Source organism: Dyella sp. Tek66A03 (assembly GCF_052567735.1).
On record NZ_CP199584.1, the window covers coordinates 2976567 to 3033227 of the forward strand.

General features: G+C 63.7%; 50 protein-coding genes, 1 tRNA gene and 2 pseudogenes (2 of these 53 running past the window's edge). 29 read left to right on the top strand and 24 right to left on the bottom strand.

All coding sequences use genetic code 11. From position 1 onward, the window contains the following. From ACT01B_RS13080 to cycA, 3 genes are all read left to right on the top strand, one after another. Positions 1 to 2290 carry the 3' portion of a 3-hydroxyacyl-CoA dehydrogenase/enoyl-CoA hydratase family protein gene (locus tag ACT01B_RS13080; RefSeq protein WP_445143695.1) on the top strand. It extends 98 nt beyond the left edge of the window, so the window shows 2290 of its 2388 coding nt (coding positions 99-2388); its start codon lies off the left edge, out of view; its stop codon occupies positions 2288 to 2290. An 88-nt stretch (positions 2291 to 2378) separates the two neighbouring features. After that, positions 2379 to 3587: an acetyl-CoA C-acyltransferase gene (locus ACT01B_RS13085; RefSeq protein ID WP_445143696.1), complete on the top strand. Its 1209-nt coding sequence runs from the start codon at positions 2379 to 2381 to the stop codon at positions 3585 to 3587. 267 nt (positions 3588 to 3854) lie between these two features. After that, the gene (gene cycA / locus ACT01B_RS13090) at positions 3855 to 5270 is read left to right on the top strand and encodes a D-serine/D-alanine/glycine transporter (protein WP_445143697.1); all 1416 of its coding nucleotides are present in this window, start codon (positions 3855 to 3857) and stop codon (positions 5268 to 5270) included. A 64-nt stretch (positions 5271 to 5334) separates the two neighbouring features. Here the strand turns inward: cycA and ACT01B_RS13095 are convergent, their stop codons facing one another. Next, positions 5335 to 5736: an alpha/beta fold hydrolase gene (locus ACT01B_RS13095; protein WP_445143698.1), complete on the bottom strand. Its 402-nt coding sequence runs from the start codon at positions 5734 to 5736 to the stop codon at positions 5335 to 5337. Positions 5737 to 6092: 356 nt separating this feature from the next. Here ACT01B_RS13095 and ACT01B_RS13100 point away from each other — a divergent pair, with 356 nt between their 5' ends. From ACT01B_RS13100 to ACT01B_RS13140, 9 genes and pseudogenes are all read left to right on the top strand, one after another. Next, the gene (locus tag ACT01B_RS13100; protein ID WP_445143699.1) at positions 6093 to 6977 is read left to right on the top strand and encodes an oxidoreductase; all 885 of its coding nucleotides are present in this window, start codon (positions 6093 to 6095) and stop codon (positions 6975 to 6977) included. A gap of 39 nt (positions 6978 to 7016) precedes the next feature. Next, complete coding sequence (locus ACT01B_RS13105) at positions 7017 to 8015, top strand: AraC family transcriptional regulator (RefSeq protein ID WP_445143700.1); 999 nt, start codon at positions 7017 to 7019, stop codon at positions 8013 to 8015. An 89-nt stretch (positions 8016 to 8104) separates the two neighbouring features. Then, positions 8105 to 8695 carry a methylated-DNA--[protein]-cysteine S-methyltransferase gene (locus ACT01B_RS13110; RefSeq protein WP_445143701.1) on the top strand — a complete coding sequence of 197 codons (591 nt, stop codon included), beginning with the start codon at positions 8105 to 8107 and terminating at the stop codon, positions 8693 to 8695. Then, a complete protein-coding gene (locus tag ACT01B_RS13115; protein WP_445143702.1) occupies positions 8692 to 9441 on the top strand; it encodes a 2OG-Fe(II) oxygenase in 750 nt (249 codons plus the stop codon). The genes ACT01B_RS13110 and ACT01B_RS13115 overlap by 4 nt, the downstream gene beginning before the upstream one ends. A gap of 181 nt (positions 9442 to 9622) precedes the next feature. Continuing rightward, complete coding sequence (locus ACT01B_RS13120) at positions 9623 to 9778, top strand: DUF3363 domain-containing protein (protein ID WP_445143703.1); 156 nt, start codon at positions 9623 to 9625, stop codon at positions 9776 to 9778. Positions 9779 to 9915: 137 nt separating this feature from the next. Beyond that, the gene (locus ACT01B_RS13125; RefSeq protein ID WP_445143704.1) at positions 9916 to 10302 is read left to right on the top strand and encodes a hypothetical protein; all 387 of its coding nucleotides are present in this window, start codon (positions 9916 to 9918) and stop codon (positions 10300 to 10302) included. A 22-nt stretch (positions 10303 to 10324) separates the two neighbouring features. Then, positions 10325 to 11194 (top strand): AraC family transcriptional regulator, encoded by an 870-nt coding sequence (locus tag ACT01B_RS13130; RefSeq protein WP_445143705.1) that lies wholly within the window; start codon positions 10325 to 10327, stop codon positions 11192 to 11194. A gap of 81 nt (positions 11195 to 11275) precedes the next feature. Beyond that, positions 11276 to 11470, top strand: a pseudogene (locus ACT01B_RS13135) (methylated-DNA--[protein]-cysteine S-methyltransferase); the annotation flags it as partial. 200 nt (positions 11471 to 11670) lie between these two features. Further along, a pseudogene (locus tag ACT01B_RS13140) lies at positions 11671 to 12077 on the top strand (2OG-Fe(II) oxygenase); the annotation flags it as partial. Between the two features lie 220 nt (positions 12078 to 12297). Here the strand turns inward: ACT01B_RS13140 and ACT01B_RS13145 are convergent. From ACT01B_RS13145 to ACT01B_RS13160, 4 genes are all read right to left on the bottom strand, one after another. Continuing rightward, positions 12298 to 12373, bottom strand: a tRNA-Gly gene (locus tag ACT01B_RS13145). A gap of 56 nt (positions 12374 to 12429) precedes the next feature. Next, the gene (gene pgsA / locus ACT01B_RS13150) at positions 12430 to 13038 is read right to left on the bottom strand and encodes a CDP-diacylglycerol--glycerol-3-phosphate 3-phosphatidyltransferase (protein ID WP_445143706.1); all 609 of its coding nucleotides are present in this window, start codon (positions 13036 to 13038) and stop codon (positions 12430 to 12432) included. A gap of 48 nt (positions 13039 to 13086) precedes the next feature. Beyond that, positions 13087 to 14913, bottom strand: coding sequence for an excinuclease ABC subunit UvrC (gene uvrC, locus ACT01B_RS13155; protein ID WP_445143707.1), 1827 nt, complete (start codon positions 14911 to 14913; stop codon positions 13087 to 13089). 19 nt (positions 14914 to 14932) lie between these two features. Next, positions 14933 to 15409, bottom strand: a complete 477-nt coding sequence (locus ACT01B_RS13160) for a low molecular weight protein-tyrosine-phosphatase (protein ID WP_445143708.1) — start codon at positions 15407 to 15409, stop codon at positions 14933 to 14935. A 139-nt stretch (positions 15410 to 15548) separates the two neighbouring features. On the opposite strand from ACT01B_RS13160, the gene ACT01B_RS13165 reads away from it, so the two are divergent. Then, on the top strand, positions 15549 to 15707 hold the full coding sequence (locus ACT01B_RS13165; protein ID WP_445143709.1) for a hypothetical protein: 159 nt from the start codon (positions 15549 to 15551) through the stop codon (positions 15705 to 15707). 176 nt (positions 15708 to 15883) lie between these two features. Beyond that, positions 15884 to 17110 carry an MFS transporter gene (locus ACT01B_RS13170; RefSeq protein WP_445143710.1) on the top strand — a complete coding sequence of 409 codons (1227 nt, stop codon included), beginning with the start codon at positions 15884 to 15886 and terminating at the stop codon, positions 17108 to 17110. Positions 17111 to 17187: 77 nt separating this feature from the next. Here the strand turns inward: ACT01B_RS13170 and kdsB are convergent, their stop codons facing one another. The 5 genes from kdsB to ACT01B_RS13195 all read right to left on the bottom strand — a co-directional run bounded on the left by kdsB (position 17188) and on the right by ACT01B_RS13195 (position 22501). Further along, on the bottom strand, positions 17188 to 17961 hold the full coding sequence (kdsB, locus tag ACT01B_RS13175; RefSeq protein ID WP_445143711.1) for a 3-deoxy-manno-octulosonate cytidylyltransferase: 774 nt from the start codon (positions 17959 to 17961) through the stop codon (positions 17188 to 17190). 63 nt (positions 17962 to 18024) lie between these two features. Next, positions 18025 to 19335, bottom strand: coding sequence for a 3-phosphoshikimate 1-carboxyvinyltransferase (gene aroA, locus ACT01B_RS13180; RefSeq protein WP_445147482.1), 1311 nt, complete (start codon positions 19333 to 19335; stop codon positions 18025 to 18027). Between the two features lie 39 nt (positions 19336 to 19374). Beyond that, entirely contained in the window at positions 19375 to 20463 is a 1089-nt protein-coding gene (pheA, locus tag ACT01B_RS13185; protein WP_445143712.1) for a prephenate dehydratase, read from the bottom strand. A gap of 80 nt (positions 20464 to 20543) precedes the next feature. Then, positions 20544 to 21629, bottom strand: a complete 1086-nt coding sequence (gene serC / locus ACT01B_RS13190) for a 3-phosphoserine/phosphohydroxythreonine transaminase (RefSeq protein ID WP_445143713.1) — start codon at positions 21627 to 21629, stop codon at positions 20544 to 20546. Positions 21630 to 21733: 104 nt separating this feature from the next. After that, entirely contained in the window at positions 21734 to 22501 is a 768-nt protein-coding gene (locus ACT01B_RS13195) for an FHA domain-containing protein (RefSeq protein ID WP_445143714.1), read from the bottom strand. A gap of 101 nt (positions 22502 to 22602) precedes the next feature. On the opposite strand from ACT01B_RS13195, the gene ACT01B_RS13200 reads away from it, so the two are divergent. Further along, positions 22603 to 22878 (top strand): polyhydroxyalkanoic acid system family protein, encoded by a 276-nt coding sequence (locus tag ACT01B_RS13200; RefSeq protein ID WP_445143715.1) that lies wholly within the window; start codon positions 22603 to 22605, stop codon positions 22876 to 22878. A 104-nt stretch (positions 22879 to 22982) separates the two neighbouring features. Further along, positions 22983 to 23201: a translation initiation factor IF-1 gene (gene infA / locus ACT01B_RS13205; protein WP_019466733.1), complete on the top strand. Its 219-nt coding sequence runs from the start codon at positions 22983 to 22985 to the stop codon at positions 23199 to 23201. A 158-nt stretch (positions 23202 to 23359) separates the two neighbouring features. Here infA and clpA read toward each other — a convergent pair whose 3' ends face one another. Further along, positions 23360 to 25627, bottom strand: a complete 2268-nt coding sequence (gene clpA, locus ACT01B_RS13210) for an ATP-dependent Clp protease ATP-binding subunit ClpA (RefSeq protein WP_445143716.1) — start codon at positions 25625 to 25627, stop codon at positions 23360 to 23362. Between the two features lie 61 nt (positions 25628 to 25688). Beyond that, positions 25689 to 26015 (bottom strand): ATP-dependent Clp protease adapter ClpS, encoded by a 327-nt coding sequence (gene clpS, locus ACT01B_RS13215; RefSeq protein WP_445143717.1) that lies wholly within the window; start codon positions 26013 to 26015, stop codon positions 25689 to 25691. A 157-nt stretch (positions 26016 to 26172) separates the two neighbouring features. Between clpS and ACT01B_RS13220 the strand changes: the two genes are divergently transcribed. Genes ACT01B_RS13220 through hflD form a run of 3 tightly spaced genes read left to right on the top strand, consistent with a single transcriptional unit; the run spans position 26173 to position 28443 of the window. After that, on the top strand, positions 26173 to 26667 hold the full coding sequence (locus tag ACT01B_RS13220; RefSeq protein WP_445143718.1) for an NUDIX hydrolase: 495 nt from the start codon (positions 26173 to 26175) through the stop codon (positions 26665 to 26667). Next, positions 26664 to 27809: a tRNA 2-thiouridine(34) synthase MnmA gene (gene mnmA / locus ACT01B_RS13225; protein ID WP_445143719.1), complete on the top strand. Its 1146-nt coding sequence runs from the start codon at positions 26664 to 26666 to the stop codon at positions 27807 to 27809. The genes ACT01B_RS13220 and mnmA overlap by 4 nt, the downstream gene beginning before the upstream one ends. A gap of 10 nt (positions 27810 to 27819) precedes the next feature. After that, entirely contained in the window at positions 27820 to 28443 is a 624-nt protein-coding gene (gene hflD, locus ACT01B_RS13230) for a high frequency lysogenization protein HflD (RefSeq protein ID WP_445143720.1), read from the top strand. Positions 28444 to 28567: 124 nt separating this feature from the next. Here the strand turns inward: hflD and ACT01B_RS13235 are convergent, their stop codons facing one another. Both ACT01B_RS13235 and ACT01B_RS13240 read right to left on the bottom strand, forming a co-directional pair. Then, on the bottom strand, positions 28568 to 29479 hold the full coding sequence (locus tag ACT01B_RS13235; RefSeq protein WP_445143721.1) for a LysR family transcriptional regulator: 912 nt from the start codon (positions 29477 to 29479) through the stop codon (positions 28568 to 28570). A 93-nt stretch (positions 29480 to 29572) separates the two neighbouring features. Next, positions 29573 to 32164 (bottom strand): bifunctional aconitate hydratase 2/2-methylisocitrate dehydratase, encoded by a 2592-nt coding sequence (locus ACT01B_RS13240; RefSeq protein WP_445143722.1) that lies wholly within the window; start codon positions 32162 to 32164, stop codon positions 29573 to 29575. A 406-nt stretch (positions 32165 to 32570) separates the two neighbouring features. On the opposite strand from ACT01B_RS13240, the gene acnA reads away from it, so the two are divergent. Further along, complete coding sequence (gene acnA / locus ACT01B_RS13245) at positions 32571 to 35321, top strand: aconitate hydratase AcnA (protein WP_445143723.1); 2751 nt, start codon at positions 32571 to 32573, stop codon at positions 35319 to 35321. A 180-nt stretch (positions 35322 to 35501) separates the two neighbouring features. On the opposite strand, the gene ACT01B_RS13250 is transcribed toward acnA, so the two are convergent. After that, positions 35502 to 35939, bottom strand: a complete 438-nt coding sequence (locus ACT01B_RS13250; RefSeq protein WP_445143724.1) for a hypothetical protein — start codon at positions 35937 to 35939, stop codon at positions 35502 to 35504. Between the two features lie 199 nt (positions 35940 to 36138). Between ACT01B_RS13250 and ACT01B_RS13255 the strand changes: the two genes are divergently transcribed. Continuing rightward, positions 36139 to 37827: an AMP-binding protein gene (locus ACT01B_RS13255; RefSeq protein WP_445143725.1), complete on the top strand. Its 1689-nt coding sequence runs from the start codon at positions 36139 to 36141 to the stop codon at positions 37825 to 37827. Positions 37828 to 37900: 73 nt separating this feature from the next. Here the strand turns inward: ACT01B_RS13255 and ACT01B_RS13260 are convergent, their stop codons facing one another. After that, positions 37901 to 38272, bottom strand: coding sequence for a PilZ domain-containing protein (locus tag ACT01B_RS13260; RefSeq protein WP_266151387.1), 372 nt, complete (start codon positions 38270 to 38272; stop codon positions 37901 to 37903). Positions 38273 to 38363: 91 nt separating this feature from the next. Then, positions 38364 to 39503, bottom strand: a complete 1140-nt coding sequence (gene dinB / locus ACT01B_RS13265; RefSeq protein WP_445143726.1) for a DNA polymerase IV — start codon at positions 39501 to 39503, stop codon at positions 38364 to 38366. Positions 39504 to 40010: 507 nt separating this feature from the next. Between dinB and ACT01B_RS13270 the strand changes: the two genes are divergently transcribed. The 4 genes from ACT01B_RS13270 to arsC are packed head-to-tail and all read left to right on the top strand — an operon-like array spanning position 40011 to position 43770. Beyond that, positions 40011 to 40916: a segregation and condensation protein A gene (locus ACT01B_RS13270; protein ID WP_445143727.1), complete on the top strand. Its 906-nt coding sequence runs from the start codon at positions 40011 to 40013 to the stop codon at positions 40914 to 40916. 60 nt (positions 40917 to 40976) lie between these two features. Further along, on the top strand, positions 40977 to 41852 hold the full coding sequence (scpB, locus tag ACT01B_RS13275; RefSeq protein ID WP_445143728.1) for an SMC-Scp complex subunit ScpB: 876 nt from the start codon (positions 40977 to 40979) through the stop codon (positions 41850 to 41852). Beyond that, positions 41849 to 43408 (top strand): pseudouridine synthase, encoded by a 1560-nt coding sequence (locus tag ACT01B_RS13280; protein WP_445143729.1) that lies wholly within the window; start codon positions 41849 to 41851, stop codon positions 43406 to 43408. Before scpB ends, ACT01B_RS13280 begins: the two co-directional genes overlap by 4 nt. A gap of 14 nt (positions 43409 to 43422) precedes the next feature. Then, positions 43423 to 43770 (top strand): arsenate reductase (glutaredoxin), encoded by a 348-nt coding sequence (arsC, locus tag ACT01B_RS13285; RefSeq protein WP_445143730.1) that lies wholly within the window; start codon positions 43423 to 43425, stop codon positions 43768 to 43770. 162 nt (positions 43771 to 43932) lie between these two features. Here arsC and ACT01B_RS13290 read toward each other — a convergent pair whose 3' ends face one another. The 3 genes from ACT01B_RS13290 to ACT01B_RS13300 all read right to left on the bottom strand — a co-directional run bounded on the left by ACT01B_RS13290 (position 43933) and on the right by ACT01B_RS13300 (position 47188). Further along, positions 43933 to 44736: an amidohydrolase gene (locus tag ACT01B_RS13290; RefSeq protein ID WP_445143731.1), complete on the bottom strand. Its 804-nt coding sequence runs from the start codon at positions 44734 to 44736 to the stop codon at positions 43933 to 43935. Beyond that, positions 44724 to 45869, bottom strand: a complete 1146-nt coding sequence (locus tag ACT01B_RS13295) for a pyridoxal phosphate-dependent aminotransferase (RefSeq protein WP_445143732.1) — start codon at positions 45867 to 45869, stop codon at positions 44724 to 44726. The genes ACT01B_RS13290 and ACT01B_RS13295 overlap by 13 nt, the downstream gene beginning before the upstream one ends. Before the next feature lie 365 nt (positions 45870 to 46234). After that, positions 46235 to 47188, bottom strand: a complete 954-nt coding sequence (locus ACT01B_RS13300; protein ID WP_445143733.1) for a LysR substrate-binding domain-containing protein — start codon at positions 47186 to 47188, stop codon at positions 46235 to 46237. Positions 47189 to 47302: 114 nt separating this feature from the next. On the opposite strand from ACT01B_RS13300, the gene ACT01B_RS13305 reads away from it, so the two are divergent. Next, the gene (locus ACT01B_RS13305; protein ID WP_445143734.1) at positions 47303 to 47887 is read left to right on the top strand and encodes an FMN-dependent NADH-azoreductase; all 585 of its coding nucleotides are present in this window, start codon (positions 47303 to 47305) and stop codon (positions 47885 to 47887) included. 55 nt (positions 47888 to 47942) lie between these two features. On the opposite strand, the gene ACT01B_RS13310 is transcribed toward ACT01B_RS13305, so the two are convergent. From ACT01B_RS13310 to ACT01B_RS13325, 4 genes are all read right to left on the bottom strand, one after another. After that, the gene (locus ACT01B_RS13310) at positions 47943 to 49619 is read right to left on the bottom strand and encodes an amidohydrolase (protein WP_445143735.1); all 1677 of its coding nucleotides are present in this window, start codon (positions 49617 to 49619) and stop codon (positions 47943 to 47945) included. A gap of 100 nt (positions 49620 to 49719) precedes the next feature. Next, entirely contained in the window at positions 49720 to 51435 is a 1716-nt protein-coding gene (gene recJ, locus ACT01B_RS13315; protein ID WP_445143736.1) for a single-stranded-DNA-specific exonuclease RecJ, read from the bottom strand. Next, the gene (locus tag ACT01B_RS13320; RefSeq protein WP_445143737.1) at positions 51432 to 52352 is read right to left on the bottom strand and encodes a phosphoglycerate mutase; all 921 of its coding nucleotides are present in this window, start codon (positions 52350 to 52352) and stop codon (positions 51432 to 51434) included. Before ACT01B_RS13320 ends, recJ begins: the two co-directional genes overlap by 4 nt. Before the next feature lie 8 nt (positions 52353 to 52360). Next, complete coding sequence (locus ACT01B_RS13325; protein WP_445143738.1) at positions 52361 to 54271, bottom strand: ABC-F family ATP-binding cassette domain-containing protein; 1911 nt, start codon at positions 54269 to 54271, stop codon at positions 52361 to 52363. Positions 54272 to 54488: 217 nt separating this feature from the next. Between ACT01B_RS13325 and ACT01B_RS13330 the strand changes: the two genes are divergently transcribed. From ACT01B_RS13330 to ACT01B_RS13340, 3 genes are all read left to right on the top strand, one after another. Further along, complete coding sequence (locus tag ACT01B_RS13330) at positions 54489 to 54830, top strand: hypothetical protein (protein ID WP_445147483.1); 342 nt, start codon at positions 54489 to 54491, stop codon at positions 54828 to 54830. A gap of 156 nt (positions 54831 to 54986) precedes the next feature. Then, a complete protein-coding gene (locus ACT01B_RS13335) occupies positions 54987 to 56021 on the top strand; it encodes an agmatine deiminase family protein (protein WP_445143739.1) in 1035 nt (344 codons plus the stop codon). A 173-nt stretch (positions 56022 to 56194) separates the two neighbouring features. After that, on the top strand, positions 56195 to 56661 hold the 5' portion of the coding sequence (locus ACT01B_RS13340; protein WP_445143740.1) for a carbon-nitrogen hydrolase. 424 nt of this gene lie beyond the right edge of the window; the window shows 467 of its 891 coding nt (coding positions 1-467); the start codon lies at positions 56195 to 56197; its stop codon lies beyond the right edge, outside the window.

Here is a 56661-nt window from a genome sequence, read left to right on the forward strand (position 1 = left end):
CAACGCCGGCGTCGAAACGGTGCTGTTCGACCTTCCCGCCAAGGAAGGTCCCAAGAGCGGCATCGCCCTGAAGGCCATTGCCAATCTGCAGAAGCTGTCGCCTGCCCCGCTGGCGGACAAGAACGTCGCCGCTGCGATCATTCCGGCGAACTATGACGACGACCTGGCGCACCTGAAGGACGTCGACCTGGTGATCGAAGCGATCGCCGAGCGCATGGACTGGAAGCTCGATCTGTACAAGAAGATCGCCTCGCACCTGTCCAAGACGGCCGTGATCGCCTCCAACACCTCGGGCCTGTCGATCAACGCGCTGGCCGAAGCACTGCCGGAAGAGATGCGCCACCGCTTCAGCGGCGTGCACTTCTTCAATCCGCCGCGCTACATGCACCTGGTCGAACTGATCCCGACCAAGCTCACCGACCCGAACGTGCTTGCAGGCCTCGAGGCCTTCCTCACCACGACGCTGGGCAAGGGCGTGGTCTACGCCAAGGACACGCCGAACTTCATCGGCAACCGCATCGGCGTGTTCTCGATGCTGGCGACCATGTATCACACCGAGCAGTTCAAGCTCGGCTTCGATACCGTCGACGCGTTGACCGGCCCGGCCGTGGGCCGTCCCAAGAGTGCGACCTATCGCACCGCCGACGTGGTCGGCCTGGACACCATGGCGCACGTGATCAAGACCATGGCCGATACGCTGGCCGATGATCCGTGGCACGAGTACTTCAAGGCACCGGTGTGGCTGCAGGGCCTGATCGCCAAGGGTGCGCTGGGCCAGAAGACCGGCGCCGGCTTCTATCGCAAGGCCGGCAAGGACATCGTGGTCATCGATGTGGCCAAGCAGGACTACCGCCCGTCCGAGCAGAAAGCGTCGGATGAGGTGTCCGCAATCCTCGCCATCAAGGACCCGGCCGAGAAGTTCGGCAAGCTCCGCGCATCGGCTGATCCGCAGGCACAGTTCCTGTGGGCCACCTTCCGCGACCTGTTCCACTACAGCGCCTATCACCTGGGCGATATCGCCGACACCGCGCGCGATGTCGACTTCGCCATCCGCTGGGGCTACGGCTGGAAGCTCGGTCCGTTCGAGACCTGGCAGGCTGCTGGCTGGCAGCAGGTTACCGGCTGGATCGCCGAGGACATCGCCGCGGGCAAGGCCATGAGCAAGGCGCCGCTGCCGGCATGGGTTACCGACGGCCGCACCGGCGTGCACGCCAAGGACGGCTCCTGGTCGGCTGCGTCGAGCAGCTACAAGCCGCGCTCGCAGCACCCGGTCTACCAGCGCCAATTGTTCCCCGATCCGATCCTGGGCGAGAAGTTCGACCAGGGCACCACGGTATGGGAGAACGACGGCGTTCGCCTGTGGACCCTGGGCGACGACGGCGTGGGCATCATCTCGTTCAAGACCAAGATGAACACGGTCAACGACTACGTGCTGGATGGCGTGCAGCAGGCGATCGATATCGCCGAGCAGCAGCTCAAGGCGGTGGTGCTGTGGCAGACCGGCGAGCCGTTCTCGGCCGGAGCTGACCTCAAGGGCGCGCTTGGCCTGCTGCAGGCTGGCAAGTTCGACGACTTCGACAAGATGGTCGCCAACTTCCAGCGCACCAGCATGCGCATCAAGCATTCGCTGGTGCCGGTGGTCGCTGCTGTGCGTGGCCTGGCCCTGGGCGGTGGCTGCGAGTTCCAGATGCATTCGGCGCGCACGGTTGCCGCGCTGGAAAGCTATATCGGTCTGGTCGAGGCGGGCGTGGGCCTGTTGCCGGCTGGCGGTGGCTTGAAGGAGCTGGCCGTGCGTGCGGCCCAGGCCAATCCGGAAGATCCGTTCGAGGCGCTGAAGAAGGTGTTCGAGACGATCGCCATGGCCAAGGTCTCCGGCAGCGCGATGGAAGCCAAGCAGCTGGGCCTGCTGCGCGACACCGACGTGGTCGTGTTCAACAGCTACGAGCTGCTGTACATCGCCAAGAAGGTGGCGCTGTCGCTGGCCGAAAGCGGCTGGCGTCCGCCGATGCCGGCCCGTGCCATCCCGGCGGCTGGCGATGTCGGCACGGCAACGTTCCAGGCTTCGCTGGCCAACCTGGCCGAAGGCTATTTCGCCTCGCCGCATGACGTGGCCATCGCCACGCGCATCGCGGACACCCTGTGCGGCGGCAAGATCGAACGCGGCTCGCTGGTCGATGAGGAATGGCTGCTGAGCTTGGAGCGCAAGCACTTCGTGGAGCTGGCCAAGACGGAGAAGACCCAGGCCCGCATCGCCCACACCATGACGACGGGCAAGCCGCTGCGCAACTAACCAGCTCGTCATCCCAGCGAACGCTGGGATGACGATCAAAAACCTAAGTACGTCGCAGCTCATACGCGCGATGTAACGGAGCAAACCCATGACCAAGCAAGTTCAAGACGCCTATATCGTCGCCGCCACCCGCACCCCGGTCGGCAAGGCGCCGCGCGGCGTATTCCGCAACACTCGTCCTGACGACATGCTCGCCCACGTGATCCGCGCCGTGATGGCACAGGCACCGGGCATCGACCCGCACCGCATCGACGACGCCATTATCGGCTGCGCCATGCCGGAAGCCGAGCAAGGCATGAACGTGGCGCGTATCGGCACGCTGCTCGCCGGCCTGCCGTACACCGTGCCCGGCGTCACCATCAATCGCTTCTGCTCCTCTGGCGTGCAGGCCATCGCGATGGCCGCCGATCGCATCCAGCTCGGCCTGGCCGACCTGATGATCGCTGGCGGCACCGAGAGCATGAGCATGGTGCCGATGATGGGCCATAAGATCGCGATGAACCCCGCCATCTTCGCCAATGACGAAGATCGCGCCATCGCCTACGGCATGGGCATCACCGCCGAGAAGGTTGCCGAGCAGTGGAAGGTCACGCGCGAGCAGCAGGATGCCTTCGCCGTGGAAAGCCATCGCCGCGCCCTCGCCGCCATTGCTGCCGGCGAGTTCAAGGATGAGATCACGCCGTTCCAGCTCGATGATCACTACCCCGACCTGATCAGCCGCGGCATCAAGACCGACAGCCGCCTGATCGACACCGACGAAGGTCCGCGCGCCGGCACCACGCTGGAAGTGCTGGCCAAGCTGCGCACGGTGTTCCGCAACGACAGGTTCGGCGGCAGCGTGACGGCCGGCAACTCCTCGCAGATGTCCGACGGCGCCGGCGCCCTGCTGCTCGCCAGCGAGCAGGCGATCAAGGACTACAACCTCACCCCGATCGCCCGCTTCGTCGGCTTCTCCGTCGCCGGCGTGAAGCCCGAAGTGATGGGTATCGGCCCGAAGGAAGCGATTCCGAAGGCACTCAAGCAGACCGGCATCAAGCAGGACCAGCTGGACTGGATCGAGCTCAACGAAGCGTTCGCCGCGCAAGCTCTTGCCGTGATGGGCGATCTCGGCCTCGACCCGAGCAAGGTCAACCCGCTGGGCGGCGCCATCGCACTCGGCCATCCGCTCGGTGCCACCGGCGCCATCCGCGCCGCCACGCTGATCCACGGCATGCGTCGCCGCAAGCAGAAGTACGGCATGGTGACCATGTGTATCGGTACCGGCATGGGCGCTGCGGGCGTGTTCGAAGCGCTCTGATCGACCATAGACTGAGAAAACGAAGATGGCGCCGTAGCGATACGGCGCCATTTCTTTGTCATCATGGAAACCGCCGAGCGCATAAAAGTGCCTGGCCCGGCAACCCTCGCTACTTCGCTCCCCATCCGTCGCGCTCTGAAGCAGCTTATGACAGCGGGCGATATGAACCCTTCCGGGGGAATCCTCTAGGATGGCTGCTTTCGCTGGTGTGCCTCCGCATCAACCGCAGAGTGTCGCCACCGCCCATCACCTGACAGGACCGTGCCGATGATGCAAAACCGCGAAGCCTCCGTAAGGCAGGCCAGTCCCGAACATCACCTGCAGAGAAACCTGCGCAATCGTCACCTGCAATTGATCGCCATTGGCGGCGCCATCGGTACCGGCTTGTTCATGGGCTCGGGCAAGACCATCAGCCTGGCTGGTCCGTCGGTGATCTTCGCCTACGCCATCATCGGCAGCATGCTGTTTTTCCTGATGCGGGCCATGGGCGAGCTGCTGCTGTCCAATCTCAATTACAAATCCTTCGTCGACTTCAATTACGACCTGCTTGGCCCCTGCGCCGGTTTCTTCACCGGCTGGACCTACTGGTTCTGCTGGGTAGTGACCGGGATCGCCGACGTCGTGGCGATCACCGGCTACATCCACTTCTGGGCACCTGGCGTGCCGCTATGGCTGCCGGGCACCTCGTGCATTCTTCTGCTGCTGGGGTTGAACCTGCTGACGGTGAAGCTGTTCGGCGAGATGGAGTTCTGGTTCGCCCTGGTGAAGATTTTCGCCATCGTCTCGTTGATAGCGATCGGCGCCGTGCTGATCGCCGTCGGCTTCACCTCGCCCACCGGCGCCAAGGCCGCGGTGTCCAACCTGTGGGCTTACGGTGGCTGGTTTCCGCATGGTGGCGCGGGCTTCCTGGCGGCCTTCCAGATCGCCGTGTTCGCGTTCGTGGGCATTGAGCTGGTCGGCACCACGTCGGCGGAGGCCAAGGATCCGGAGCGGACCCTGCCCAAGGCGATCAACTCGATTCCGATCCGCGTAATCGTGTTCTATATCCTGGCGCTGCTGGTGATCATGACCGTCACGCCCTGGAATCAGGTGGCGCCGGACAAGAGTCCGTTTGTCAATCTGTTCATGCTGATCGGTATCCCGATCGCAGCCAGCTTGATCAACTTCGTCGTGCTGACCTCGGCCGCCTCTTCCGCCAACAGCGGCATCTATTCCACCGGTCGCATGCTTTATGGCCTTGCCGACGGCAAGCTGGGACCGCGCGCGTTCGCCAAGCTGAGCAACAACAACGTGCCGGCCAACGGTCTGGCCTATTCCTGTGCGGTGCTGTTCATCGGCGTATTCCTGCTCTACCAGGAAGGCGACATCATGACGGCGTTCACCATCGTGACCACCATCTCCAGCATCTGCTTCATCTTCGTGTGGTCGCTGATCCTGGTGGCCTACATGCGCTACCGCAAATTGCATCCTGAGCGGCATGAGCGATCGATCTTCAAGATGCCCGGCGGCGTGTTGATGTGCTGGGTGGTGCTGGCATTCTTCGTGTTCGTGCTGGCGGTCTTCACACAAAAAGCCGACACATTGACCGGCCTGATGTATGCGCCGATCTGGTTCGTCTGCCTGGGCTTGTGTTATCCGTTCTATCGCAAGCAGGCCATCGAACACCGCAAGCACACGCACTGACCATGGCAACATGGCGGGCCACCGGATCGGTGGCCCGCCCGCCTGCTGATTGGCAACGCACAGATCAATGAAGCGATTTGGCCCCATCGATGAAGCCGTGTATCGCCGTTATGGTGGCGTCCGGCGCTTCTTCCATCAGCCAATGCCCGGCATTCGGTATCACCGACTCGGTGACATTGCTCGCGGCGTTGCGCATCACGGCTGCCTCATTGGCACCGAATGATTTCTCGCCGCCTATGGCCAGGACCGGCATGGGAAGTTTCGTCGCCATGGCGAGCTTGTTGTCCTCGGCGTCTTTGCGGATCGAACGGAACTGCGCAAACGCCGAATGCATGGCGCCGGGCTTCGCGTAGAGCTCGGCGTAATGCCGACGACTCGCTTCGTCCATCTTGGATGGATCCCCCGCAAACTCGTTCCAGAAACGATCAAGATAGATACGCTCACGCCCTGCCACCAATCGCTCCATATCGGGCCCGCCAAAATCGAAATGCCATAGCGCCGGCAAGCGGACGGTGGTCTGCGCCGGGGCATCGACGTCCCTATGGACACCGTTGGCATATGTTCATGAGCTGCTGAGACAGGCTTCCCCGGTGCGGAGGATTATGGGCTGAGTGTCGTGGATATGCGACGGAGAGCCGCGTGGGACTCGGCGCCGGCACCCACCGCGGTGGCCATCGGCGCCGAATGCTGGACACAAACAGCGGGGACGGCGGGCACACCCCAACTTGGCGCGATCCGATTATTTCTCTCGCGCTCCGACCGCCTAAGGTCTGCACATCCCGGGCCCTCCCCCGCCCGCGAGACCCACGTTAGGAGACTCCCATGTCACAGGTTTGGCTTATTACTGGCAGTTCGCGCGGCTTCGGCAAGGCGCTGGCCGAGGCAGTACTCACCGCTGGCCACTCGTTGATTGCCACCGCGCGCAATCCCGCCCAACTCGCCCCGCTAGTGCAACGCTTCGGCGACCGCGTACGCGCGGTTGCCTTGGACGTCACCGATGCCGATGCGGCGCACGCTGCCATACAGGCGGCGGTGAATGCATTCGGTCGGCTCGACGTAGTGGTGAACAACGCCGGCTACGGCAATCTGGCCTCGATCGAAGAAGGTGACGACGCCGACTTCCGGGCGCAGCTGGAGACCAATTTCTTCGGTGTCGTCAACGTCACCCGTGCCGCCCTGCCGGTACTGCGTAGACAGCGGAGCGGTCACATCATCCAGTTCTCGTCCATCGGCGGGCGCATTGGCGTGCCGGGCATGGCTGCCTACCAGGGTGCCAAGTGGGCGGTGGAAGGTTTCTCCGAGGTACTCGCCAAGGAAGTAACCGCATTTGGCATCCATGTGACGCTGGTCGAGCCAGGCGGATTCCGTACCGATTGGGCGGGCCCCTCGATGACGATCTACCCGCCACGAGCCGATTCGGAGTACGCGCCCATACTCGGCCCCATGATCGACTTGATGGGGACCCACGGAGGAAGCGAAGCGGGCGATCCGGTGAAGGCAGCGCAAGCTATTCTCAGCATTGCCAACACGCCCGAGCCACCGTTGCGTTTGCTGCTGGGATCCGATGCGGTATTTCTTGCCGAACAACAATCCAAGCGTATGGCAGCCGAAGACGCGAAGTGGCGTACGCTCAGCCTTTCTACGGACTTCGACAGCACGCCGGAAGCGGTCGAAGAACGCTTTCGTATGTTGCGCTCGCTAGGCTGATAACACGGAAAGAACAGGTCATGTCGTGAGAATGCGGATGTGAGACCCGACCAGATTCCGCTTAATCGTGGTGCATCCGAGCGCCTGACGGCGCTCGGAGTCGACGTGCCTGCCGTGTTGAAACACGCCGGCTTGCCCAGCGATCTCATGGAGCAAGCCCGCGCCACGGTGACGACGACGCAGTTCTTCAATCTGTGGCGGTCTGTCGAGGCGCTGTATGACGACCCCACCCTGGGCCTGCGCCTTGGCGACGGTACACGCACGGCGGTCTATGACGTCGTGTCGCTGGCCGCCTTGCATTCGGCCACCCTCGGCGAAGCCATGCAAAAGTTGGCTCGTTACAAGCGCCTTACCTGTCCCGAGGACATCAACATCGAGTTGGGCCGCGACGAGGCTGCGGTGAGCATGCGGTGGATGCTTGCGGAAGGTCAGGCGCCACATTTCCTGATCGATGCTGTCTTCGCCTCGCATTTTGCGCTGGCCGAACGCGGCACCGGTCGCAGCATCCGCTTGCGCCGACTGGAACTTACGCGACGGCCAATCGCTGCTGATGTGCTGGCCGCGCATTTCCGTTGCGAGCTGCGCTTCAACGCCGCGCAGGATCGCATCGTGTACGACCGGCCGGATCTCGACCTGCCCTTTATCACCCACGACCAGGATCATCTGGCAACGTTGCTGCCGACCTTGGAGGCATCGCTGCACGAGCTGAGCACCACCACCTCGTTGCACGACAAAGTGTGGAACGTATTGGCGCGCGGCATGCGCGGCGGTCATCTGCGCATGGCTCAAGTCGCCGACGTGTTGCATCTAAGTCCCCGCACGCTGCAACGCAAATTGGGCGAGGCGGGCACCAGCTATCAGCAACTGCTGGACCAGGTACGTCGCCATCTCGCGCGGCGCCTGCTTGATGCCACCGATCTCGACACAGGCGAGATCGCCTTCCTGCTCGGCTTCGAAGAACTCAACTCCTTCAACCGCGCCTTCCGACAGTGGGAGGGTGAGACGCCAACGCGTTGGCGCTCAACGATTGCCGGATAGCCTGAAGCTCCAGATCGCAAGAATCGGAGTGTTCGGCCTCGTCACGAAGTCTAAATTGGCTCCACGACATCCACGTTGGGAGACCATCCATGAACTCGTTCGGTACAAAGGCAAAACGAGCTGAAGCCACCTTAAGCGGTCCGCGCAGAGCACCTGCACCAACGCGTGATACAACAGTGGCAGAGCACCTGACGTTTGCCCTCGGCACATGTTCCTTGGGTACGCTGATGGTTGCTCGCAATGCTGGTGGCATTTGCGCGGTCCTGCTTGGCGATTCGCGGGCCGACGTGATGGATGAACTGGAGCTGCGTTTTCCGCATGCGGCGATCATCGAAGGCGATCACAGGGCGACGCGGCTTTTGAACAAGGTCACTGCACTTGTCGAGTCCCCGAACACAGCCATCGATCTACCGCTCGACATGCGCGGAACAGACTTTCAGCAACGGGTCTGGCGTGCGCTGCGGGATATTCCAGCCGGATCGACGGCGAGCTATGCCGAAATCGCCCGCCGCATTGGCGCCCCGGATGCGGTGCGCGCGGTAGCTCAAGCCTGCGCCGCAAACCGCCTGGCCATCCTTATCCCCTGCCACCGTGTCGTGCGCAGCGATGGCGCGTTGTCCGGCTATCGCTGGGGTGTCGAACGCAAACGCATGCTGTTGCAACGGGAGGCCCGCGCATGAATGCACAGCCGCAAAGCAGCCTGACTCTCCATGGGGCGGAAAGCATTGGGGCACGCACGGAAATGATCGACTGGTCGCATGTCACTCAGGATCTCGACGCGCAGGGATGCGCAAAGCTGGATGGGATCCTGTCCGCCAACGAATGCGCGACGCTTGCCATGCTGTACTCCCAGGATCACCTGTTTCGCAGCCGCGTAGTGATGGGGCGCCACGGCTTCGGTCGCGGCGAGTACAAGTATTTCCGCTATCCCCTGCCCGAACTCATCGCCGAACTGCGCACGGCGATCTACCCTCGTTTGGTGCCGTTGGCCAACCAGTGGAACGAGGCGATGGGGTTCGATGTGCGCTACCCGAGCAGGCATGACGATTTCATTGAGCGCTGCCACGCCGCCGGCCAGTCGCGTCCCACCCCTCTGCTCTTGCAGTACGGCTCCGGCGACTACAACTGCCTGCATCAAGATTTGTATGGCGAGCACGTGTTTCCCTTGCAGATGGCGATTCTGCTATCCGAACCCGGCAGCGATTTCACGGGTGGCGAATTCGTGCTGACCGAGCAGCGTCCACGCATGCAGTCACGACCGGAAGTGGTGCCGCTTCAGCAAGGCGACGCAGTGATTTTTGCCGTGCATCACCGTCCCGTGCAGGGCACGCGGGGTACCTATCGGGTGAACCTGCGCCATGGTGTCAGCCGCGTGCGCTCGGGGCAGCGCCACACGCTGGGCATCATTTTTCACGATGCCCAATAACGAAATCGCCCTGGTCAAGGACAACAAAAAAGCGGCCCAGGGGCCGCTTTTGAGTGTCAACCGCGATGCACCGGTCAACGGAATTTGGAGCGGGAAACGAGACTTTCAGCTCGCACCCTAACTCTTTGTCAGCGCCCGCCGCCAGTACGACGCGCAACGCCTGGGCGGCGTGGCGGTGCAGGTGAAATCGCACTTACCCATCGAACGGCAGGCCCGCGTGATCGGGGCGACCGGACTGGATCAGCAACGGATCGGCGGCGGCCGGGGATTGGTCGACCTGGGCTTTGACGGTGAGATCAAGGATGCGCTGCAACCGCGCAGCGACTTCCTGGCCTGACAACTCGCGACGCTACGCGCCGATTGGCTGGATTGAATAATTATTTGTCCCAATTGGCCAATGACGCACTGTTGAGGCCCGTATACGATAACGACTCTCATTTGAAACAACTCCATCTCAAATGCTCGGAGCCTGTTATGAACATCGACACAGCCGAATTCCCCATCGTCTGGATGGTCGCCGATCCAGCCCTCAACGTGCCAATGGAAGAGACGATCGCAAGCTTTTCCGAGCTCTTGTCACGCAATCAGCCCTTCGTCTTCGTGGGCGAAGGCGAGCCTGGCGACGGCGACACGGACAACGTCGAGGACCGTCGCAAAATCACGCTGTGGATGAAGGCCAACAAGAACGAAATCCGGCGCCTCGTCAAAGGTCACGTCCAGATCGTCACGGATACGGCCAAGCGTGCCGCCATGGAGGCATTCTCGGTCGTCTTCGGCAAGTTCTGGGGCTACCCCATGCACATCGTCGCGGGCGCCGAGGAAGCCCACACCAAAGCGCAATCCCTGCTGGACGACGCCTGAAGCCACGACAAGGAGCCATTCAATGTTCGTGACCGCAGTCAACGGGATCGAGCCCGACTCCCCCGACCGGATTGACCGGCCCGTGTCCGTCATTGGCCTGAGCATGGTCACTGAAAGCTGGGAGATTCCCTTTCACAGCCATCGCAAGGCGCAGCTGCTATTTGCCGACAGCGGCTTGATCACTCTAGAGGCCGATGCTGGTCTGTGGGTGGTGCCACCGCAGGGCGCGGTCTGGATTCCTGGCGGCTTGGTTCACCGAGCGCACAGCAGCGGCGAGCCGCGGGGCTTCGTCGTGTTCGTCGAGCCCGATGCCGCGCCGGGCCTACCCGACACCTGCTGCACGATTTCCGTGTCGCCCTTCATGCGCGCACTGCTGGAGCGAACGGCCGAGCTGCCCGAGCGTTACGAGCAGCACGGCGCCCAGGCACGCCTGATCGCCGTGCTGCTCGATGAGCTGATTGCCGCTCCACTCGAATGGCTCCATCTCCCGATGCCTGCGGATGCGCGCCTGCGGAAACTCGCGGACGCCATGCTGGCCGCACCGGCCGATCACGTCACGCTTGAGCAGTGGGCTTCGCATATAGGCATGAGCGAGCGCAACATGTCGCGCCTGTTCGCGGCCGAGACGGGGCTGAGCGTAAACCGCTGGCGTCGCCAACTGCACGTGGTGACCGCGTTGCCGATGCTGGCCCAGGGGCAGTCCATTCAATCCATTTCCGATGATCTGGGCTACGACAGCTCGGGCGCCTTCGTGACCATGTTCCGCAAGGCCGTCGGTGCACCGCCCAAGCGCTTCCTGGCCGAACGCACCGTGCAGATCAAAGTCCCCCTTCATGTTCCCGCTGGGGCGCCGCGCCACCCACCACACCCGGGCCGCTCAGCCAGATTCTGAGCACCATTCGAGCACGCCTGATGATCGCCGCCGTGTTGGCTGGCCTGGGCTCTGCGCTCACCTTGTGGCTCTGCCGGCATCGCCCACATCGCGCAACTCGCTCAGCGCATTGGCGCGTCGCGTGCGGTACGCGCGGTAGCCCAGGCCTGCGCCGCCAACCGGCTGGCCATCGCCATCCCTTGTCACCGCGTTGTGCGCAGCGATGGCGCGTTGTCGGGCTATCGCTGGGGTATCGAACGCAAACGCACGCTATTGCAGCGGGAAGCCAGCGCGTGAATGCACGACCACGAAGCAGTCTGAGCCTCGATGGGCGCGAAAGGACCGCCGCACGCATCGAAGCGATCGACTGGTCGCGCGTCACCCACGATCTCGACGCGCAGGGATGCGCGATGCTGGATGGATTCCTATCCGCCCACGAATGCGCGACGCTCGCCGCGCTTTACTCTCAGCACCAGCTGTTCCGCAACCGCGTAGTCATGGGGCGCCACGGTTTAGGTCGCGGCGAATATCAGTACTTCCGCTATCCGCTGCCCCAACTCGTCGCCGAACTGCGCGCAGCGATCTACCCTCGTCTGGTGCCGTTGGCCAATCTATGGAACGAGGCCATGGGATGGGACGTGCGCTATCCGGCCCAACCTGCCGATTTCATCGAACGCTGCCATGCCGCCGGCCAGTCACGCCCTACACCGCTGCTCTTGCAGTACGGCCCCGGCGACTACAACTGCCTGCACCAGGACGTGTACGGCGAGCACGTGTTTCCGTTGCAGATGGCAATCCTGCTATCCAAACCAGGCTGCGATTTCGCGGAGGCGGACTCGTACTTGCTAAGCAGCGGTCACTCATGCAGTCGCGACCGGAAGTCGTGCCGCTTGGGCAAGACGATGCGGTGATCTTTGTCGCGCATCGACGCCCCGTGCAAGGTATGCGCGGCACGTATCGGGAAATCTGCGCCATGGTGTTAGTCACGTCTGCTCGATGCACCGTCATACGCTGGGCATCATTTTTCGCGATGTGCAGTGACGCCCCACCCTGGGCCAGGGCAACAAAAAAGCGGCCCATGGCCGCTTTTGAGTGTCAACCGCGATGCACCGGTCAACGGAATTTGGAGCGGGAAACGAGACTCGAACTCGCGACCCCGACCTTGGCAAGGTCGTGCTCTACCAACTGAGCTATTCCCGCATCGGAGCCGCGCATTGTAATGACTAAACGGTGGCCGTCAAGCCTTCGTCACAAATTCATTCATTCTCGCCGCGCGACGCGGGAAGCGGATGGTCGCCGCGCAGGCTGGGCCAGGCAGCACGCAGGTAGTACACGCCAGACCAGATGGTGAGGATGCCGGCGATCACCAGCAGGGCCTCGCCGATGTGGTACAGGCGCAGCGCCTCGGCGTTCTTTTCGTGCTGCACGATCAGCACCACCAGCGCCACCATCTGCATCACCGTCTTCAGCTTGCCGATGAAGGCGACCTTGACGGTGGCACGCATGCCAATCTCGGCCATCCACTCGCGCAGCGCCGAAACGCTGATCTCACGCCCCACGATAATCGCGGCGGTCACCGCCATCAGGATGCCCGGCCAGCCGCCACGATGCGATTCCACCAGCAGGAACAGCGTCACGGCCACCATCAGCTTGTCCGCCACGGGGTCCAGAAACGCGCCAAAGGCCGAGGTGAGGTTCATGCGACGTGCGAGATAACCATCCAGCCAGTCGGTGATCGCGGCCAGCAGGAACACGATGGCGGCCGTGATGTTGTGTCCCGGGAACTGCCAGTAGAAGACCACCACCATGACCGGCAATAACATCACGCGGAACAAGGTGAGCCAGGTTGGCAGGTTGATGCGCATAAATCCTTTCCGGGTGGGTTCTTTCAAAGGCGACCGCATCGAACCCGGTTAGCCATGGAGCACAGCATAGATGCGTTCGGCCAGGCCGCGATCAATCCCCTTGACCTGCATGAGTTCTTCCACACCTGCGGCCTCGACGCCGGCGAGGCCGCCAAACGCCTTCAGCAGCGCCGTGCGGCGGCGCGCGCCAATACCCGGGACGTCCTCCAGCACACTACGCTCGCGCGCCTTCTCGCGGCGCTTGCGGTGACCGCTGATGGCGAAACGGTGCGCCTCGTCACGAACCGCGGCGACGAGATGCAGGGCAGGTGATGCCGGACCCGGGTGCAGCTGGCGGCCGGAGTCAGCGAGGATCAGGGTCTCTTCGCCCGCGCGACGACCAGGGCCCTTGGCCACGCCGATCACGTGGATACCGGTGACGTTGAGCTCCTTCAGCACGTCCAGCGCCTGCGCCACCTGTCCGCTGCCACCGTCGATCAGCAAGATATCCGGTCGGGCGCCCTCGCCCTCCGCCACCTTGCGGAAGCGGCGCACCAGGGCCTGATGCATGGCGGCATAGTCATCGCCCGGCGTAATACCGCTGATGTTGAAGCGACGGTAATGGGACTTTTCCGGACCTTCCGCACCGAACACCACGCATGAGGCCACGGTCAGCTCGCCCTGGGTGTGGCTGATATCGAAGCACTCGAGACGGCGCGGCGGTTCATCCAGTTCCAGCAGTTTCTGCAGATCGTCAAAGCGCGCCTTCAGCGTCTGCCGGCTGGCCAGACGCGCGGTGAGCGAGGCCTGCGCATTGCGCTCGGCCATCTGCAGGAAGCGCGCACGTTCGCCACGCACGCTGGATTTCAGTTCCACCGCATGCCCGGACTGCTGGGTCAGCAGCTCGGCCAGAATCTCCTGGTCCGGCACAGGCTCGCCCAGGATCAGCTCACGCGGCACCGGCCGATCGAGGTAGTACTGCGCGATGAACTGCTCCAGCACATCGGAGGGCTCGGCATCGAGTGGCAGGCGCGGGAAGAAATCGCGCGTGCCCAGGCTGATGCCATTGCGAAAGAACAACACGCTGACGCAAGCGATGCCCGCTTCGATGCGACAGGCGAGCACGTCCATATCGGCGCTCGCGCCCTGCACATGATGCTGCGCCTGCAATTGGCGCAGCGCTGCGACCTGGTCGCGCATGGCCGCAGCGCGCTCGAACTCAAGCGCCTTGGCGGCCCGGTCCATCGAGCTGGCCAGCTCGTCGATCACCGCGCTGCTGCGTCCGTCGAGGAACATCTCGGCATGCCGCACATCGTTACGGTAGTCGTCCACCGTGATCAGCTGCACGCAGGGCGCCGTGCAACGCCCGATCTGATGTTGCAGGCAAGGCCGCGAGCGGTTCTTGAAATAACTGTCCTCGCACTGGCGCACCTTGAACAGCTTTTGCATCAGGTTGAGGCTTTCGCGCACCGCGAACGTGCTCGGATAAGGTCCGAAATAGCGCCCCGGCATATTGCGGGCACCACGATGGAAAGCGAGCCGCGGATAGTCCTCGCCGCCGGAGAGGTAGATATATGGATAGCTTTTGTCGTCGCGCAGCAGGATGTTGTAGCGTGGCTTGAGCGACTTGATCAGCTGCGATTCCAGCAGCAGCGCCTCGCCCTCGGTGCGCGTCAACGTGATTTCCACGCGTGCAATCTGCGCCACCATCGCTGCGATGCGCGGCTCCATCCTCGGCTTGAGGAAGTAGCTGCCAACGCGCTTCTTCAGGTTGCCGGCCTTGCCCACGTACAGCAAATCGCCGTCCGCGTCGAAGTGACGATAGACGCCAGGCGAAGTCGTGAGTGTTTTGACGAAAGCCTTGCCGTCGAAGGCTTGCGGCGGTGAGGGCTGCATGGGCGAATTCTAGCCGGTTTCAGCTGCCGCGCAGCCGGGCGATCAGCCCGTCCACGCCTTGCTCGGCCAGTCGCACGGCCTCGCGAAAGCCGGCGGCTTCGCCGAAGTAGGGATCGGGAAATTCCAGCGGCGAACGCACGCCACTCCAGGGCAGGAACAGCTCGGGTCGCGAGCCTTGCGATCGCCGCAGCTGCGCGAGTGCCACCAGGTTATTGCGATCCATGGCCAGCACCCAGTCATAGCTTAGGAAATCGTCCGCACGCACCTGCCGTGCCTGATGCAACGAAAGGTCGTATCCCGCCGCCGCTGCCGCCTGCTGCATGCGCGCGTCGGCGCCCTTGCCCACGTGCCAGTTGCCCGTACCACAGGAGGCCAACACCACATCCAGCCCGGCCTCGGCACAGCGCTGGCGTGCGACGGCTTCGACCAGGGGCGAGCGACAGATATTGCCCAGGCAAACGAACAGGACGGAGGTCGGCCGGTCTTTCAAAGGCATCAGGACAGTCTCGGATCGCATAGCCCGCTGCCATGCCTGCCCGAGTAGCTATGGGCGAACAGCCGACAACACAAGCTCGAAGACCTCGGCGTTGCGTCCCGCCAGGGAGCGCTGCAAGGATGGGCACGGAGGATCGACGATGGGCTGTCTGCCGTTACCCATACTTTTCGTACTGGGCTTCCTGATCGGCAAGGCCGTGGGCGGTTCGCGCGGCGCACTGTGGGGCGCCGGCGTGGGACTGGTGCTGGGCTTGTTGCTGGCGGGGCTGTTCATCGCGCTGGTCCGGCGCCGGCGCTGAAAAACGCACAGCCCCGCGCCAACCATGGCTCGGCGCGCTCCGGGTCTGGATCCCTCGCCTGTTCACGAAGGGATCGTTTTGCGGGAATCATTTGATTTTCGCGGCCGACGTAGCGATGCTGTCGAAGTCGCAAGCACCCGGCCTGGGTTCATCGATACGTACGGAGGATATGGCCGATGTTTGTTCAAATCGGCGCACTCATCATCGCAACGAGCCTCATTCAGCTCGCGGTCGGCTTCTTCAATACCTTCCTTTCCCTGCGCTTGACCGCCGAGCATTTCGGCCCTGGCTTGAACGGCCTCATACTCAGCGCTTATTTTGCTGGCTTTACGGTCGGCGCGATGGTGAGCGGGCGCTTGATCCGGCGTATTGGTCACATTCGCTCCTACGCCGCCTTCGCCGGCATGGTGGTGGTGGCGACTGCAATGATTCCGCTCCTCGTCCAACCCCTTGTCTGGATCGTCTGTCGCCTGATCGTCGGCATCGGCTGCGTCGGGTTGTTCATCACTACGGAGAGTTGGCTAAACGCCAAGGCGCGCGCCGATCAGCGGGGCCGCGTGTTCTCCATCTATATGGTCGGCACCTTCGTGGCCCTTGCGATCGGGCAGCTCCTGATCAGCGTGGTGGTCATGGCATCGGCAGCCCCCTTCTTCATCATCATGGGACTGTTCTCCCTCGCCCTGGTCATCATGAGCACGACGCGAGCGGAGGCACCGGGCCTCGCTTCTGAGGGCAGCCTGGGCTTGGGCGAACTCAGCCAGCGGGCGCCCACGGCCGTGATCGGCTGCGTGGTCGGCGGCCTGGTCAACAGTGCGTTCTACGCGCTAGTACCGGCGTGGATGCTGGATGAGGGCACCGATCAGTCGACCATTGCGCTGTTCATGTTCGTCGCCGTGCTCGGCGGGCTCGCCTTTCAAATCCCCGTCGGCCGGCTTTCCGATCGGGGCGACCGACGCATCGTGCTGATCGGTCTGGCGCTGGGCTTCGCGACCACTGCCCTATTGCTGGTGGTTCTACCGCATACCTTGGCGATCGTGCTGCCGCTCGCGGCGCTGCTGGGTGGCTTCATGTCCACGCTCTATCCGGTCTGCGTGGCCTATGCGCTGGACCATATGTCGAGCGATCGCATGGTTGCGGTCAGCGGAAAGCTGATCCTGGTGAATGGCTTCGGCTCCGCGCTCGGCCCTCTGATCGGCGCAACCGTCATGGCGCGGATGGGCATCAATGGACTGCTCTACTTCATGGCCGTTGCGACGGCTGTGCTCGCGGCGGTGGTCGCCAGGCGCATTCGGGTAAGGGCGCCGCCCGCCCATGTCGCTCGCCCCTTCGACATTCTCGATCCGATGACGGCGCCGATCCTGCAGGAGCCGGAGGAGAGTCCTCGCGATTCAGCCGCTGCATGAAACCCCGCGGGCATGACGCTCGCTTCGCTTCCAGCGGAGTGTTCATCGCACAGGTAAGGCGCCGGTGCAGAAAACGCTCAGCCTTGCGCCAGCCACCGTTCCGCACGCTCCAGGTCAGCCAGCGTATCGATACCGGGCGGGAACGGTTCTGGCGTCAGCCGCACGGCAATGGCGTGGCCATGCTCGAGCACGCGCAACTGCTCCAGCGACTCGGCCTGCTCCAATGGCGTACGCGACAGCTGGGTGTAGCGCTTGAGGAAGCCCGCACGGTACGCATAAATGCCGATATGGCGAAGGAATGGCACATCGGCCGGTAGCGCGTCGCGATCCGTGGCAAACGCATCACGCGCCCATGGCAAGGGGGCACGACTGAAGTACAAGGCCCGGCCATTCGAGGTGCGCACCAGCTTCACCACGTTGGGATCGAACAGCTCGTGTGCGTCCGTGATCGGCGTCGCCAAGGTCGCAACCGGCGCGTCGTCGTCGGCCAACGCGCGGGCCACCTCGCGGATGCCCGCAGCGGGAGCAAACGGTTCGTCGCCTTGCAGGTTCACCACGATGGCGTCGTCGGGCCAGCCATAGTGGAGCGCGCATTCGGCCAGGCGGTCGCTGCCCGATGCATGATCGCTACGGGTCATGCATACCTCAACGCCCTGCCCGGCCAAGGCATCGGCGATGCGCTGGTCGTCCACCGCCACGACGACCTGGATCGCTCCAGCCTGCAAGGCTCGCTGCGCCACCCGCACCACCATCGGCACGCCGGCAATCTCGCGCAACGGCTTGGCTGGCAGGCGCGTGGAGCCGTAGCGGGCGGGAATGGCGACGATAAACGGCAGTGTGTCTGCGGACATGGCGACCTCTAGGTGAGGCGGGAAGCCTAACTGCAAGTGTGGCGGGAGACGAGGGTCCAGCCCTCAGCTCGCCAAATCCAAGGCAAATCCGCAGCTATTAGCCAGTTCAAGAAACCTGGGAAACGAAGTCGCCACGTTGCTGCAATCGTTAAGGCGGATGGCATCGCTGGCGATCAGGCCCGCAACGGCAAAACTCATCGCAATGCGATGATCGCCGTGGCTCTCGATGCTGCCACCGCCGATGGCACCGCCTTCGATGATGGCGCCGTCTGTGGTCTCTTCGATATTCGCGCCGATCGCGCGCAGGCCAGCCGCCATGGAGGCGATGCGATCCGACTCCTTCACGCGCAATTCTGCTGCGCCCCGCACCACGGTGCGGCCCTTTGCAGTCGCGGCGGCGACAAAAAGCACCGGGAACTCGTCGATCATGTCCGGCACCAGAGCTTCCGGCAGCTCGATGCCATGCAGCGGCGCATGGCGGACCACCAGGTCACCGACCGGCTCGCCACCGCTCTCGCGCGGGTTCTCGATGCGGATATCGGCACCCATCAAACGCAAGGCATGCAGCAGGCCCGTGCGACGTGGATTCAAGCCCACCGCAGGCAAATGCAGCTCGGACCCCGGCACAATGCTCGCCGCCACCAGGAAGAACGCCGCCGATGAGAAATCGGCGGGCACGTCCACGTCGGTGGCACGCAGCGCATGGCCGCCGCTCAATCGCGCACGACCTGGCTCGAAATCGATCGGCCAACCGAAGGCCGCCAGCATGCGCTCGGTGTAGTCACGCGTGGGATGCGGCTCGATCACCTGCGTCTCGCCCTGCGCGTACAAACCGGCAAGCAACAGCGCCGACTTCACCTGGGCACTGGCCACCGGTAGCGTGTATTCGATGCCGTGCAGCGCCTGGCTGCCGTGCACTTGCAGCGGCGGCAGGCCATCGCGGCTGTCGATCCTCGCGCCCATCATGGCCAAGGGGTCGGTCACCCGGCGCATCGGCCGCTTCGACAGCGATTCGTCGCCGACCAGCGTGCTATCGAAGGCCTGCCCCGCAAGCAGGCCGGCCAACAAGCGCATGCCGGTGCCGGCATTGCCGCAATCCAAGGGCTGCGATGCACCACGCAAGCCATGCAAGCCGACGCCATGTACGCGACGCTCGCCTTCGGCAGGCATCTCGATCCGCACGCCAAGCTGTTGCAGGACGGCGGCGGTGGCACGCGTATCCTCGCCTTCGAGGAAGCCGCGGATTTGCGATGTACCATCCGCCAACGCGCCCAGCATCAGGGCGCGGTGCGATACGGATTTATCGCCGGGGACGCGTACGCTGCCTTGCAGCGCGCGGCCGGCGTGACTGATCCAGTCGAGTCGACTCACGATGAACTCTCCGGCAGCCGCTCTCAGGCGACCGCATACATATCAGGGCAAGGCCACCGGGTAGGAACCGAGCACGCGCACCTTGGCCGCGGCCGAGCCCATTTCCTGCATGGCCGCCTGCATGGGCTCGTCGTTGACGTGGCCCGACACGTCGATGAAGAACGCGTACTGCCACTTGCCCGAATGCGCGGGGCGCGACTCGATGCGATTGAGGCTGAGTCCATGCTTGGCGAACGGACTCAGCACGTCATACAAGGCGCCCGGCTTGTCGTTCACCGTGATGAGCAAGGATGTGCGGTCGTTGCCCGATGGCGGAAACAGCGAACGGCCAATTACCAGGAAGCGCGTGGTGTTGTCCGCGCGGTCCTCGATGGCCTGGGCCACGGTCTTGAGCCCATAAACGCGACCCGCCGTTTCGCCGGCGATGGCACCCGCATCGTCGGCATGGCGTGCAAGGCGAGCGGCTTCGGCATTGCTGCTTACCGCGGTGCATTCCACGCCCGGCAGGTTGATGCGCAACCAGGTCTTGCACTGCTGCAGCGACTGCGCATGCGCATAGACGCGCTTGATGTCCTCAAGCTTGCCGCCGAGGGAATGCAGGCACTGGTGCACGCGCAGCTCGACTTCGCCGCAAATCGTGGCGTCGGAGGTGAGGAACATGTCCAGGGTCACCTGGATCATGCCCTGCCCGGAATTCTCCACCGGCACCACGCCGAAATCGGCATGACCGGCGGCTACTTCCTGGAATACTTCCTCGATGCTACCCAGCGGCAAGCCGTAGGCCGCGTGGCCAAAGTGCTTGCGCACGGCCTGCTCGCTGAAGGTGCCTTCCGGTCCCAGGAATCCGACCTTGAGCGGATCTTCCTGCGCCAGGCAGGACGACATGATCTCGCGGAACAGGCGCACCATTTCCGTATCGGACAAGGGGCCGTGGTTGCGATCCACCACCATGCGCAGGACGTGCGCCTCGCGCTCGGGACGGTAATAGTCGATCGCCGAAAGTCCCGCTCCCTTGACGCGCGCCACTTCCTGCGCCCACCCGGCACGCTCCGAGATCAGCTGCTGGATTTGCTGATCGATAGTGTCGATGCGCTCACGCACATCGGAAAGCGAGGATTTCTTGTCGGTCATGTCTCGGCGATCTGGAAGGAAAGAAGTCCAAACGGTGGATCAGGGATGGTCTCCGATCCACCAACCCGCGCGCAACCGTTTCATCCGTGACGTTTGGCAAAGTCGCTCATGAAGGCCACCAGGGCTTGCACAGCCTCCAACGGCACCGCGTTGTAGAGCGAAGCGCGCATGCCGCCCACCGCCTTGTGTCCCTTTAGAGCGAGCAAACCTGCGGCCTCCGATTCCTTGAGGAAAGCGGCATCCAGGGCGCTGTCGTGGAGGGTGAATGGCACATTCATGCGCGAACGCGAGGCGTGCTCGACAGGGCTGCGGTAGTAGCCGCCCGAACCATCGATGGTCCCATACAGCAAGTCCGCCTTGGCGCGGTTGCGCTCACCCATCGCCACCAGGCCGCCCTGCTCCTTCAGCCACTGGAAGGTGAGGCCTGCCAGGTACCAGCCCCAGGTATTGGGCGTATTGAGCATGGAATCGTTCGCCGCATGGTCCGCATAACGAAAAATGCGCGACATCGGGCGGGTAGCACGTTGCAGCAGGTCGCGACGGACGATCATCACCACCAGTCCCGACGGACCGATGTTCTTCTGGGCGCCGGCATAGATCAGGCCGAAGCGCGAGACATCCAGCGGCTCGGACAGGATATTGGAGGACATGTCCGCGACCAGCGGGACATCGCCCACCTCGGGAATATCATCAAACTCGACACCGTGGATGGTCTCGTTCGGTGTGTAGTGCACATAGGCGGCACGGGGATCGAGTTTCCAGGTATCGCGCGGCGGCAGCTGCAGGTAGTGCTGATCCTGGCTGCTGGCCGCGAGGTTTACCTTCACATACGGTGCGGCCTCGCTTACGGCCTTTTCACCCCAATGACCCGTAACAATGTAGTCCGCGCTGTCACCATCGCCGGCCAGGTTCATCGGTATCTGGCCGAAATGCTGGGTTGCACCGCCCTGCAGGAACAGCACGGCGTAATCGGCGGGAATCGCGAGCAGCTCGCGCAGATCGGCCTCGGCCTGTTGGGCCAGGCCTGTGAACGCCTTGCCACGATGGGAAAGCTCCATCACCGAGGCACCGCAGCCCTGCCAGTCCAGTAGCTCGCGCTGTGCGCGTTCAAGTACCACCTGCGGCATCGCCGCCGGGCCTGCGCTGAAATTCCAGAGTCTACTCACTGACTGACGGCGCCTTGGTGGGAGGAATCAGCGCATTATGCCGCGTCGCAGCAACACATCGTCAACCGGTTCGCCGATGCCTGCGAACCGCCCCGGCGCGTACCTTAGAAGCGCACCAACAGGGCAACGGCGATACCCAGCGCCAGCACGGCCGCGGTGGCGATCAGCCACCACACTTCGCCACGCGGACCGGCATCTTCCTCCGGCAGGTGCTCGTGAGGTGGCTCCGGCCGCACGATCTCGGGCTCCAGTTCTAGCCCCGGGGCGTCGACCACGAAGCGGTGCATCGCCAGGCCGATCTGGTCACCCGGACGCAAGGCCGCCTGTGTCACCGCCACGCCGTTCACGCGCAACGGATAACGCTCAGATCGCTGGCCCGCCTCGAGCATAAGCTGCCCATCACGCCAGAATACGATCAGCGACGCGGCCTCGCCCTGCGGCAGTTCCAGCGGAAAGCGGCCCATCGGCCCCAGCTCCAGCTTGTCCTGCAGCGACAGCACGCGACCCGACAGCGACCCGGCCACCGCACGCAGGGCGACCGTGCAGCGACCTTCCGCCGGCACGGTCACGGGTGGGTTATGGGCAGGCTCCTCATCGACCCGCAGCAACATGCGGCAATCGCCAACGCTGAGAATGTCACCCGCGCGCAGCAAGGCTTTCTCGCGCACGGGCCGGGCGTTGACATAGACGCGATTGCCTTGCGGCAGTACCTGCAGCACCCAGCCACGACGGTCGAGATGGATGCGCAAATGGTGCTCACCGGCCTGATGGCCGGCCAGTATCAGATCGTTGTCCGGTGCGCTGCCGATCCGCAGTGCGGGGGCATCCCAGTGGAAATCCTCTCGGGCCGAATTGGAAAACTCGATACGCATCGGTGAACCAGTCGATAGACGGCCGGGACTCTAACAGATGGCTGCATTCTCTCCGAGCGCATCTGGCTTACCATGCGGGTTTGCCGATGCGGAGCTTATCCATGCCCAAGATTGATATCCGTCGACCGCACCAACTGCCGCTCGCCGAGGCCCGTGCCGTGGTCGACAAGGTGGCGGCGCGCATGCACGAGAAATTCGGCATGGAAGGCCAGTGGCAAGGTGACACCCTAAGTTTTTCCCGGCCGGGCGTGGTGGGAAGCATCGCGGTGGCCAGCGACGCCGTCCACGTGAAAGCCGAGCTGGGCATGATGCTGGCACCCCTGAAGGGCATGGTCGAGCAGGAGATCCGCCGCAAGCTGGACGAGCATTTCGGCTGACCGGACAAGTCTCTTGGCTGATGATTCTTTAACCATTCCAGATTCCATGGCATAATCGACCGCTTACGCGGCCATGACGGCCCCAATCGCACCCACCGGAACGCATGGCCAAAGACGACGTCATTGAAATGGAAGGCACGGTGCAAGAGACCCTGCCCAACACCATGTTCCGCGTGCAGCTGGAGAACGGCCACGTGATCACGGCCCACATCTCCGGGCGCATGCGCAAGCATTACATCCGCATCCTCACCGGTGACAAGGTGAAGGTGGAGATGACCCCGTACGACCTGACCAAGGGCCGTATCACCTACCGCATGAAGTAAATCGAGCGGCTTCGCTGTTGTAGGAGCGCACCCTGTGCGCGAACACAGCAGCGCCGCTGCGTAGGATTTTCGCGCACAGGGTGCGCTCCTACAAAAAGAGAAAGGCCGCGCTGTAAGCGCGGCCTTTTCGTGTTGCCGTAATCAAACCGGCTCGCCGGTCAACTCACCACAGCGGGAACCGCCTCGGCCGCTTCGGTGGTGACGACCAGTTCGCCCTCACGCACGCTCAGGCTCACCTTGCCGCCCTCGGCCAACTTGCCGAACAGCAGTTCGTCGGCCAGCGGACGCTTGACCTTCTCCAGGATCACGCGGGCCATCGGGCGCGCGCCCATCTGCGGATCGAAGCCGTGCTCGGCCAACCAGCGGCGGGCATCGGCATCGACGTCCAGGCTCACATGCTTCTCGGTGAGCTGCGACTCCAGTTCGATCAGGAACTTGTCGACCACGCGCAGGATGTGCTCGAAGTCCAGCGCATTGAACTGGATGATCGCGTCCAGTCGGTTGCGGAACTCCGGCGTGAACATGCGGCGGATCACTTCCATCGCATCCATCGAGTGGTTCTGCTTGACGAAGCCGATGCCGCGACGAGACGCCTGCTGGGCGCCGGCGTTGGTGGTCATCACCACCACCACGTTCTTGAAGTTCGCCTCACGGCCGTTGGTGTCGGTCAGCACGCCGCGATCCATCACCTGCAGCAGGATGTTGAACACATCCGGATGCGCCTTTTCGATCTCATCCAGCAGCAGCACGGCGTGCGGATGCTTGGTCACCGCCTCGGTGAGCAAACCACCCTGATCGAAACCGACATAGCCCGGAGGGGCACCGACCAGGCGCGACACCGAGTGGGCCTCCATGTACTCGGACATGTCGAAGCGGATCATCTCGATGCCCAGCTGCATGCCCAGCTGCTTGGTGACTTCGGTCTTGCCGACGCCGGTGGGACCGGCCAGCAGGAAGCAACCGATCGGCTTGGACGGGTCTGCCAGGCCTGAGCGGGCCATCTTGATGGAAGCGGCCAAAGCCTCGATGGCCGCGTCCTGACCGAACACCACCATCTTGAGGTTGCGCTCCAGGTTGCGTAGCACGTCGCGATCGGACGCCGACACCTGCTTGGCCGGAATACGCGCCATCTTGGCCACGATGTATTCCACCTCCGGCACGTCGACCGTGCCGGTGCGCTGGTCGATCGGCAGCAAGCGCTGGCGCGCGCCGGCCTCGTCGATCACGTCGATGGCCTTGTCCGGCAGCAGACGGTCGGGGATGTGCTTCACCGACAGATCCACGGCGGCCTTCAGCGCCTCGATGGTATAGGCCACGTTGTGGTGTTCTTCGAAGCGGGAACGCAAGCCCTTGAGGATCTCGAAGCTGTCCGCCACGGTCGGCTCGACCACGTCGATCTTCTGAAAACGGCGAGCCAGCGCACGGTCCTTCTCGAAGATGCCGCGAAATTCCTGGAACGTGGTGGAACCGATGCAGCGCAACTCACCCGACGCCAGCATGGGCTTGATCAGGTTGCTGGCATCCATGGTGCCGCCGGAAGCGGAACCGGCACCGATGATGGTGTGGATCTCGTCGATGAACAGGATCGCGCCCGTTTGCTTCTTGAGCTGGCCGATCACCGCCTTCAGGCGCTTCTCGAAATCGCCGCGGTACTTGGTGCCGGCGACGAGGGCGCCGAGATCCAGCGACCAGATGGTGGCGTTTTCCAGCACTTCGGGCACGTCGCCGTCCACGATGCGCTTGGCCAGGCCCTCGGCCAGCGCGGTTTTGCCCACGCCGGCCTCACCGACATAGAGCGGGTTGTTCTTGCGGCGGCGGCATAGCACCTGGATGGTGCGCTCGATCTCGTCCTGGCGACCGATCAGCGGATCGATCTTGCCTTCCAGCGCCAGTTCGTTGAGGTTGCTGGCGTATTCGCTCAGCGGGTTGCCCTTGGGCTCGCCATCTTCGCTGTCACGCTCACTACCCGGCATGCTCTGCGACGGCTCGTCGCCAATCTTGGCGATGCCGTGCGAGATGTAATTGACCACGTCGAGACGGGTGATCTCCTGCTGGTGCAGGAAATACACGGCATGCGAATCCTTCTCGCCGAAAATGGCCACCAGCACATTGGCGCCGGTGACTTCCTTACGGCCGGAAGACTGCACGTGGTACACCGCGCGCTGCAAAACGCGCTGGAAGCCGAGCGTGGGCTGGGTATCGCGTTCGTCGCCGTGCGGCAGCACCGGCACGGTCTCGGCGATGATTTTTTCCAGCTCGCGCATCAGCCGCGGCAAATCCACGCCGCAAGCACGCAAGGCACCCAGTGCCGACCGGTTATCGGTAAGTGCGAGCAGCAGGTGTTCCACCGTCATGAACTCATGACGCTGCTCGCGGGCCTGCTTGTAGCACTGGCCGATGGTGACTTCGAGATCCTTGCTGAACATCCGGACCTACTCCGCTATGTGGCAGGCGGCCTGTGCCGCGATGGCTACAAAATGGGGTCGATTACATCTTTTCCATAGTGCACAACAAAGGGTGTTGATGAGCACGTGAATATTCGTTTACCTGAGTCACCTTAGTCTCTGCAACCTCCCTGGTGAAGACGCCACAGACGCCCTTGCCGCGCGTATGGACGTGAAGCATGACCTGCACCGCCCGCTCCTGGTCCAGGCTGAAGAAGCTGCGCAGCACCTCGACCACGAAATCCATCGGGGTGAAGTCGTCATTCAGCAGCACCACCTGAAACAGGGGTGGACGAGCCACCTCCGGCCTTGAGGTTTCCAGCGCCAGGCCGTGACCGCTGCCTTGTTCGTGTTCGGGTTCGTGAGCCATGGGTTCTAAGTTAAATATCCTGGGGAAAAGTATACCGCCGCAGCCCCGATGCCGGCCCGAACTGGCGGCCCCCGGGGTACCGCCAAAGGCAGGTTGTCTTCAGGTGATGGCACAATGACGACTTTTCCAGTGCCTTTACCGGCGCCATATGTCCCCCATGGCCGATTCCGCTGTCATCTCCTCCTTATCTGTCTGGTGCCCACACGTCACCGTGGCGTGTGTCGTGGCCGACGGCGACCGTTTCCTCATGGTGGAAGAGGAAGTGAGCGGCCGTCTTGCCTATAACCAGCCAGCGGGCCATTTGGATGACAAGGAAAGCCTGGTCAGTGCCGCCGTGCGCGAAACCTTGGAGGAAACCGGCTGGACGGTCGAACTGGAGCACCTGATCGGCATCCACCAATGGCGCAGCACCGAGCATGGCGACGGCGTGGTGCGCTTCAGCTTTGCCGCCCGTGCGCTAGGCCATGACCCGCAGCGACCGCTCGATAGCGGTATTCTGCGCGCCCTGTGGCTGACCCGGGAGGAGATAGTGGCCCTGGGCGACCGCCTGCGCAGCCCCCTGGTGCTGATGAGCATCGACGCTTGGCTGGCTGGACAACGCCTGCCACTGACCGTGCTACACAGCCTGCTGGACGAGGACCGTTACCCGTGAAAGTGATGCTTGGCATCTCCGGCGGCGTCGATTCCTCGGTAGCCGCCCTGCTCCTGCAACAGGCCGACTACGACGTCGAAGGCCTGTTCATGCAGAACTGGGAAGAGGACGACCGCGACGGCCCCTGCACCACCGATGCCGACCGCAAGGACGCCGTTGCGGTATGTGGGCGACTGGGCATTCCCTTTCATGCGCGCAATTTCGCGGCGGCATACTGGGACGGCGTGTTCGAGCACTTCCTGGCCGAATACCGCGCGGGTCGCACGCCGAATCCGGACGTGCTGTGCAATCGGGAGATCAAGTTCAAGACCTTCCTTGACGAGGCACGGGCCCTGGGCGCGGACAAGATCGCCACCGGCCATTACGCCCGCGTCGACTTCCACGAGGGCAAATACCGCCTGCTGCGCGCCGTGGATGCCGCCAAGGACCAGACTTACTTCTTGCATGCGCTGGGCCAGCAACAATTGGCCGCCACCTTGTTTCCGGTAGGCGAGATCGAGAAGTCGCAGGTGCGCCAGATGGCGCGGGAAGCGTCGCTACCCACACACGCGAAAAAGGACTCCACCGGCATCTGTTTTATCGGTGAGCGCGATTTCCGCAGCTTCCTGGCCCAGTACATTCCCGCCCAGGCTGGCCCCATGCGTACGCCCGAAGGCGAAACCGTGGGCGAACACCAAGGTGCGATGTATTACACCCTTGGCCAGCGCAACGGTCTGGGCATCGGTGGCCGCCATGGCGCCAGCGGCGAGGCCTGGTATGTGGTCGGCAAGGATGTGGCCAGGAACATCTTGTATGTAGCCCAGGGTGGCGAGAATCTTTGGTTGTATTCACGCCGCCTGCTTACCGAGCTGCCAAACTGGGTCGCCGCTAAGCCTCCGGCCAAGCGCTTCCGCTGCACCGCCAAGACACGCTACCGCCAGCAGGATCAAACTTGCGAAGTCATCGTGCGCGACGACAGCCTGGAAGTGATCTTTGACGAACCCCAGCGCGCGGTTACCCCCGGGCAGTCGGTAGTGTTCTATGACGGCGATGCCTGCCTCGGTGGCGCTGTGATCGAGCGCACCGATGCACCGTACGGCGGCTGGAACGATGAAGCCGCCTTGTCCACCCCCATTCCCTGCGAGTCGATCCCCGGTGCTTGAAGCCTTTGCCATGAATGAAGAGCGCGTCCTGGCCCTGGCCGGCCTGTTCCAGGCCACCGGCCTGGCCCAGCAACTGGCCAACGAAGGCCGCTGCGACGAATCCGCCATGGCCGCCAGTATCGGCAGCGTGTTTCGCATCGACGCGCCATCGGTGGTCGGCGTCTATGGCGATGTATCGGGCGTGCGCCTGGGCCTGCGCCAGCTGATTACCCTGCTCGACGAGAACAACCGCGACGTCGCCATCACCCGCATGGCGTTTACCGTGATGCGACTGGAACGCAGCCTGTCCCGCCGCAAGGACCTGCTCGACCGCCTGCAGCAAGGTGTGGTGGCTGCGCAGCGCCAAGTCGAGCACTTCGGCCCGGAGTCGCCGCAGGTCATCAGCCGACTCGCCGAGCTCTATGCCAGCACGCTTTCCACGCTGAAGCCGCGCGTGATGGTTACTGGCAACCCGCAGCAGTTGCAGCAGCCGAACGTGGTGGAGAAGGTACGCACCAACCTGCTCGCGGCCGTGCGTTCGGCGGTGCTTTGGCGTCAGTTGGGTGGGCGGCAGTGGCAGATGGTGCTGTATCGCCGACAGTGCAGCATGTTGGCGCGAGGGTTGTTGACGGGGTCAACGATCAATAACACGTGATGGCTTGAGGCGTTCGCGGCGGGCGCGGTCACCATTACGTGGCCACATATGATTACCCTCACCGTCATCCCAGCGAACGCTGGGATGACGGTGAGGGATCTGGCGCAATGAAGGGCCAGAGGCGTTACGCCCCCTCGCCCACCAGCTTCAACCCCGGCCGCTGCTTGGCCAACCGGCGCAACAACCCCGCAAACGCCTGCAAATCTGCGCTCCATGGTGAAGCCTCGCGCCAATAGAGCGCGATTTCGCGTCCTGTCGCCTGCCCCTTGATCTTGGACAGCACAATGTCCGGCATCGAAGCCAGGCGATCGTGCGCCAGCGCAGGCACCAGCGCGTAGCCGCCGCGTAGGCCCACCAGGGCCGCGAGGCTTTCCAGGCTGACGTCCTGCACATGGCCACCACCGAGCACATCATCGGCGTGGCTTTCAGTCATCAAGGTGGCCTCGCTGGGATCGAGCTGTTCGAGCGCGACGTTGCGCTTGCCCGCCAGCTTATGGTCGGCGCGCAGCATCAGCTCCCAGGGCTCGAAGAACAGCGGCCGCATCGCCGTACCACTGAGCGGCGTCACCCTCGGCGCCAACACGGCATCCAGCTCGCCTTCGTTCAAGCGCCGCAGCAATCCGCGCGGCTTGCCTTCGGACAGGCTCAGGCGCGTGCCTGGAAAGTGCTGCGGAAACGGTTCGATCAGGTGCGGCAAGAGATAAGGGCCCAGCGAGGCGGGGACACCCAGGCGCAGTTCACCGCCAAAAGCCACCTCGCCCGCGCGGGCCACCTGCTGCAGCAGTTCAGCGGAAGCCAGCACGGCGTCGATCTGCTCCAGCAAGCGTTGCCCGCCCGCAGTGGGCACCACTCGGCGCCCGCCGCGCTCGAACAAGGGTGCGCCTAGCGCCTGCTCCACCTTCTGCACCTGATGCGAGAGACCCGAGGGACTGATATGCATCGCGCGCGCCGCGCTGTTGAAACTGCCGTGGCGGCGGACGGCCTGCACCAGCATCAGGTCACGCAGTGAGACTACCGATAAGTGGGTGGAAATCATCCGCGCTGCCTGCCGTCTCGCCATGTCGTCGTGAAAGCATAAACGACGAAGCCCGGCGCGGGGCCGGGCTTCGAACGACTTGCTTTACAGCACTCAGGCCGTGACGGTGTCAGCGACCTGCTGGTAGTCCGCGATCTGGTCGAAGTTCATGTACTTGTAGATCTTGTCGCCATTGGCATTGATCACGCCGATGTCGGTCATGTACTCGGCCTTGGTCGGGATGCGGCCCAGACGCGAGCAGATCGCGGCCAGTTCGGCCGAACCCAGGTAAACGTTGGCGTTCTTGCCCAGGCGGTTGGGGAAGTTACGGGTCGAGGTGGAGAACACCGTGGCGCCCTCGCGCACTTGCGCCTGGTTGCCCATGCACAGCGAGCAACCCGGCATTTCCATGCGGGCGCCGGCGGTGCCGAGCACGCCGTAATGGCCTTCCTCGGTCAGCTGCTGCTGGTCCATCTTGGTCGGCGGGGCCACCCACAGCTTGGTCGGGATATCGCGCTTGCCTTCCAGCAGCTTCGACGCCGCACGGAAGTGACCGATATTGGTCATGCACGAACCGATGAACACTTCGTCGATGCTGGCGCCAGCCACGTCGGACAGGGTCTTCACGTCGTCCGGGTCGTTCGGGCAGGCCACGATGGGCTCATGCACATCGGCCAGGTCGATCTCGATCACCGCGGCGTATTCGGCGTCGGCATCGCGATCCAGCAGCTTCGGATCGGCCAGCCACGCTTCCATCGCCTTGATGCGGCGCTGCAGGCTGCGCGCGTCCTTGTAGCCCTGGGCGATCATGTATTTCAGCAGCGTGATATTGCTGGTGATGTATTCGATGATCGGCGCCTTGTCGAGGTGCACCGTGCAACCCGCAGCGGAACGCTCGGCCGAGGCATCGGAGAGCTCGAATGCCTGCTCCACCTTGAGGTTCGGCAGACCTTCGATTTCCAGGATGCGACCGGAGAAGATGTTCTTCTTGCCCTGCTTGGCGACCGTCAGCAGGTCCTGCTTGATGGCGTACAGCGGGATCGCGTTGACCAGGTCACGCAAGGTGACACCAGGCTGCAGCTCGCCCTTGAAACGCACCAGCACCGACTCGGGCATGTCCAGCGGCATCACGCCGGTGGCCGCGGCGAACGCGACCAGGCCGGAGCCGGCCGGGAACGAGATGCCGATCGGGAAGCGCGTATGGCTGTCGCCGCCGGTGCCGACCGTGTCGGGCAGCAGCATGCGGTTGAGCCAGGAATGGATCACGCCATCGCCCGGGCGCAGCGAGATGCCGCCGCGGGTGCTGATGAATTCCGGCAGCGTGTGGTGGGTCTTCACGTCCACCGGCTTCGGATAGGCGGCGGTGTGGCAGAACGACTGCATCACCAGATCGGCTGAGAAGCCCAGGCAGGCCAGGTCCTTCAGCTCGTCGCGGGTCATCGGGCCGGTGGTGTCCTGCGAACCCACCGAGGTCATCTTCGGCTCGCAATAGGTGCCCGGACGCACGCCCTCGCCTTCCGGCAGGCCGCAGGCGCGACCGACCATCTTCTGCGCCAGGGTGAACCCCTTGCCCGTATCGACCGGCTGCTGCGGCAGGCGGAACAGGGTGGACACCGGCAGACCCAGCGCTTCGCGCGCCTTGGCGGTGAGGCCGCGGCCCACGATCAGCGGAATGCGGCCGCCGGCGCGCACTTCGTCAAACAGCACCTCGGACTTCACCTGGAATTCGGCGATGACCTGGCCGTTCTTGAGGGCCTTGCCGTCATAGGGACGCAGCTCGACCACGTCGCCCATCTCCATCTGGGAGACGTCGAGTTCGATCGGCAGCGCGCCGGCATCTTCCATGGTGTTGTAGAAGATCGGGGCGATCTTGCTGCCCAGGCACACGCCGCCGAAGCGCTTGTTCGGAATGAACGGAATGTCTTCGCCGGTCCACCACAGCACCGAGTTGGTGGCGGACTTGCGGCTGGAACCGGTACCGACCACGTCACCCACATAGGCAACCAGATGGCCTTGCTTGGTGAGATCCTGGATCTGCCGGATCGGGCCGCGCTTGCCGTCTTCTTCCGGCTGGAACGGTGCGCCTTCGCGCTGGTTCTTCAGCATGGCCAGCGCGTGCAGCGGAATGTCGGGACGCGTGGTGGCATCCGGCGCCGGTGACAGGTCATCGGTATTGGTTTCGCCCGGCACCTTGAACACGGTGATGGTCAGGCTCTGCGGCACTTCCGGACGGCTGGTGAACCATTCGGCATCGGCCCAGCTCTGCAGCACGCCCTTGGCGTTGGCATTACCCTTGTCGGCCTTGTCCTTGACGTCGTGGAAGGCGTCGAACATGAGCAGGGTCTTCTTGAGCGCGTCGGCGGCAATCACGCCGACCTTCGCGTCATCGAGCAGCTCGATCAGCGGATGAATGTTGTAGCCACCCAGCATGGTGCCCAACAGTTCGGTCGCCTTTTCGCGCGTGATCAGCGCGGACTTCTCCGTACCAAACGCCACGGCCGCCAGATAAGACGCCTTCACCTTGGCCGCATCGTCCACGCCAGCCGGCACGCGATGGCTGATCAAGTCGACCAGGAAGGTTTCCTCGCCCGCGGGCGGGTTCTTCAGCAGCTCGATCAGGTCAGCGGTCTGCTGAGCCGACAGCGGCAGCGGCGGAATGCCCAGCGCGGCGCGCTCGGCAACATGTTGGCGGTAGGCGTTTAGCATGTGATCTCGTCCGATGAACTACGAATGAGGCAGCGTGCGTCTGTTTGCACAGGCGCTGAGGAGTCGCTGGTGTAAGCCGAATCCGCGTGGCCGCTACCGACGCGGGACAAGGTGCAAAACCTTGTCTCTGTACCGTTTTTTGGCGGCATATAACCTGCTTATTTTGCCAGCCGCGGGGCCATGCCCGCAACGCAAAGCAACGCTTCCGGCAGCGTTCGAAATCTTGCAATGGGGCGGTGCTGGAATAACGATGCTGGGCGCTTGCACACTAGGCGTCGCACCCCAAGCTGTTCCTTACCCACCGAACTCACGCTTTTTTCTTGCAATAACGCTCACACTGGCTGTTCTAGGATCACGCGGTTGCGCCATGTGCGCTTGTTCGACTTTCGCAACAGGAGCCCTACCCATGCTGGATTCATTCGCCACCCGCGACACCCTCAAAGTCAACGGCAGCTCGTACCAGATCGCCAGCCTGACCAAGCTCGGTCAACGCTTCGACCTCAAGACCCTGCCCTACTCGCTGAAGATCCTGCTGGAAAACCTGTTGCGCCACGAGGACGGCCTCAATGTGACCGCGAAGGAAATCGAGGCGGTCGCCAACTGGAACGCCAAGGCCGAGCCGGATACCGAAATCTCCTTCATGCCGGCGCGCGTGGTCCTTCAGGATTTCACTGGCGTGCCCTGCGTGGTCGACCTGGCCGCGATGCGCGATGCCGTGGTGAAGCTGGGCGGCAACGCCAACCAGATCAATCCGCTGGCTCCGGCCGAGCTGGTCATCGACCACTCGGTACAGGTCGACGTCTATGGTTCGGCGTCGGCGCTCGAACAAAACGTCGAGATCGAATTCCATCGCAACCAGGAGCGCTACTCGTTCCTGCGCTGGGGCCAGAAGGCCTTCAACAACTTCAAGGTAGTACCGCCGCGCACGGGCATCGTGCATCAGGTGAACCTGGAGCATCTCGCCCGCGTCGTCTTTACGGCTGAGAAGGACGGCACGCAGTGGGCCTACCCGGACACCGTGTTCGGCACCGACTCCCACACCACCATGATCAATGGCCTCGGCGTGCTGGGCTGGGGCGTGGGCGGTATCGAAGCGGAGGCGGCCATGTTGGGCCAGCCCTCGTCGATGCTGATTCCCCAAGTGGTCGGCTTTAAGCTCAAGGGCAAGCTGTCGGAAGGCGTGACTGCCACCGACCTGGTGCTTACCGTGACTCAGATGCTGCGCAAGCTCGGTGTGGTGGGCAAGTTCGTCGAGTTCTTCGGCGACGGCCTCAAGCACCTGCCGCTGGCCGATCGCGCCACCATCGCGAACATGGCGCCGGAATACGGCGCCACCTGCGGCATCTTCCCGGTCGATCAGGAAGCGCTGAACTATATGCGCCTGTCCGGCCGCAGTGAAGCGCAGATCACCCTGGTCGAGGCCTATGCCAGGGCCCAGGGTCTGTGGCATGACGAAAACGCGCACGAGCCTCGCTTCACCACCACGCTTGAGCTTGACCTCGCCGACGTGAGGCCTTCCCTGGCTGGTCCGAAGCGTCCGCAGGATCGCGTGCTGCTGGAAGGCGTGCAGAAGAGCTTCCTCGATGCCGTGGGTCCGCTAACTGCCAACCGCAAGCCGAAAAATGGCGATACCGCCAACTTCGCCAATGAAGGCGGCGCCACCGCCATCGGCAACCCGGCCAACGACATCACCGATACCGGCGTGCGCGTGGAAATGCATGGCGAGAGCTTCAAGCTCGGCGATGGCGCCGTGGTGATCGCCGCGATCACCTCGTGCACCAACACATCCAATCCGGCGGTGATGCTCGGTGCCGGCCTGGTCGCCAAGAAAGCCGCCGCCAAGGGCCTGAAAGCGCAGCCGTGGGTGAAGACCTCGATCGGCCCGGGCTCGCTGGTGGTCACCGATTACCTTGAGAAGACCGGCCTGCTTAAGGAGCTGGAAAAGGTCGGCTTCTTTATCGTCGGTTATGGCTGCACCACTTGTATCGGCAACTCCGGGCCGCTGCCGCTTGAAATCAGCCGAGGCGTGGCCGAGGGTGATCTGGCCGTAGCGTCGGTGTTGTCGGGCAACCGCAACTTCGAAGGTCGCGTGCATCCCGAAGTGAAGATGAATTACCTGGCCTCGCCGCCGTTGGTCGTCGCCTATGCACTTGCCGGCACCCTGGATATCGACCTGACCAAGGACGCCCTCGGCACGGGCAATGATGGCAAGCCGGTATATCTGAAGGATATCTGGCCGACCAACAAGGAAATCTCCGACACCATCGCCGGTGCGATCAACCCGCAGATGTTCGAGAAGAACTATGCGGACGTGTTCAAGGGCGATAGCCGCTGGAACCAGATCGCCTCGCCGGATGGCGACCTGTTCCGCTGGGACGACTCCACCTATATCAAGAACCCGCCGTACTTCGACGGCATGAGCGCGCAGCCCGGCACGATCGAGGATATCCACGGCGCGCGCGTGCTGGGTCTGTTCGGCGACTCGATCACCACCGACCACATCTCGCCGGCCGGCTCGATCAAGAAGGACAGCCCGGCGGGCCGCTTCCTGATCGGCAAGGGTGTCGATCCGAAAGACTTCAACTCCTACGGCTCGCGCCGCGGCAACGACGACGTGATGGTGCGCGGCACCTTCGCCAATATCCGCATCAAGAACCTGATGCTCAATGGCGTGGAAGGCGGCTACACCCTGCACGTACCCTCGGGCGAGCAACTGGCCATCTACGACGCGGCCATGAAGTACAAGGCGGACAAGACTCCGCTGGTGGTACTGGCTGGCAAGGAATACGGCACCGGCTCATCGCGCGACTGGGCGGCCAAGGGCACCCTCCTGCTGGGTGTGAAGGCGGTGATTACCGAGAGCTTCGAGCGTATCCACCGCTCCAACCTGGTTGGCATGGGCGTACTGCCCTGCCAGTTCGAGGATGGCCAGAATGCGCAGTCGCTCGGCCTGACCGGCAAGGAAACCTTCGACATCACCGGCCTCGACGGCGGCGAATCTAAAACCGCCCAGGTCACCGCCACGGCGGCCGATGGCAGCAAGAAGGTGTTCACCGTAAAGGTGCTGCTGCTCACGCCAAAGGAACGCGAGTTCTTCCGTCACGGTGGCATCCTGCAATACGTGCTGCGTCAGCTCGCGAGCAAGAAGGCGGCCTGAGCCCGATGAAAACGCCGCCCGAGGGCGGCGTTTTCCTTTTTGGTCCCCACCTTGATCCACCAGGCAACCTCACCGTCATCCCAGCGAAAGCTGGGATCCAGTGACTTGGGCTTTTCGCGAGAAACCAAAAGGCGCTGGATCCCAACTTTCGCCGGGATGACGGGCATGGACGGGCATGCGTCACACCTGGCGTGTCCAGCTAGCCGAATAGCAACGCCATTGCTGACCATCGCGACGCCAGGCGGTTTCTACCTGATAGACGCCTATTTGCGCCGGCAGCAGCCTTCCACCACTGGTCAGCGTGACGGTGAAGCGCGCGATATAGCGCTCGCCGCGTTGTTCAACCTCGACCGGCCCTGTCAACGCGTGAATCGTCTCGCCACGAAAAGCTGCTGCCCGCAACAGCTGGAGCAGGTCATGGCGTTCGAGGGCACCGGCGTTGCCGTCGAAGTCCTCGCTCAACACATCGCCAAGCGCCGACGCTTCGGCGTGCTCCGCCGCTTTCGACGCCGCCTCAATACCTTGCCTGATCAACACCTCGTCCGGCGGGTGGCGACAGCCAGCCAGCACCATCAGGACGACCACGCAAAACAGCAGTTTCGACCACGTTTTTCTCATCGACGGCATCCACAAATCTCGCTGCAACGCGGCTTGCTGCTATACGCGGGCGTATGCTCCAATGCCTCGTCATTCGTTATGCCTGCCATCCGGGCAGGCAAAGACAAACCGGCCATCCGTGGCCGGACTCTTCAATATCTGACCAGTACCGTACCTCGGTAAGCAGCAGGCAGGTCAATACAGGAGCTTTGGATCCAACATGAGCATTGAGCGTCCGTGGCTGGCCCATTACCCGGAAGGCGTCCCCGCGCAAATCGACGTCAATCAATACGCCTCCGTGGCAGCGGTGATGGAAGAAGCGTTCGAGCGGTTTCGTGACCGTCCTGCCTTCGCCAACTTCGGCAAGCAGATCACCTACGCCCAGGTCGACGAGATGAGCCGCCAGTTCGCCGGCTACCTCACCGGCGAGCTCAAGCTCGGCAAGGGCGATCGCATCGCGATCATGATGCCTAATGTCTTGCAGTACCCGATCGCCTTGTTCGGCGCGCTGCGCGCAGGCCTGGTGGTGGTCAACACGAATCCGATGTACACCGCGCGCGAACTCAAGCATCAGCTTGAGGACGCCGGCGCCCAGGCCATCGTGGTGCTCGACAACTTCGTTGCCACCTTGCAGCTGGTCGTTGCCGAGACCGAAGTGAAGCACATCGTCACCACCGGCATCGGCGATCTGCTGGGCCTCAAGGGTGTGCTGATCAACTTCGCGCTCAAGCACATCAAGAAGATGGTGCCGCCGTTCGAGCTGCCGCACGCGGTGCGTTTCGATGACGCGCTGGCACGCGGCGCCAAGCATCCGTTGCCCAAGGTGGAACTGGGCCACGACGACATCGCCTTCCTGCAGTACACCGGCGGTACCACGGGCGTGGCCAAGGGCGCCATGCTCACGCACGGCAACATGGTCGCCAACATGCTGCAGGCGGGTGCCTGGGTCGGCAGCAACACCAAGCTGGGCGAGGAGGTGATCATTACCGCCTTGCCGCTGTATCACATCTTCTCGCTGACCGCGAACGGCCTGGTCTTCCTGCGCCTGGGCGGTTTGAACTGGCTGATCACCAATCCGCGCGATATGCCCGGCTTCGTCAAGGAGCTGAAGCAGTCAGGCTTCACCGCCATCACCGGCGTCAACACGCTGTTCAACGGCCTGCTCAATACGCCGGGTTTCAGCGAGCTGGATTTCTCCCGCCTGCACCTGTCCCTGGGCGGCGGCATGGCGGTGCAGCGAGCCGTGGCCGAGCGCTGGAAGAAGGTCACGGGGGTCACGCTGGTGGAGGCCTATGGCCTCACCGAAACCTCGCCGGCGGCGTGCATGAATCCGCTGGACCTCAAGGCGTATAACGCCTCGATCGGCCTGCCCATTTCGTCCACCGACGTCGCCATCTGGTCCGAGGAAGGCCAGCCGCTGCCGCAGGGCGAAGTGGGCGAACTGATGGTGCGCGGCCCGCAGGTGATGAAGGGTTACTGGCAACGTGCGGACGAAACCGCCAAGGTGCTCGGGGCCGATGGCTGGCTGCACACCGGCGACATCGCGCGCATGGACGAGAACGGCTACTTCTATATCGTCGACCGCAAGAAGGACATGATCCTGGTGTCCGGCTTCAATGTGTATCCGAATGAGGTCGAGGACATCGTCATGCAGCACCCGGGCGTCGCCGAGGTCGCAGCCGTCGGCATACCCGACGAGCACTCCGGCGAGGTGGTCAAACTGTTCGTGGTGCGCAAGGACCCGAATCTGACCGTCGAGGAGCTCAAGCAGTTCTGCCGCGAGAATCTGACCGGCTACAAGCGCCCCAAGATCATCGAGTTCCGCGACTCGCTGCCCAAGAGCAACGTGGGCAAGATCCTGCGGCGTGAACTGCGTGACGAGAAGCAGCCCGCCACCGCGCACAGCTGACCTTTAGCGTATTTGGAAAGCAAACGCCCGCCTTTTGGCGGGCGTTTTCATTTGGGAGCTCCCGCCAGGGGGCTCACTCTTCGTTCCACAGCTCCAGGATGTCAGCGTAGCCGCCCAGCAAGTTCCACAACGGCACCTGCTTGTCCTCAGGGATGCGCGTATAGGCAAAGCCCAGGTGGCGCTCCGACACGCGTGCCACCTGGGCTTCCAGGTGAATATGCAGGTCGTGGCCGAAAATCATGTCCAGGATCCAGCTTTGGCCGATCTCGCCATGCCAGCCGAGCGGCCGACGCAGCAGGACCCCAGTCGCGGAGATGTCCACCAGTTCGGTCGGATGCGATTCGTCGACACGGCTCATCAGTACCGTGGTTTCGATACGCATGCGCGCCGGTCGTAACTGCTCCGGATCGGAGCCGTTCCTGGCGTTGTCTTCCGCTCTACTCATACCTGGTGTCCTCTCCCCTCACCACGCACATCGTGGTGCTGTTTCCTGAAAACACCCCCACCATCTCGATGTGGAGCGTTCCGCTACTACTTCAATCGTGCTTGCGCGCCCGCAACACCCCAGCGCGCACCAGACTGCCCGAACCGAAACGCAAATTGACGCGGTCCTGCACCTCGTCCGTCACGCGCCCTTTCGACGTCGCGCCGAACATGTCGCCCTGCCGCTGCTCCGCAAAGCCGGACAGGCTGACACCCAAAAGGCGCAGGCGCGGTCTCGATTGCATCTGCCACCAAATCTCTAGCAAGCGTCGTGCCACATCATAGATCTCGCCGGCAGACGCGCTCGGCGCATGCAGCTGGGCCTGGCGAGTATGTGTGACAAACGGCGGCTCACGGAGTTTCAAGGTGACCGTGCGCCCTCGCAGTCCGCGCACCCGCGCACGCGCGGCAATACGCTCACACTGTCGCAGCAACCACGATTCGGCCAGCACCTTATCGATCAAATCGGTATCGAAGGTGTGTTCGGAACCCATGGATTGTTCGGCTTGCTCGGGCTGTACGCAACGGTCGTCCTCCCCTCGCGCCAGCGCCTGCAGCGATGCGGCCTGACGCCCCAGCGCACTGGCAAGACGCGCCGTGTCACATGCTGCCAATTCGCCGATGGTCTGGATACCCAGGCGATGCAGCACCTGCTCAGTCACTCGACCGACGGTCCACAAGCGTCCGACCGCCAATGGCGCGAGCTCAGATGCGGCCCGATCGAAAGAAATACGCTGGAAGCCGTCGGGCTTGGACAGTTCACTCGCCAGCTTAGCTAGCAACTTGTTCGGCCCCATGCCTACCGAAGCCACCAAGCGGGTGCGTTCCAGGATCGCTCCCTTGATGCGACGCGCGATCACCTCGATCGGCCCCAGCAGCCGCAGGCTGGCGCTCACATCTAGAAACGCCTCGTCCAGCGACAGTCCTTCGACCATCGGCGTTGTCTCGTGGAAGATTTCGAAGATTTGATCCGAGATCGCCTCGTAGCGGTCCAGGCGGGGCCGCACATAGATGCCATCGGGGCACAACCGGCGCGCCTGTGCCGTGGGCATGGCCGAACGCACGCCAAAACGGCGGGCTTCATAGCTGCAGGTGGACACGACCCCACGCGGCCCCAGGCCAGCGACGATCACCGGGACGCCGCGCAGCTCCGGACGGTCAAGCTGCTCCACCGCCGCGTAGAAGGCGTCCATATCAACATGAATGATTGCGCGTTGGGTCGTCGGCATGCCGTGCTATTTTGACGCTGGACGAGCCGCAGGTGTACTGGACTTGCGGGCTTACAGCGGCTAATCTTGGTCTCGCATAGGTCCACGGGTGCGCCGCACGATCGGCCAAGATCGACCGCAACGGCCCCCATCCCGATGCACTCAGCCGACCTATTGAATCGCCAGTGACGCGGGTTTCGTCACGTTCTGGCTTGCGTCTTTGCCGTGATCCTTACGCGCCAGAGTCGCTCAAAGGTCGCTTACGGTCAGCCTGGTCGAAACGCGAATGGCGCGATTTCATCATGCATGCCCGTGACGGTGGCGCGAAGCGCACCGGCTAGGCATCGCGCAAGAAAGCTTGAAAGGATTGCCAGCCAGTGGCCGCGATCTGGGCGGGGACATTCGTCGAACGAATGCCGATGGAACAGAACGTTTCCTATAACGTGTTGAACGCAACGCAAGCCGTCACGGGCGGCCAAACGACATGTATTGATGAGTACTGAGCCAACCGAGCCTCAGGCGGTCACAGCACCGCAAGACGCGTTTGCGTCGGTACCGCAACAGCAGGAAATGCCGCTGGCCATCGTGCGCGGCGAACCGATGTTGCAGATGCCGCAGGATCTGTACATCCCGCCGGACGCGCTCGAGGTCATTCTCGAATCGTTCGAAGGGCCGCTGGATCTTTTGCTGTATCTGATCCGCCGGCAGAACCTGGACATTCTCGATATCCCTGTCGCCGAGATCACCCGGCAGTACATGGACTACATCGATATGATGCGCGACGTGATGCGCCTGGAGCTGGCCGCCGAGTACCTGCTGATGGCGGCCATTCTCGCCGAAATCAAATCGCGGCTGTTGCTGCCGCGGCCACCGGCCGAGGAAGGCCTGGAGGAAGACCCTCGGGCCGAGCTGGTCAGGCGGTTGCAGGAGTACGAACGATTCAAGCGGGCAGCGGCGGACATCGACGAGCTGCCCCGTATGGAGCGCGATTTCGCGACGGCGCACGCCGATGTGGGCGAGCGCAACGTGATCAAGCTGCCGCCACCGCTCGATCTGAAGGAAATGCTGCTGGCGCTGAAGGACGTGATGCACCGCGCCGAGCTGTTCGGGCACCACGCCATCAAGCGCGAGGCGCTAAGTGTCCGCCAGCGCATGGGCGAACTGCTGGCTCGGCTGGACGACCACACGTTCCAGCGCTTCGAGACACTGTTCGACGTGAACGAGGGACGCCTGGGCGTGGTGGTGACCTTCCTGGCCATGCTGGAGCTGGCCAAGGAGATGCTGGTAGAGATTGTGCAGGAAGAGGCGCTGGCCCCGATTTACGTAAGAGCCAAGACGGGACGCGCCGAGGAGCCCGTCGAAGACATCGCCGACGAACCGGCAGCCGCTGCCGAATAGGTGGCAGCAATGAGCCGGTACCCATGAATCCGCATCCGAACTGAGAGCCATGCTCTAACCATGCAGATCGAGCAACTCAAACCCATTATCGAGGCGGCGCTGCTGGCGACAACGCAGCCCATGACCATCCCCCAGTTGCTGGAGTTGTTCGGCGAGGAGGACGAGGTCGGTCGCGACGACGTAGCCAAGGCGCTGGAAGCGTTGGCTGAAGACTGCACGGGTCGCGGCGTGGAACTGCACGAGGTCGCGTCCGGCTTCCGCTATCAGGTCCGCCAGGACATGCATCAGTGGCTCTCGAAGATGTGGACGGAACGGCCGAGCCGCTATTCGCGCGCCCTGCTGGAAACGCTGGCCCTGATCGCCTACCGCCAGCCAATCACCCGCCCGGAGATCGAACAGATTCGCGGCGTGGTGGTGTCCTCCAGCATCATCAAGACCATGGAAGAGCGCGAATGGATCCGCGTGGTCGGCTACCGGGACGTTCCCGGCAAGCCGGCACTGTTTGGCACCACTCGGGCCTTCCTCGACTACTTCAACCTCAAATCGCTGGACGAACTGCCGCCGCTGTCGGAAATCCGCGACATGGAAGACCCGCAGATGCGGATCGACCAGAATCCGCTTCCCGCCCGCATCGTGCGCGACCTGCCGATCGATCCGGACGAAGAAAACGAACCGCTGGTAGTGGCCGGCGAAGAAGCCGAAGCTATCACCGACGAACCATCCGAGCCCACCGATAGCGAGCTGGCCCAGAAGCCCGCCGTTACCGAAGCACCTTCCGAAGAACAAGCGCTGACGTTTGAAGTTGCCAGCGCACCCTCCGAACCCGGCGCTGCCACGCACGCCGAATCAACGACAGACACTGCCGACGAGGCAGCGACCCGCGCGGACGCCGACCACGGCGACGCCACGCAAGACACTGAGGAGTACCGCGCATGACTGCGCCGCAGAAATCCGTTTTGACCCTTAAGCGCACCCCGCGCGAAGACGCCGCCCCCGCGCTGGAAGAGCGCCTGCACAAAGTGCTGGCCAATGCCGGCCTCGGCTCGCGTCGCATGCTCGAGCAGCGCATCCAGGCTGGTGAAGTTGAATTGAATGGCGCACCCGCCACCATTGGCGCCGGCGTACATGCCGGCGACCGCGTGGTGCTGGACGGCAAGCAGTTCATCGTCGCCACCGACAACCGTGACGAGACCGAAGTGCTGGTCTATCACAAGCCCGAAGGCGTGGTGACCACGCGTGAGGATCCCGAAGGCCGTCCCACCGTGTTCGAACAGCTGCCGCGCCTGAAGGGCGCGCGCTGGGTCGCCGTGGGCCGGCTGGACATCAATACCACCGGCCTGCTGTTGCTCACCACCGACGGTGAGTTGGCCAACGCGCTGATGCATCCCAAGAGCGGGCTCGAGCGCGAGTACCTCTGCCGCGTCCACGGCGAAGTGCCCGATGAAATGATCGAGAAGCTGAAAGCCGGCGTGGAGCTGGACGACGGCCCTGCCCGCTTCGACGAGATCGCCGTGATCAGTCGTGGCGGCAGCCATAGCTGGTTCCGCGTGGTGATCCGCGAAGGCCGCAACCGCGAAGTGCGTCGCCTGTGGGATTCCCAGGGCTTCCTGGTCAGCCGCCTCAAGCGTATCCGCTACGGCAGCATCGAATTACCGCGCGCCTTGCGTCGCGGTGATTGCGAGGCGCTGGGCGAAGAATCGGTCAAGGAGCTGCGCAGGACCACCGGTCTGGGCGCACCGCAGCCGGTGCTCACCTTGAGCCCGGTGCTGCATCAGCGTCGCGCACCGCGCAACGTCACCGAGTATCGCCCCGAGCGCGGCGCCAGCAGCGGCTACAGCTCCGGCCATCAGGACGAGGCCCGCGAGCTGCGCGCCTACGACCGTATTCGCGAGGAACCCACGCGCGGCAAGCAGCGTCCTCGTCCGGGTGGCAGGGAAGTGGACGGCAACGTTGCGCGTCCCGAGCGCTCGGGCAACACCATGCAGCGCAACAAGAGCAGGCGTGGCGTTGCACCTGGCCAGGAGCTGCCGTCGGTGCGCACTTGGTTCGCTGGCGAGAGCCGTGAAGGTGGCCGCAGCGGCGGCCCGGCCGGCCCGGGTGCAGGCGCCGGCAACCGTCGCGGTCCTGGCGGCGGCAAGCCCTTCGGCGCTCGCTCGGCCGAAGGCGGCAACAAGCCGTACGGTGCACGCCCCGCTGAAGGCGGCCGGTCGTTTGGTGGCACCCGCAACACGGCCGAAGGACGCGGCAACAGTCCTTATGGCGGCAGTGGTACCGGCAATGCAGGCGGCAATCGCGGCGGCAAGCCGGGTGCCCGTCCAGGCCAAGGCCAAGGACAAGGACAAGGCGGCCGTCCGCAATCGCGCGGTGGCAGTCGCCCCCAAGGCGGTGGCGGTGGTGGCCCGCGTCCGCACGGTGGCGGTGGCGGACGTCCGCATGGCGGTGGCGGCGGCGGTGGTGGCAATCGCGGTGGTAACCGCGGCGGCAACCGCTGAGCCAAGTCCCGCTCATGACGGTACGCATCTACCACAACAACCGCTGCTCGAAGTCGCGCGAAACCTTGGCGCTACTCGAGGCGCAAGGCCAGGTGTGCGAGGTGGTCAACTACCTCGACACACCGCCCAGCTCGGCTGAGCTGATGCAGTTGCTGGACATGCTCGGCATGACACCGCGTGAATTGATGCGCAAGGGTGAGCCGGAATACAGCGAGCTGGGTCTGGATGACCCCTCGCTCGATGACACCACGCTGATCGCAGCGCTGGCCAGTCACCCGCGGCTGATTGAGCGGCCCATCGTGGTGGCGAACGGCAAGGCCGCGATCGGACGGCCACCGGAAGCCGTGCTGGCGATTCTCTAGCGCGCAGCTTCGAGCAAGAACCGACGAAGGCCGCCCCTCAGCGGCCTTCGTGCCTACTCCCCTGTTTCACCCGCGCCGTGCAGATGCTAGGCCGCATCGCAGCGCATCACCATTCCACAAGCGCTCTATGGCGGACGCCAGAGGGAGTCGCGCGACGGATCTTCAGCTCACTTCGAGCGTGAATCGATCGGCGTCCATCCATGCAGGGAATCGCTCGCGATGCGCGAGCAGCGGCGCGGGATCGACCGTGACCGTCACCACTTGCTCTTGTGATCCGAGCTCGACCAGCGGCTCGCCGACAGGATCGATCACCGCGCTGTCACCGGCATAAGGCAGCTCGTTGCCATCCACGCCCACGCGATTGAGTCCCACCACGTAGCTGAGATTCTCGATCGCTCGTGCGCGCAACAGCGTGCGCCATGGCTGCCGCCGCGGCGCCGGCCAGTTCGCCACGAACAGCGCGAGGTCGTAGTCCATGCCACCGGTGGCCTCGGCGCGGCGACCATTGCGCAGCCACACGGGAAAACGCAGGTCGTAGCAAACCTGCGGCAGGATGCGCCAGCCTTTCAGCTCGACGATGAGCCGCTCGTTGCCGCCACCGTAACGCGTGTGCTCACCGGCCATGCGGAACAGATGGCGCTTGTCGTACTGCGCGTAGCTGCCGTCGGGCCGCGCCCAGATCAGGCGGTTGTACACGGTCTCGCCCTCGAGGATGGCGAGACTGCCACACAACACGGCGCCGACCTCGGACGCCAAGGCACGCATCCACGCCACACCTTCGCCTTCCATCGTCTCGGCGCTGGCGCGGATGTCGTTGCTGAAGCCTGACATGAACGTTTCCGGCAGCACGACCAGGTCGGTCTGTCCCGCCACCCGCCGCACCAGCTCACCGTAGTAGGCGCGATTGGCCGGCGCGTCATGCCAACGCGTTGCGCCCTGTACCAGGCTGACTCTCAAAGTTTGCATAGACGCTCCGCGGCGGCTTCCATGGTGGCATCGCTCTTGGCAAAGCACAGACGCAACAGATGGGTGCCCGGCGCGGTCTCGTAGAACGGCGTCAACGGAATCGCCGCCACACCGCCTTCCTTGACCAGCCACTCGCTAAAAGCGACGTCATCCTTGTTGCTGATGGCCGAGTAGTCCACCAACTGGAAATAGCCGCCTGGGACGTCGAGCAACGTCAGCCGCGACGGCTTGATCAGTGCGCGGAAACGATCGCGCTTGACCTGGTAGAACGCGGGCAGTTCCAGGTAATGCTCCGGCGTGCTCGCCATGAACTCGGCAAACGCGACCTGGGCCGGATGGAACGTGCAGAACGTGAGGTATTGATGCACCTTGCGGAATTCCGCCGACAGCGCCTTGGGCGCCACCGCATAGCCGAGTTTCCAGCCGGTGCAGTGATAGGTCTTGCCGAACGACGACACCACGAAGCTGCGCTCGGCCAGCTCCGGATGACGCAACACGCTCTCGTGCTGGGCGCCGTCGTACACGATGTGCTCGTAGACCTCGTCGGACAACACCACGATCTCGGTGTTGCGCACGATATCCGCAAGCTGTTCCAGGTCGGCGGACGACAACACCGCGCCCGTCGGGTTATGCGGGCTGTTGATCAGGATCATGCGCGTCTTTGGCGTCACCGCATCACGCACGCGCTGCCAGTCGACCGCGAAGGTCGGGGCGACCAGTGGGATATGCACCGAACGCGCGCCCTGTAATTCGATCGCCGGCTCGTAGCTGTCATAGGCCGGATCGAACACGATCACTTCGTCGCCTGCCCGCACGACTGCGGCAATGGCGGCGAACAGCGCCTCGGTGGCGCCCGACGTCACGGTGATGTCGCTGTCGGCACTGATCTTTCGACCATACATGCGCTCGGTCTTGAGCGCGATCTGTTCGCGCAGCGTCGGCAGGCCGATGCCCGGCGCATATTGATTGCGGCCCTCGCCCATGGCCCGGGTAATCGCGTCGCGCAGCGGCTGCGGCGGCTCGAAATCCGGAAAGCCCTGCCCAAGGTTGACGGCTTTGTGCTCCATCGCCAGATGACTCATGACGCTGAAGATGGTGGTACCCACTTTCGGAAGCTTGGTATCGATCTGCATGACTCGGATGTCTGGATGGCTAGAGTGTATGGATGGCCAAACGCTGATGCTAACACGAGCCCCGTGGCGGGCCGTGGTTAAGGCAACGCTGAATAAGTATCGCCGTCGCCACCGGCCCTGTCTGCGCGCAGATCACAGGGGCGACGACGACGGCAGACTGGCTGTCTGTCGAGTCGGCGCCCCGAAGAGATGCGGGCAGACAGGGCCGGCCCCACCGACTAAATATCATTGATGGGGTGATGTCTGGAAGGCCCGCAGGCTGCGCCGTACGGCTTGGCAAGACGGCCAGTCTTCCCGGCGCCCTACGACACACCCTGCGGGCCTTCCAGACATCATGGCGACGGCGATACTTATTCAGCGTTGCCTTAAACGTACTTGCTGCACTCCGCGTGCTTCTGGCGCACGGTATCGGGCAATTTTTCGGCCAGAAAATCCACGAAAGCGCGCACGCCGGGCAACAGGCCACGGCGACTGGGATAGACAAAGTGCATGGTCCCTTGCGGCGCGCTCCAATCGGGCAGCACCACTTCCAGCTCGCCACGCGCCACCCCCGGTCCGCAAACAAACTCGGGGAGCAGGGTCGCACCGATACCGCGCTTGGCGCATTCCAGCAGCGCGGCAAAGTCGCCGCAGATCAGACGCGGCTGGATATCGACGACGACCCGCTCACCCTGGGCGTCGAGCAGCTCCCAGCTGTGTGCGCCTTCGTGCTCGTGATTGGTCAGGGCCGGTAGCTTGGACAAGTCCGAGGGAACCTGCGGGCGGCCGTATTGCTTTAGCAGATCGGGGCTGGCCACCGCCAACACGCGCGACTGGCCGAACGTGCGCATTACCAGGGTGGCGTCGGTATCGAGCTTGCTGCGCACGCGGATAGCCACGTCGAAACCTTCGCCGATCACATCGACGCGGCGGTCGGTGGCCTGCAGGCGGACCTGCATCTTGGGGTGCTGCGCCAGGAACTCGGGCAGGACGTGTCCCAACACCGTTTGCACCAGGGATACCGGGCAACTCACACGCACCACACCGCGGGGTTCGGTACGCAATTCGTCCACCGCATCCTGTGCCGCCCTTGCCTCTTCCAGCACGGCGCGGCAGTGGCCATAGAAGCGCTCGCCAACCTCGGTCACCACGAAGCGGCGGGTGGTCCGTTGTAGCAGGCGCACGCCGAGGCGCTCTTCAAGCTGGGCAATACGCTTGCTTAGCCGGGATTTGGGGATGCCCAAGGCTCGCCCTGCTGAGGAGAAACCACCGTGTTCGACCACGGCGGCGAAGAAATACAGGTCGTTGAGGTCCTGCAGGGCGCCATCCAACACCGTCATCACCGTTTCCTTGATAGAACAATACGTTCGACTTTACCGGACTTATCAGCCAATTGTCGCGAATGTACCTTGGCTCCGTCGCCGGTCAACCCGGCCCGTCACTGAGGAAACGCCATGAAACTGTTGCATCTCGACGCCAGCGCCCTGGGTAGCCACTCTGTATCACGTGGTCTGACCGCGGCCATCGTAGCCGAACTCACCCGCAGCCAGCCCGGCACGGAGGTGGTCTACCACGACCTGGTGGCTCACCCGCTGCCGCACTGGACCCCGGTCTCCGACGCCAGTGATCCGGCCGCCGTGCTCGGCGCCCAGATGATGGATGAGTTCCTCGCCGCCGACGTGGTGGTCATCGGTGCGCCGATGTACAACTTCTCGATCCCGAGCCAGCTCAAGGCCTGGATCGATCGCATCACCGTGGCGGGCAAGTCGTTCCGCTACGGCCCGAACGGTCCGGAAGGCCTGGCCGGCGGCAAGCGCGTGATCGTCGCCTCGACCCGCGGCGGCATTTATAGCGAAGGCAGCGCCGCCGTATCGATGGACTTCCAGGAAACCTACCTGCGCGCCCTGTTCGGCTTCCTCGGCGTGACCGACCTCGAGTTCGTGCGCGCCGAAGGCGTGGCGATCAGCGAGGACAACAAGGCTGAATCGGTGAAGTCGGCTCATGCCTCGATCGGTGTGGTTGCCCGCAAGGCTGCGTAAGCTCCTGCTTCCTCTCCCCGCAGGGGAGAGGAAAAAGCCAAGGAAACGCCGCGCGTCACTGCGCGGCGTTGGTCTTTTCCGCTTGATAAACCGCCTTGCCATCCACCCAGGTGCTCAGCGGCTTCAGATCGGCAATCTGCCGTGGCACCACCGTCAGCGGGTCGCCATCCAGCAAAACGAAGTCCGCGCGCATGCCCGGCTTGAGCATGCCCACCTCGTTTTCCATGTAACTCGCATAGGCCGCCCCGCGGGTAAAACCGGCCAGTGCCTGAAGCCGGCTGACGCGCTGATCCGGCAGCCATCCAGCGGGCGGCTGCCCCTTGAGATCCTGCCGGGTGACGGCGGCATAGATGCCCAACATCGGGTTGACGTGCTCCACGGGGAAGTCCGAGCCGAACGCCAGCGGCACGTTGTCATGGATGAAACGTTGCCACGCGTAGGCACCTTTCAGACGTTCGGCACCGAGACGCTGCTCGGCCCACGGCATGTCGGACGTCGCATGGGTCGGCTGCATCGAGGCGATCAGCCGCAGTTGGGCGAAACGCGGGATATCGTCGAGTGCAACGATCTGCGCATGTTCAACGCGCCAGCGATGGTCGCTCTTCGCATCGTCACCCAGCACGGCCTGATACGTATCGAGCACCATGCGGTTGCCACGGTCGCCGATGGCATGCGTCGCCACCTGCACGTGGCAGCGATGCGCCTTGTCGACGGCGCTGCGATACGCATCGGGTGAGGTCACTAGGATGCCGCGGTTACCGTGATCGTCGTTGTAGTCAGCCAGCAAGGCCGCGCCACGACTGCCAAGCGCGCCGTCCATGTAGAGCTTCACGGTGCGCATCTGCAAACGACCGCCGGCATCCGCCCAATGACCTCCTTGGGTGCAGAGCCAGTCGAGTGCGGCATGGTTGCCGTCGGCCATCTCGTAGAGCCGTAGCGGAATCTCGTGCGCCGCGGCCATTTCCTGCAGCACCTTGAAGTCGTCGAGGCTGACACCGGGATCGTGCACGCCCGTCAAGCCGGCGGCCACGGCGTCCGCGAAGGCCGCCTTGTAGGCGTCGCGCGTCTGTTCGTGAGTCAGCCGTGGCATGGCATCGCCAACCAGGTGCTGCGCACCGTCCACCAGCACGCCGCTGGCTTTCTGACCTACGCGCAGAATGCGACCGCCTTCGGGCTGCCAGTCGCCATCGAGCGACTTCGTCGCCAGCTTCATCGCCGCCGAGTTGACCCATACGGCGTGGCCATCGATGCGTTCCAGATAGACCGGCCGATCGGGAAAGAGCGCGTCCAGATCCGCCGCCGTGGGAAACTGCTTGCCGGCCCAGTGGTTCTGGTCCCAGCCACGCCCCACCAGCCAGGCGTCCTTGGGCAAGTTTGTTGCAAAGGCCTTGAGGCGATCCAGGATCTGCGCCTTGGAGCTGGTGCCCACCAGATCCACCTGGATGTGCGTCACCCCAAGGCCCAGCATGTGACCGTGGGCGTCAATCAGGCCCGGGATGACCGTGGCTCCCTTCGCATCGACCTTGCCAGCATCGGGATAGCGCTGCTGCAGATCACTCACCTCGCCCACGGCAAGCAGGCGGCCGTCACTGCCCCAGGCCAACGCGGTGGCTTCAGGCTGCGCGGGGTCCATGGTGTGAATATGCGCGTTGACCAGCAAGGTCGCGGCCTGCAGCGGCAGGGCGGCCAAGGCCAACAAGGCGATCCAGGAGCAACGAAGCGACAAGCGCATGGGTAGATTCCCTGACGAGACGTCTGGCGACTTTGCCTAGCCCACGCGATTCAGACAAGCGGCCGTGCAACAACGAGCCAGCACTAGGGCATGCCGGTGCCTACAAAGCCTCAATATGCCGCAACAACAGACGCGGACTCTCGCACCCCTGCCAGTCATTGATCACCAGTTCGTAGACCGCGCGCAACGACACCGGCGGCGGCGAGCCTTCGTAGGCATTGAACATCACCGCGTCATGCACGGAGCCATCGCGTGGATCGCGCAGACTCAGGCGCCAATGACGCTCGCCCATCAGGCGCCAGCTCGCGCATTCGAACACGTTATCGAACACCGGCTCCGGAAACGCCTGCCCCCACGGGCCCGCGGCACGCAGCTGATGCGCCAGCTCCAGCGTGGCCGCACCCGGCGGCAACTCGCCATCGGAAAGCTGCACGGCCTGAAGCTGGTCCTGGTCCAGCCATTCGCGCGCAATCGCGTCGAATGCGGCGGCGAAGCGCGGGTAGTCGACGGTTTTGAGGCTCAAGCCCGCCGCCATCGCATGCCCGCCAAAGCGCTCGATCAGGCCCGGATGACGCGCATCAATCATCGCCAGCGCGTCGCGTATATGGAAACCGGCGATGGAGCGCGCCGACCCACGCAGCTCATCGGCAGCGTCCTCGCTGGCGGGCGCAAAAGCGATCACGGGCCGGTGCAGGCGCTCTTTCAGCTTCGACGCTACCAGGCCGACGACGCCGGCATGCCAGCTCGGTTCGAACAGTGCCACGCCGACGGCATCGGTGTCGGCGGCGTGCCCCACCATCACTTCGGCCTCGGCCACCATGGTGGCCTGCAGCTCGCGGCGTTCCTGATTGATCGAGCTCAGCAACTCCGCATAGTGGTGTGCCTGTGACACATCGTCGGTCAACAGGCACTCGACGCCCAGGCGCATGTCTTCCAGCCGGCCGGCCGCATTCAGGCGTGGCCCGATGGCATAGCCCAGATCGCTGGCGCATAGCGTCGCAACGCTGCGCTTGCTCGCCTCCACCAGGGCAACCACACCTGCACAAGCACGACCGCTACGAATGCGCTTGAGGCCCGCTTCGACCAGTACGCGGTTGTTGAAATCCAGCGGTACCAGATCCGCCACGGTGCCAACGGCGACCAGGTCGAGCAGCACCGATAAATCAGGATCCTTACCCGGCGCGAAGTCGCCCTGCTCGCGCAATGCCGCGCGCAAGGCGAGCAACAGATAAAACATCACACCCACGCCAGCGAGTGCCTTGCTGGGAAATGCGTCGCCAGCAAGATTGGGATTGACCATGGCGTCGGCGGCCGGCAACCGCTCGCCCGGCAGGTGATGATCCGTCACGATGACGCGGATGCCCTGCTGCTGCGCCAGCGCCACACCGGCCACGCTCGCCACGCCGTTGTCCACGGTGACGATCAGCTGCGGCTTGGGCTGCAACGATTCGACCAGCGCCGTGCTGAGCCCATAGCCGTGGATGAAACGATTCGGTACGGCGTAGTCGACGCGACGGGCACCCAGCATGCGCAAGCCGCGGACCGCAACCGCCGTGCCCGTGGCGCCATCGCAGTCGTAATCGCCGGCGATAAGAATCGACCAGTCGCCGCGTATCGCCTCGATCAACAGCGCTACCGCCCGTTCAAGGCCACCCAGCTTCTCCGGGGAGAGCAAGCGCGCCAGTCGATATTCGGCGTGTTCCGGGCACAGCACACCGCGCGCGGCGTAGACCTGTTGCAGGACCGGATGCACGGTCGCGCTCCAGCCATGGGGCACACCCCGCGGCACGCGTCGGCGCAGGCTGACCACCCTCACAGACCACTCCCACGCCAGAAGCGCATGCGGTGCCATGGACGAGATAACCAACGCTCGCCACTGGCGAAGCTCAGTTGCAACGGTTGGCGCTGAGCAAGCGCCTGCACGCTGGGCCACCAGGTCGTGGCGATATCGTCCACCGGAAGATCCTGCAGATCGATCATCCAGCCCGGCGCAGCCGCTTCGACGGTCGATGCAGAGCGCACGATGGCCGCGACACCGGCACGCTTGGCCAGTGCGCCGAGCAACACGTCATCGCCAATCACGCCGGTCAGCTTGGTCCGCACCACATGGGGCAAGCGCCCGCCGCCCCACAGCCACAGGCTGTTGATCGGCGACATGCCGCGCGCGCGACGCTCCGCATTGAGCGGGTGCTGATGCAACAGCACCTGCACTTCATTGATAAGCACGCGCCATCGACGCCCGTCAGCACCTTGCGGCAGGTGTTCGAACAGATCCTCGCCCAGTGCTTGTTCGGGTGCGGCGAACGTCGGCAGCGGTGCGTCGGTTGGCAGGCGCAGGTGCCAATGATCGGGCGATGAGACTTCGAGGATCATGCCTGCATCACCGAACACCGGCTTCAACGGCCTGGCGAACGCCTGGGCCTCTTCCATGCTCAGTTGCATCTGTCCGCAGGCGAGCAGGCGAACACCGTTGAGATCCGGCTGCACCCAGGCAGGGTCGGCGCACAGCCAGTTGGCGTCGGCCGCATCGCCGGCCATCAGTTCACGCGTCAAGGCCGCTGCCGGCAGGCCACCGGGAACCACGAAACGCTCGGCAAGCCCTGCCAGATAACCCTTGGCCCCGTATGCCAGGCGATCCGCCTTGCGCAATAGCGCGTGCACGGGATGGCGTGGATCGAAACGCCCCAGGTCGGGCAGCCACAGTTCCAGCGGATTCGGCCCGGGAGCGTTCATGGGCTGACTCATGCCTCCAACTGTTCGTACAGCTTCAGCCACTCGCCTTCCAGGGTTTCCTTCTCGCCGCGCAACTCGGCCTGGCGCTGGCTCAGGCGCATCATCTCCGTCGTCGGTCCGTTGTAGGTGGCCGGATCGGCCAATTTGGCTTCCAACGTGCCCAGCTCGCCCTCGATGGTGGCCACGCGCGTCTCGATCTTCTTGACGCGCTGGCGCGCCACTTTCTCGCTCTCGCGCAGGGCGGCAGCGCGCTGACGAATCTCCTCGGGTGATTCGACGCGAGCCACCGGCTTGGCTTCAGCTTCTTTCTTTTTGTTCTTCTTGCTGGTGGCGCCACGGCTGCGCAACCAACGCGCGTAGTCGTCCAGGTCGCCGTCGAAGCTCTCCGCTACGCCATCGGCCACACGCAAGAAGCTGTCGCATACCAGGCCGAGCAGATGGCGATCGTGCGACACCAGCACCAGGGCGCCATCGAAGTCCGCCAGTGCATCGGCCAGCGCTTCGCGCATGTCGAGGTCGAGATGGTTGGTGGGCTCGTCGAGTAGCAGCAAATTGGGCTTGTCCCAGGCAATCAGAGCCAACGCCAGTCGCGCACGCTCGCCACCGGAGAAGCCATCCACCGATTCGAACGCACGGTCTCCCGCGAAATTCCAGGTACCCAGGAAATCGCGGATCGCCTGTGCACTCACACCCGGCGCCTTTTCCTGCAGATGGTCAAACGGCGAGAAGCCCTCCTGCAGACTTTCCACCGTGTGCTGGGCGAAGTAGCCGATCTTCAGGTCCTTGTGCGCCTTGCGCTCGCCCGCCAACGGCTCGAGTTCACCGACCAGGGTTTTCACCAGGGTGGACTTACCCGCGCCGTTCGGACCGAGCAGACCGATACGCTCGCCCGCTTCGAGACGGAAACGCAGGTTGTGCAGGATCGCCGTCGGCGGCGCGCCGTCCTCACCCGGATAGCCGGCCTCGATCTCTTCCAGTTGCAGCATCGAATCGGGCAGACGATCGGGCACGGCGAACTGGAAGCGGAACCCTCGCTCCGCACGCACGGCCTCGGTGCCGGCCAGCTTCTCCAGTCGCTTCACGCGCGACTGCGCCTGCTTGGCCTTGCTCGCCTTGGCCTTGAAGCGGTCCACAAACGATTGCAGATGTGCACGCTCGGCCTGCTCGCGCTCATGCGCAATCTGCTGCTGGCGCAACTGCTCCGCGCGCAGACGCTCGAAGGCGCTGTAGTTGCCGGTGTAGAGCTTGGCGCGACCGTCGTTCAAATGCAGGGTGTGGGTAATCACGCCGTCTAGGAACTCGCGGTCATGCGAGATCACCAGCAGGGTGCCCTGATAGCGGCGCAGCCATTCTTCCAGCCACAGCACGGCATCGAGATCGAGATGGTTGGTGGGCTCGTCGAGCAGCAGCAGTTCGGACGGCGCCATCAGGGCGCGCGCCAAATTGAGGCGCACGCGCCAGCCACCGGAGAATTCCTGCACCGGCGTCTCGTGGGTATCCGCTGAAAAACCGAGGCCATGCAAGAGCCGGCCCGCACGTGCACGCGCGTCGTAGCCGTTCAACTCTTCGATGCGATGGTGGGCCCGCGCCATGGCTTCGGTGTCGCCGCGCGCATCGGCGTCGAGTTCGTCACGCAGCGCGATGGCCAGCTCCTCGTCGCCGCCCATCACATATTCAATCGCCGGATCGGGCAGCGCGGGCGTCTCCTGCGCCACTGAGGCCATGCGCAGCTTGGACGGGATATCCAGGTCGCCCGTATCGGCATCGACCTTGCCCTGCAGGGCGGCGAACAGACTGGACTTGCCGCAGCCATTGCGGCCCACCACACCCAACCGCCATCCACTCTGGATCACCAGGTCGATATCGGAAAGCAGCAAGCGGCTGCCACGGCGGAGGGCGAAGCGACGAAAGGAAATCATAGAAAGAGCTTATCCGGACCGGGCGTCCTGCCGCCCGCAGCCGCCCATCATACCGGGGCCCGGAGCACGTTCGACGTCTCATAACGGCAAGATCGGACCCACTCATTTGCCCACCCCATCGCATTCACCGCAGATTCGCATGGAATAGCCCGGGTAGTTCTGCTACAACGACGCGGCATCGCCTTGCGCGGAGAGGGGACCCGTGAACAAGTACGTAATCAGCAAGTTCAGCATCAGCCTGTCCATGATCGCGCTGTTGACCGCGGCCGGCGCATCCGCGCCCGCCCAGGCCAGCCAGGACAGCCTGCTCGTCAATCGCGTGCAGCAGGAACAGGGCATGAACCTGCCCACCCGCGGCATGAGCATGGCCCAGGTCGAACAGAAGTTCGGCGCTCCGCAGCGCAAGCTTGATCCGCGCGGCGGTGCCAACGCTCGACAGCCGGTGATCAACCGCTGGGACTACGCCAATTTCATCGTGTACTTCGAACAGAGCCACGTGATCCATGCGGTGCTCAATACGCCGGCGGGCAACAACACCAATCCTGCCTCGGTCAAGTGATCCCAGGATTCAAGCAGTGCGGCCTGTGATGACACGGGCCGCACTGTCGTTTCTGGAGCCTTGAGAGCCCTCTCCACGCCGCATCGACTACACTTCGCATCCCGCGCGCCCCGCCCCCGTGGCTGGGCGCTGTCCCCGATGCAAGAGAACGACTCGATGATTGACCCTAGCCTACGTCTACCGGCGGAATGGGAGCCGCAATCGGCCGTACTCATCGCCTGGCCGCATGCGGACACCGATTGGGCCGAACGCCTGGCCGAAGTGGAGACGACCTATGTGGCGCTGGCCGCCGCGGTCACCCGCTTCCAGCCGCTGATCATCGTGGTGGCGGACAACGAGCTGCGCCTGCGCGTGCAATCGCTACTGGCCGGCGAAGGCGTGGACCTGTCGCAGATCCGCTTGGTGGAGCTGCCTTACGACGACACCTGGCTGCGCGATTCTGGCCCGATCACGCTGAAAACCGACGATGGCGCGTTCCAGCTCACCGATTTCCGCTTCACCGGCTGGGGTGGCAAGTTTGGTGCTGAACAGGATGACGCGTTGATCGCCGGCCTGGTGGAAGAAGGCGTGTTCGGCAAGGCGGCGCACAAGCGCATCGACTGGGCGCTGGAAGGCGGCGGCATCGAAAGCGATGGCGTCGGCACCGTGCTGACCACCTGGCGCTGCTTGGTCCAGCGCCATCCGGAGCAGTCGCGCGAAGAGATGAGCAAGATCCTCAGCGAGAGCCTGCATGCGCGGCGCGTGCTGTGGCTCGACTACGGCTATCTCGAAGGCGACGATACAGACGCCCATATCGATACGCTGGCGCGTTTCGCCCCCGGCGAGCGCATTGTCTACCAGGCCTGCGACGACGTCAGCGATCCGCATCACGACGAACTCAAGCGCATGGGCGAGGAACTGGCAGCCCTGCGCACGCCGGACGGCCGTCCCTATCAGCTCTATCCGCTGCCCTGGGCGCGACCGATCCTCGACGAGGGCCGTCGTCTAGCCGCGTCATACGCGAACTACCTGATCGTCAACGGCGCGGTGCTGGTGCCTGCGTACGGCGACCTGGTCGACGATGAAGCCGCCCGCATCATTGGCGAAGCGCATCCCGAGCGCGAGATCGTGCAGGTACCTTGCCGTCCCTTGATCTGGCAAAACGGCAGTCTGCACTGCATCACCATGCAGCTGCCCGCCGGCATCGTCTGATCGAAGAGATCAGCAAAAAGCCGGTGGCATGTGCTGGAAACCGGCACCGGACAGGCCCATATAACGAAGCCATCCCTACCGGCACGCACGGTGCCGGCAGGTCGTATCCATTAGAATGCGCGGTCTGCCTTTGTCGGCAGACCCACCCCAGGAAGCACGCCGGAAGCTCGCCCATGACCCGCAAGACCCTGAAAGTCGCCCTGTTGCAGGAAACCCACCGTGGCAGCCGCGACGCCAACCTCGACGCCATCGAAGCAGGCCTGCGTGAAGCCGCGGCCGCCGGCGCCGAACTGGTGCTGTTGCAGGAGCTGCACAACGGGCCGTACTTCTGTCAGCACGAGTCGGTGGACGAGTTCGATCTGGCCGAAACCATTCCCGGCCACAGCACTGCGCGCATCGGCAAGCTGGCCGAGGAGCTGAAGCTGGTCGTGGTCGCCTCGCTGTTCGAGAAGCGCGCCACCGGGCTTTATCACAACACCGCGGTGGTGTTTGACCGTTCGGCAGCGATCGCCGGCAAGTACCGCAAGATGCATATCCCGGACGATCCGGCGTTCTACGAAAAGTTCTACTTCACTCCTGGCGATCTGGGGTTCGATCCCATCGACACCTCGGTGGGTCGTCTCGGCGTGCTGGTGTGCTG

Excerpts from the sequence above, each read along its gene's own strand:
- clpA (WP_445143716.1), bottom strand. The coding sequence starts at position 25,627 with ATGTTCAGCAAGGATCTCGAAGTCACCATCGGCCAGTGCTACAAGCAG.
- infA (WP_019466733.1), top strand. The coding sequence starts at position 22,983 with ATGGCCAAAGACGACGTCATTGAAATGGAAGGCACGGTGCAAGAGACC.
- ACT01B_RS13255 (WP_445143725.1), top strand. The coding sequence starts at position 36,139 with ATGAGCATTGAGCGTCCGTGGCTGGCCCATTACCCGGAAGGCGTCCCC.
- pheA (WP_445143712.1), bottom strand. The coding sequence starts at position 20,463 with ATGACCGACAAGAAATCCTCGCTTTCCGATGTGCGTGAGCGCATCGAC.
- ACT01B_RS13295 (WP_445143732.1), bottom strand. The coding sequence starts at position 45,869 with ATGCAGATCGATACCAAGCTTCCGAAAGTGGGTACCACCATCTTCAGC.
- ACT01B_RS13260 (WP_266151387.1), bottom strand. The coding sequence starts at position 38,272 with ATGAGTAGAGCGGAAGACAACGCCAGGAACGGCTCCGATCCGGAGCAG.
- ACT01B_RS13290 (WP_445143731.1), bottom strand. The coding sequence starts at position 44,736 with ATGCAAACTTTGAGAGTCAGCCTGGTACAGGGCGCAACGCGTTGGCAT.
- ACT01B_RS13125 (WP_445143704.1), top strand. The coding sequence starts at position 9,916 with ATGAACATCGACACAGCCGAATTCCCCATCGTCTGGATGGTCGCCGAT.
- ACT01B_RS13270 (WP_445143727.1), top strand. The coding sequence starts at position 40,011 with ATGAGTACTGAGCCAACCGAGCCTCAGGCGGTCACAGCACCGCAAGAC.
- ACT01B_RS13310 (WP_445143735.1), bottom strand. The coding sequence starts at position 49,619 with ATGCGCTTGTCGCTTCGTTGCTCCTGGATCGCCTTGTTGGCCTTGGCC.
- ACT01B_RS13320 (WP_445143737.1), bottom strand. The coding sequence starts at position 52,352 with ATGAACGCTCCCGGGCCGAATCCGCTGGAACTGTGGCTGCCCGACCTG.
- ACT01B_RS13110 (WP_445143701.1), top strand. The coding sequence starts at position 8,105 with ATGAACTCGTTCGGTACAAAGGCAAAACGAGCTGAAGCCACCTTAAGC.
- ACT01B_RS13130 (WP_445143705.1), top strand. The coding sequence starts at position 10,325 with ATGTTCGTGACCGCAGTCAACGGGATCGAGCCCGACTCCCCCGACCGG.
- dinB (WP_445143726.1), bottom strand. The coding sequence starts at position 39,503 with ATGGACGCCTTCTACGCGGCGGTGGAGCAGCTTGACCGTCCGGAGCTG.
- ACT01B_RS13115 (WP_445143702.1), top strand. The coding sequence starts at position 8,692 with ATGAATGCACAGCCGCAAAGCAGCCTGACTCTCCATGGGGCGGAAAGC.
- clpS (WP_445143717.1), bottom strand. The coding sequence starts at position 26,015 with ATGGCTCACGAACCCGAACACGAACAAGGCAGCGGTCACGGCCTGGCG.
- ACT01B_RS13200 (WP_445143715.1), top strand. The coding sequence starts at position 22,603 with ATGCCCAAGATTGATATCCGTCGACCGCACCAACTGCCGCTCGCCGAG.
- uvrC (WP_445143707.1), bottom strand. The coding sequence starts at position 14,913 with ATGCAGCCCTCACCGCCGCAAGCCTTCGACGGCAAGGCTTTCGTCAAA.
- ACT01B_RS13100 (WP_445143699.1), top strand. The coding sequence starts at position 6,093 with ATGTCACAGGTTTGGCTTATTACTGGCAGTTCGCGCGGCTTCGGCAAG.
- ACT01B_RS13325 (WP_445143738.1), bottom strand. The coding sequence starts at position 54,271 with ATGATTTCCTTTCGTCGCTTCGCCCTCCGCCGTGGCAGCCGCTTGCTG.
- ACT01B_RS13300 (WP_445143733.1), bottom strand. The coding sequence starts at position 47,188 with ATGACGGTGTTGGATGGCGCCCTGCAGGACCTCAACGACCTGTATTTC.
- pgsA (WP_445143706.1), bottom strand. The coding sequence starts at position 13,038 with ATGCGCATCAACCTGCCAACCTGGCTCACCTTGTTCCGCGTGATGTTA.
- ACT01B_RS13160 (WP_445143708.1), bottom strand. The coding sequence starts at position 15,409 with ATGCCTTTGAAAGACCGGCCGACCTCCGTCCTGTTCGTTTGCCTGGGC.
- ACT01B_RS13085 (WP_445143696.1), top strand. The coding sequence starts at position 2,379 with ATGACCAAGCAAGTTCAAGACGCCTATATCGTCGCCGCCACCCGCACC.
- arsC (WP_445143730.1), top strand. The coding sequence starts at position 43,423 with ATGACGGTACGCATCTACCACAACAACCGCTGCTCGAAGTCGCGCGAA.
- ACT01B_RS13235 (WP_445143721.1), bottom strand. The coding sequence starts at position 29,479 with ATGATTTCCACCCACTTATCGGTAGTCTCACTGCGTGACCTGATGCTG.
- ACT01B_RS13095 (WP_445143698.1), bottom strand. The coding sequence starts at position 5,736 with ATGGAGCGATTGGTGGCAGGGCGTGAGCGTATCTATCTTGATCGTTTC.
- acnA (WP_445143723.1), top strand. The coding sequence starts at position 32,571 with ATGCTGGATTCATTCGCCACCCGCGACACCCTCAAAGTCAACGGCAGC.
- ACT01B_RS13335 (WP_445143739.1), top strand. The coding sequence starts at position 54,987 with ATGATTGACCCTAGCCTACGTCTACCGGCGGAATGGGAGCCGCAATCG.
- ACT01B_RS13170 (WP_445143710.1), top strand. The coding sequence starts at position 15,884 with ATGTTTGTTCAAATCGGCGCACTCATCATCGCAACGAGCCTCATTCAG.
- ACT01B_RS13250 (WP_445143724.1), bottom strand. The coding sequence starts at position 35,939 with ATGAGAAAAACGTGGTCGAAACTGCTGTTTTGCGTGGTCGTCCTGATG.
- scpB (WP_445143728.1), top strand. The coding sequence starts at position 40,977 with ATGCAGATCGAGCAACTCAAACCCATTATCGAGGCGGCGCTGCTGGCG.
- ACT01B_RS13220 (WP_445143718.1), top strand. The coding sequence starts at position 26,173 with ATGGCCGATTCCGCTGTCATCTCCTCCTTATCTGTCTGGTGCCCACAC.
- ACT01B_RS13195 (WP_445143714.1), bottom strand. The coding sequence starts at position 22,501 with ATGCGTATCGAGTTTTCCAATTCGGCCCGAGAGGATTTCCACTGGGAT.
- cycA (WP_445143697.1), top strand. The coding sequence starts at position 3,855 with ATGATGCAAAACCGCGAAGCCTCCGTAAGGCAGGCCAGTCCCGAACAT.
- ACT01B_RS13240 (WP_445143722.1), bottom strand. The coding sequence starts at position 32,164 with ATGCTAAACGCCTACCGCCAACATGTTGCCGAGCGCGCCGCGCTGGGC.
- hflD (WP_445143720.1), top strand. The coding sequence starts at position 27,820 with ATGAATGAAGAGCGCGTCCTGGCCCTGGCCGGCCTGTTCCAGGCCACC.
- ACT01B_RS13165 (WP_445143709.1), top strand. The coding sequence starts at position 15,549 with ATGGGCTGTCTGCCGTTACCCATACTTTTCGTACTGGGCTTCCTGATC.
- ACT01B_RS13305 (WP_445143734.1), top strand. The coding sequence starts at position 47,303 with ATGAAACTGTTGCATCTCGACGCCAGCGCCCTGGGTAGCCACTCTGTA.
- kdsB (WP_445143711.1), bottom strand. The coding sequence starts at position 17,961 with ATGTCCGCAGACACACTGCCGTTTATCGTCGCCATTCCCGCCCGCTAC.
- ACT01B_RS13280 (WP_445143729.1), top strand. The coding sequence starts at position 41,849 with ATGACTGCGCCGCAGAAATCCGTTTTGACCCTTAAGCGCACCCCGCGC.